The 57,671-nt window shown below is 42.5% G+C and carries 46 protein-coding genes (1 of these 46 cut by a window edge); 7 read left to right on the top strand and 39 right to left on the bottom strand.

Annotated elements, in window-relative coordinates:
* The 8 genes from ACHUFQ_RS01485 to ACHUFQ_RS01450 form a co-directional block, all read right to left on the bottom strand.
* On the bottom strand, positions 1–1,598 hold the 5' portion of the coding sequence (locus ACHUFQ_RS01485) for a hypothetical protein (RefSeq protein ID WP_394172308.1). The gene continues 346 nt to the left of window position 1, outside the view; the window shows 1,598 of its 1,944 coding nt (coding positions 1–1,598); it begins with the start codon at positions 1,596–1,598; its stop codon lies off the left edge, out of view.
* Entirely contained in the window at positions 1,588–5,082 is a 3,495-nt protein-coding gene (locus ACHUFQ_RS01480; RefSeq protein WP_394172307.1) for a hypothetical protein, read from the bottom strand. The genes ACHUFQ_RS01485 and ACHUFQ_RS01480 overlap by 11 nt, the downstream gene beginning before the upstream one ends.
* A 198-nt stretch (positions 5,083–5,280) precedes the next feature.
* Complete coding sequence (locus ACHUFQ_RS01475) at positions 5,281–6,117, bottom strand: WYL domain-containing protein (RefSeq protein ID WP_394172519.1); 837 nt, start codon at positions 6,115–6,117, stop codon at positions 5,281–5,283.
* Positions 6,118–6,259: 142 nt separating this feature from the next.
* The gene (locus tag ACHUFQ_RS01470; protein WP_394172305.1) at positions 6,260–7,378 is read right to left on the bottom strand and encodes a hypothetical protein; all 1,119 of its coding nucleotides are present in this window, start codon (positions 7,376–7,378) and stop codon (positions 6,260–6,262) included.
* A gap of 168 nt (positions 7,379–7,546) precedes the next feature.
* On the bottom strand, positions 7,547–8,506 hold the full coding sequence (locus tag ACHUFQ_RS01465; protein ID WP_394172303.1) for a hypothetical protein: 960 nt from the start codon (positions 8,504–8,506) through the stop codon (positions 7,547–7,549).
* Positions 8,506–9,177, bottom strand: coding sequence for a hypothetical protein (locus ACHUFQ_RS01460; protein ID WP_394172301.1), 672 nt, complete (start codon positions 9,175–9,177; stop codon positions 8,506–8,508). The genes ACHUFQ_RS01465 and ACHUFQ_RS01460 overlap by 1 nt, the downstream gene beginning before the upstream one ends.
* 1 nt (position 9,178) lies before the next feature.
* Complete coding sequence (locus ACHUFQ_RS01455; protein WP_394172299.1) at positions 9,179–10,753, bottom strand: hypothetical protein; 1,575 nt, start codon at positions 10,751–10,753, stop codon at positions 9,179–9,181.
* A gap of 155 nt (positions 10,754–10,908) precedes the next feature.
* Complete coding sequence (locus ACHUFQ_RS01450) at positions 10,909–11,271, bottom strand: hypothetical protein (RefSeq protein ID WP_394172297.1); 363 nt, start codon at positions 11,269–11,271, stop codon at positions 10,909–10,911.
* Positions 11,272–11,601: 330 nt separating this feature from the next.
* Between ACHUFQ_RS01450 and ACHUFQ_RS01445 the strand changes: the two genes are divergently transcribed.
* The gene (locus tag ACHUFQ_RS01445; RefSeq protein ID WP_394172296.1) at positions 11,602–12,360 is read left to right on the top strand and encodes a DUF1643 domain-containing protein; all 759 of its coding nucleotides are present in this window, start codon (positions 11,602–11,604) and stop codon (positions 12,358–12,360) included.
* A gap of 542 nt (positions 12,361–12,902) precedes the next feature.
* Complete coding sequence (locus ACHUFQ_RS01440; protein ID WP_394172294.1) at positions 12,903–13,550, top strand: hypothetical protein; 648 nt, start codon at positions 12,903–12,905, stop codon at positions 13,548–13,550.
* 209 nt (positions 13,551–13,759) lie between these two features.
* On the opposite strand, the gene ACHUFQ_RS01435 is transcribed toward ACHUFQ_RS01440, so the two are convergent.
* From ACHUFQ_RS01435 to rfaH, 14 genes are all read right to left on the bottom strand, one after another.
* Entirely contained in the window at positions 13,760–14,953 is a 1,194-nt protein-coding gene (locus tag ACHUFQ_RS01435) for a DegT/DnrJ/EryC1/StrS family aminotransferase (protein WP_394172292.1), read from the bottom strand.
* Positions 14,947–15,600, bottom strand: a complete 654-nt coding sequence (locus tag ACHUFQ_RS01430; protein ID WP_394172290.1) for an HAD family hydrolase — start codon at positions 15,598–15,600, stop codon at positions 14,947–14,949. The genes ACHUFQ_RS01435 and ACHUFQ_RS01430 overlap by 7 nt, the downstream gene beginning before the upstream one ends.
* Positions 15,593–16,555 carry an ATP-grasp domain-containing protein gene (locus ACHUFQ_RS01425; protein WP_394172288.1) on the bottom strand — a complete coding sequence of 321 codons (963 nt, stop codon included), beginning with the start codon at positions 16,553–16,555 and terminating at the stop codon, positions 15,593–15,595. The genes ACHUFQ_RS01430 and ACHUFQ_RS01425 overlap by 8 nt, the downstream gene beginning before the upstream one ends.
* Positions 16,545–17,165 (bottom strand): sugar transferase, encoded by a 621-nt coding sequence (locus tag ACHUFQ_RS01420; protein ID WP_394172287.1) that lies wholly within the window; start codon positions 17,163–17,165, stop codon positions 16,545–16,547. Before ACHUFQ_RS01420 ends, ACHUFQ_RS01425 begins: the two co-directional genes overlap by 11 nt.
* Positions 17,162–17,929: a hypothetical protein gene (locus ACHUFQ_RS01415; protein WP_394172285.1), complete on the bottom strand. Its 768-nt coding sequence runs from the start codon at positions 17,927–17,929 to the stop codon at positions 17,162–17,164. The genes ACHUFQ_RS01420 and ACHUFQ_RS01415 overlap by 4 nt, the downstream gene beginning before the upstream one ends.
* A gap of 395 nt (positions 17,930–18,324) precedes the next feature.
* A complete protein-coding gene (locus tag ACHUFQ_RS01410; RefSeq protein WP_394172283.1) occupies positions 18,325–19,428 on the bottom strand; it encodes a glycosyltransferase family 4 protein in 1,104 nt (367 codons plus the stop codon).
* Positions 19,429–19,445: 17 nt separating this feature from the next.
* Positions 19,446–20,333, bottom strand: coding sequence for a glycosyltransferase family 2 protein (locus tag ACHUFQ_RS01405; RefSeq protein ID WP_394172281.1), 888 nt, complete (start codon positions 20,331–20,333; stop codon positions 19,446–19,448).
* Position 20,334: 1 nt separating this feature from the next.
* Positions 20,335–21,495, bottom strand: coding sequence for a glycosyltransferase family 4 protein (locus tag ACHUFQ_RS01400; RefSeq protein WP_394172279.1), 1,161 nt, complete (start codon positions 21,493–21,495; stop codon positions 20,335–20,337).
* Positions 21,492–22,844 carry a hypothetical protein gene (locus tag ACHUFQ_RS01395; protein ID WP_394172277.1) on the bottom strand — a complete coding sequence of 451 codons (1,353 nt, stop codon included), beginning with the start codon at positions 22,842–22,844 and terminating at the stop codon, positions 21,492–21,494. The genes ACHUFQ_RS01400 and ACHUFQ_RS01395 overlap by 4 nt, the downstream gene beginning before the upstream one ends.
* A gap of 17 nt (positions 22,845–22,861) precedes the next feature.
* Positions 22,862–24,274, bottom strand: a complete 1,413-nt coding sequence (locus ACHUFQ_RS01390) for a lipopolysaccharide biosynthesis protein (RefSeq protein ID WP_394172275.1) — start codon at positions 24,272–24,274, stop codon at positions 22,862–22,864.
* Positions 24,275–25,297, bottom strand: a complete 1,023-nt coding sequence (locus tag ACHUFQ_RS01385) for an NAD-dependent epimerase/dehydratase family protein (protein WP_394172273.1) — start codon at positions 25,295–25,297, stop codon at positions 24,275–24,277.
* 109 nt (positions 25,298–25,406) lie between these two features.
* Positions 25,407–26,687, bottom strand: a complete 1,281-nt coding sequence (gene tviB, locus ACHUFQ_RS01380) for a Vi polysaccharide biosynthesis UDP-N-acetylglucosamine C-6 dehydrogenase TviB (RefSeq protein ID WP_394172271.1) — start codon at positions 26,685–26,687, stop codon at positions 25,407–25,409.
* A 247-nt stretch (positions 26,688–26,934) separates the two neighbouring features.
* A complete protein-coding gene (locus ACHUFQ_RS01375; protein ID WP_394172269.1) occupies positions 26,935–29,274 on the bottom strand; it encodes a polysaccharide biosynthesis tyrosine autokinase in 2,340 nt (779 codons plus the stop codon).
* 677 nt (positions 29,275–29,951) lie between these two features.
* Positions 29,952–30,488 (bottom strand): transcription/translation regulatory transformer protein RfaH, encoded by a 537-nt coding sequence (rfaH, locus tag ACHUFQ_RS01370; protein ID WP_394172268.1) that lies wholly within the window; start codon positions 30,486–30,488, stop codon positions 29,952–29,954.
* Positions 30,489–30,986: 498 nt separating this feature from the next.
* On the opposite strand from rfaH, the gene ACHUFQ_RS01365 reads away from it, so the two are divergent.
* Positions 30,987–31,331 carry a four helix bundle protein gene (locus ACHUFQ_RS01365; protein ID WP_394172266.1) on the top strand — a complete coding sequence of 115 codons (345 nt, stop codon included), beginning with the start codon at positions 30,987–30,989 and terminating at the stop codon, positions 31,329–31,331.
* 224 nt (positions 31,332–31,555) lie between these two features.
* Here ACHUFQ_RS01365 and rpoS read toward each other — a convergent pair whose 3' ends face one another.
* The 9 genes from rpoS to ftsB all read right to left on the bottom strand — a co-directional run bounded on the left by rpoS (position 31,556) and on the right by ftsB (position 38,164).
* On the bottom strand, positions 31,556–32,485 hold the full coding sequence (gene rpoS / locus ACHUFQ_RS01360) for an RNA polymerase sigma factor RpoS (protein ID WP_394172264.1): 930 nt from the start codon (positions 32,483–32,485) through the stop codon (positions 31,556–31,558).
* Positions 32,486–32,550: 65 nt separating this feature from the next.
* Positions 32,551–33,408, bottom strand: a complete 858-nt coding sequence (locus ACHUFQ_RS01355; RefSeq protein ID WP_394172262.1) for a peptidoglycan DD-metalloendopeptidase family protein — start codon at positions 33,406–33,408, stop codon at positions 32,551–32,553.
* 56 nt (positions 33,409–33,464) lie between these two features.
* Positions 33,465–34,043 carry a YqaA family protein gene (locus tag ACHUFQ_RS01350; RefSeq protein ID WP_394172260.1) on the bottom strand — a complete coding sequence of 193 codons (579 nt, stop codon included), beginning with the start codon at positions 34,041–34,043 and terminating at the stop codon, positions 33,465–33,467.
* On the bottom strand, positions 34,040–34,711 hold the full coding sequence (locus tag ACHUFQ_RS01345) for a protein-L-isoaspartate(D-aspartate) O-methyltransferase (RefSeq protein WP_394172258.1): 672 nt from the start codon (positions 34,709–34,711) through the stop codon (positions 34,040–34,042). The genes ACHUFQ_RS01350 and ACHUFQ_RS01345 overlap by 4 nt, the downstream gene beginning before the upstream one ends.
* A complete protein-coding gene (surE, locus tag ACHUFQ_RS01340; RefSeq protein ID WP_394172517.1) occupies positions 34,708–35,454 on the bottom strand; it encodes a 5'/3'-nucleotidase SurE in 747 nt (248 codons plus the stop codon). The genes ACHUFQ_RS01345 and surE overlap by 4 nt, the downstream gene beginning before the upstream one ends.
* Entirely contained in the window at positions 35,432–36,556 is a 1,125-nt protein-coding gene (gene truD / locus ACHUFQ_RS01335) for a tRNA pseudouridine(13) synthase TruD (RefSeq protein ID WP_394172256.1), read from the bottom strand. Before truD ends, surE begins: the two co-directional genes overlap by 23 nt.
* Positions 36,553–37,062 (bottom strand): 2-C-methyl-D-erythritol 2,4-cyclodiphosphate synthase, encoded by a 510-nt coding sequence (ispF, locus tag ACHUFQ_RS01330; protein WP_394172254.1) that lies wholly within the window; start codon positions 37,060–37,062, stop codon positions 36,553–36,555. The genes truD and ispF overlap by 4 nt, the downstream gene beginning before the upstream one ends.
* Entirely contained in the window at positions 37,053–37,883 is an 831-nt protein-coding gene (locus ACHUFQ_RS01325; RefSeq protein WP_394172252.1) for an IspD/TarI family cytidylyltransferase, read from the bottom strand. Before ACHUFQ_RS01325 ends, ispF begins: the two co-directional genes overlap by 10 nt.
* A gap of 2 nt (positions 37,884–37,885) precedes the next feature.
* On the bottom strand, positions 37,886–38,164 hold the full coding sequence (gene ftsB / locus ACHUFQ_RS01320) for a cell division protein FtsB (protein WP_394172250.1): 279 nt from the start codon (positions 38,162–38,164) through the stop codon (positions 37,886–37,888).
* 1,406 nt (positions 38,165–39,570) lie between these two features.
* Between ftsB and ACHUFQ_RS01315 the strand changes: the two genes are divergently transcribed.
* Together ACHUFQ_RS01315 and ACHUFQ_RS01310 are read left to right on the top strand one after the other, a co-directional pair.
* Positions 39,571–40,203, top strand: a complete 633-nt coding sequence (locus ACHUFQ_RS01315) for a hypothetical protein (RefSeq protein WP_394172248.1) — start codon at positions 39,571–39,573, stop codon at positions 40,201–40,203.
* Positions 40,204–40,813: 610 nt separating this feature from the next.
* A complete protein-coding gene (locus ACHUFQ_RS01310; protein ID WP_394172246.1) occupies positions 40,814–41,104 on the top strand; it encodes a GIY-YIG nuclease family protein in 291 nt (96 codons plus the stop codon).
* An 888-nt stretch (positions 41,105–41,992) separates the two neighbouring features.
* Here the strand turns inward: ACHUFQ_RS01310 and eno are convergent.
* Together eno and ACHUFQ_RS01300 are read right to left on the bottom strand one after the other, a co-directional pair.
* Positions 41,993–43,291, bottom strand: a complete 1,299-nt coding sequence (gene eno, locus ACHUFQ_RS01305; protein ID WP_394172244.1) for a phosphopyruvate hydratase — start codon at positions 43,289–43,291, stop codon at positions 41,993–41,995.
* A gap of 68 nt (positions 43,292–43,359) precedes the next feature.
* A complete protein-coding gene (locus tag ACHUFQ_RS01300; RefSeq protein ID WP_394172242.1) occupies positions 43,360–44,997 on the bottom strand; it encodes a CTP synthase in 1,638 nt (545 codons plus the stop codon).
* A gap of 375 nt (positions 44,998–45,372) precedes the next feature.
* Here ACHUFQ_RS01300 and ACHUFQ_RS01295 point away from each other — a divergent pair, with 375 nt between their 5' ends.
* The gene (locus tag ACHUFQ_RS01295) at positions 45,373–45,813 is read left to right on the top strand and encodes a secondary thiamine-phosphate synthase enzyme YjbQ (RefSeq protein ID WP_394172240.1); all 441 of its coding nucleotides are present in this window, start codon (positions 45,373–45,375) and stop codon (positions 45,811–45,813) included.
* Between the two features lie 274 nt (positions 45,814–46,087).
* Here ACHUFQ_RS01295 and ACHUFQ_RS01290 read toward each other — a convergent pair whose 3' ends face one another.
* From ACHUFQ_RS01290 to rlmD, 6 genes are all read right to left on the bottom strand, one after another.
* Positions 46,088–46,243, bottom strand: a complete 156-nt coding sequence (locus ACHUFQ_RS01290) for a hypothetical protein (protein WP_394172238.1) — start codon at positions 46,241–46,243, stop codon at positions 46,088–46,090.
* Positions 46,244–46,794: 551 nt separating this feature from the next.
* On the bottom strand, positions 46,795–47,034 hold the full coding sequence (locus ACHUFQ_RS01285; RefSeq protein ID WP_394172236.1) for a hypothetical protein: 240 nt from the start codon (positions 47,032–47,034) through the stop codon (positions 46,795–46,797).
* Positions 47,035–47,386: 352 nt separating this feature from the next.
* Positions 47,387–48,520 (bottom strand): DUF3083 family protein, encoded by a 1,134-nt coding sequence (locus ACHUFQ_RS01280; RefSeq protein ID WP_394172235.1) that lies wholly within the window; start codon positions 48,518–48,520, stop codon positions 47,387–47,389.
* 417 nt (positions 48,521–48,937) lie between these two features.
* Positions 48,938–49,744, bottom strand: coding sequence for a nucleoside triphosphate pyrophosphohydrolase (gene mazG, locus ACHUFQ_RS01275; protein ID WP_394172233.1), 807 nt, complete (start codon positions 49,742–49,744; stop codon positions 48,938–48,940).
* Positions 49,745–49,782: 38 nt separating this feature from the next.
* Positions 49,783–51,975 carry a GTP diphosphokinase gene (gene relA, locus ACHUFQ_RS01270; protein WP_394172231.1) on the bottom strand — a complete coding sequence of 731 codons (2,193 nt, stop codon included), beginning with the start codon at positions 51,973–51,975 and terminating at the stop codon, positions 49,783–49,785.
* 405 nt (positions 51,976–52,380) lie between these two features.
* The gene (gene rlmD, locus ACHUFQ_RS01265) at positions 52,381–53,706 is read right to left on the bottom strand and encodes a 23S rRNA (uracil(1939)-C(5))-methyltransferase RlmD (protein ID WP_394172229.1); all 1,326 of its coding nucleotides are present in this window, start codon (positions 53,704–53,706) and stop codon (positions 52,381–52,383) included.
* A gap of 418 nt (positions 53,707–54,124) precedes the next feature.
* Here rlmD and barA point away from each other — a divergent pair, with 418 nt between their 5' ends.
* Positions 54,125–56,896 carry a two-component sensor histidine kinase BarA gene (gene barA, locus ACHUFQ_RS01260; protein ID WP_394172227.1) on the top strand — a complete coding sequence of 924 codons (2,772 nt, stop codon included), beginning with the start codon at positions 54,125–54,127 and terminating at the stop codon, positions 56,894–56,896.
* Positions 56,897–57,671 lie beyond the last annotated feature (775 nt).

Below are 57,671 nucleotides of genomic sequence, written 5' to 3'. Positions count from 1 at the left end.
AGCTTCACTTCACGAAAATCCTCGCTGAAAAAAAACGTCTTTAGAGGGTATCGAGAAAGCAGGTCGGCCAACTTCCCTGTGGTATCGGTTTCCTTGGGATCGTTTGCCAGCAAATAACGTTCAATGTATGCCCGACTCATTCCCTGTTTCTGCCCTTGTTCAAGCGCGTGCAGCTGCTCAGAGAGCACGGTGGCATCGGGTATAACCGCAATTTGTTCATGCACGATAGTGCATACTGATGGTTCCTTGGCCGAGACATCAATGACATAATGCAAAGTTTCAAAAAATTGTGCTTTCTCCGGTAATACGATGTTGCGCTCATCAAAATAATACACATCTTGCGCTTCGTAACGCATCCTGCCGTTTTCACATTTTAAAATGTGATATAAGTCCTCTTGGCCTCGTTTTCTCTCTACCGCGACGAACCATAACTTTCCTGGCACGGCATTGAGTAAAAATTGCTCCTCTAAACATTCGATTTTTATGGCCAGTTCTTTGATGCAATTGCTTAATGCCGATTTTAACCCACCGCCTCTCAATTGAGACAAATTACCATTATAGATGCTTTGTGCCGCATTAAACCGCTGATAAAGCGCTGGTTTGGGATCGGCCATTTCCTTCTGTTCATAGTCTGATTTTGGATCGAGTACGATCAAAGTGGGCTTTTCCGAACTCGCATTATCCGCACTCACGTAACTAACGTCGACTGGCCAGTCAAAAGCGGTCAATTTATCCCTGGCTGCTGATTTTAACGACACATCGATGATCTGTAGCCCGCCGCGGAGGTTAATAAGCTCATAGATCCTCTGATATTCCCGGTTGATATCAGCCTTGCTAAATGACTTGTATTCATCGGCGACAATTTCCTTTAACGTTAGAACAATCGCACCATCAAATGTTCGGTTAAATTGCTCCACAAATGCATAAATGGCGCCGGTTCGTGAACGACGTAATGATGACTCTTTGTGCTCCGAGATATTAATGGCCTGCGTAGTATATTTACCTTTTCCGGGGCTGAATTCGATGAGTGCTCCTTTTGGATCCCGAACCAGTTTCGCAGCCCTTTCATCAAATCGAAATTTCGGCGAATACCGTTTCTTATTCTCATTCCATACGATATCAAGCGGCGAAAACGTTTTGCCATGCAAATTGATAAAAAGACTGTTTAACCGCTTGGAAAAGCTCATCTCAAAGGCTACGGCTTTGTAGACCTGATGCTCATAAAACGTATCGACGTCGATGAAATAGTATGCCTCGCCAAGTCCATAAAAAAAGCCGTGGTTATCGGATTTACCCGTAGCACGAGTCAGTAATCGTCCGATAAGAATATCGTCACAGTCGACAAAAGCTTTGGACACGAATGAAATGTTGTCTGAGTTTTTCGGCTGGTCTGCTCCTTTATCAAGCAGCACATAATATTTCTTGCTGTGGCGGATGAGCACAATCGGCTGCGCTAATGCATCGACCTCTGCCATCAACTTTGGGTAATTTACGTTCGCATTCAACGAAGCCGTTCGCGCTTCATACAAATCAAACTGTTGCTCTAAGGCACTATGGTTGATTGTCATCTCTACCATGGTCGTGAAACTATGCGCCATGCGATTTGCCTCCTTGGCAATTGTTTAAGTAGGTGATAAGGGTTTGAAATGGCTTACTGTGGTGTATTTGTCCGTCGTTATTTAAGACCCCTGGCACTTCGATAATATCCGCTACCTCGATAGCGGATGCACGTAATGCGTTGTCACGCGCACTATCAAAATACGAAGCCTTGAGAGTTGTTGTGCCATCATAAAGCGAATTGATATACACCGCTTGTATCTGCTTTCCTTCAAACGCCAACGCCTTAGAACCCCTGACGTCTCCAAGCTTCTTCAAGCACCGTGTTAAAGTGTCGTCTCGATGCAAACACGCTAACTCCAGATCCCAGTGCTTAGCGTCGACAAGCAAAATACGATCGTCAACTTCAATGAATCCGTCAAACCATTCACACATGCCCGCTGGCATAGGCGATACCGCAAAACCATGATGCGCTACAAGCGCAAATATGGCTTCTTCCCCCAAGGCTCCCAAGTAGATATCAAACATTGCTGGTGCGAGAACGTGTTTTCCACTGGCAAATGATGTCGCATACCCAAGACTTTCAAAATGCGCATTAACCACCGGATTTCGCATGAGCAGCTCTAATCGTGACGATGATCCTGAAACTTCTCTTAAGGAGTTAACGTCAACTGGATCGACATTAATTTGTAAGACACCACCGTCGTCAGGTTGCAGAAGTTGATATCGATATAGACCATTGTTTTTAACGTGCAAATAATATCTAGCCGTTTCTCCTTGGGGCGGCTCCTCAAGCACGGGGGCGCGCAGCATCATCTCTCTAATACGCTGATACTGACCAATCGCATCGATATTTTGATGCTGGTATACGCTGGTGATCAGGCGGTTGATATGGGCGAAATTTCGGGTGGCTTTTAAGCTGTAACTGTTCTCCCTGATCTTTGTTTCTATCTTGGGACAATGCAATCTCGCATGGTCTACCAAGGCTTTATACTCATGAGATAACAAGGATAAATCGCGCTTATCTGATGCCAATAGTTTTACAAATTCATTGTCTGAGTCGAACATGATCGTGATGTGTTGTTGCTTCCATTCGGTGCGGCACATTCGCCCTAACGCTTGTTCAACCATTCGAAAAACACCGTAGCGATAATCATCGGTATCCTTATAAACACGGATCAAATTAACGTGAGGCGAATTCATACCCATTTGAGGCCGAATGCATTTCTTCAACATTCCTTTTGCGTCTTTGGCGGTCAAGTACCCTTGTTCATGTAACATGAGTACATCGTGTATGTTGTGTTTTCGAGCGAGGGCGTTATCTTCAGGTGCTTGCTCTGGAGTGAGTAACGCGCCGATCATATTTTTTGGTTGTTCGAGGTAGATAGAATCAATATCACCTTTAGATTGTAAAGGTTCGATATCTTTGGGCCCTACATATACCAAGTCATGTTCATCAGCCAACGCATACGTTGGTGAGATCCCTGCCCCGGTTGCTTGATAATTTGTGATCACGGCGATTTTTTCATTGCTCGTTTCAAGCGCGTCGATGACCGTTGCAAACGTCCCGTCTCGAAAGGACGCAGCATTAATGTTTGCAAACACCCTAATGTTTATGGTGGTACCATACCAGTGGATAAAATCCCGCAATTCATCCGTCTTGATGGTGATGTTCAGCATGCAAAAATGGTATCGATTCGTTGGATGCTGGCTAAATCGGTATAGCGAATCTAACACTTTATTAAATCGATTGATGGTAAATTCCAAACGAGCATGCTGTACGTTGAACATTGCCGCAAGCTTAGTTTCTATGACAAATGCTTCGAGGTTTTCACCTTGCCAGGCGGCATAAAGCTGCCTGATATCGACCGCATCACTGCGCTGTGAAATGGGGAGACATTCAATGTCGACCCCACATTGTCGATATCGCCGCTTCGCAAGATATTCAGCCTGAATTCGCTGTTTTTCCTCCTCATTCAGTTGAATGAATCGTGTAGTTAACACCCTTTCTAAGTACCTTAAATCAAAATTGTGGATAACAGAGGGGCTATCCGCTGTTGCGCTGATCCCGACGATTTTTGCGCCCGATTGCACCCAAGATGCCAATAAACCTGTTGCCGTGATGGCTAAATCAAACGTTTTCGCTGTTGCCGTGTCATCCGAGTCGTTGTTTTGCGATATGTTGGTTAATTCAAATCCTTTACTGTGGAACGAATACGTTTCACTGTCGTTGCTCACCCTAAAAACAAGGCGTGATAAGAGCAATGCTAATATTGTGTGCGTCTGATCTTTTAGGCCTATCGAATTTAAGATTTTTACAACCAACTCTTCAGAGGACAACGCAGGATTTCCTGCCAACACTAAATTTTGGCGAACAATATTGACAGACTTGAGCATGGCTAAGCTAAATTCACGGATCAATTGCCCGCCGGCATTGATAAAACTCGATGCTCTCCTTTCCCCATGTTCTCCTAACGTATGACACTTTAAATCGGTATCAATATTTGATTTCAACTCATCCCTATTAAAGTTTGCCGCATTCAAGGACATCCTATCCGAGAATAGAGAAAACAAGCGTTGTTCACTCAAACTGTCCTCAGTGATTGCGGCTGCTTTGATGCTGGGACGCAACGCAACATGCCAGCGCTTTGAAAAGTCACCTAACTTACGGCGAAACTTGTCAAAACACTCATCAACGCCTTTAAACAGGGAGCTTTGTTCGATTTCAAAGCTGTCAAAGCTTGCGAAAATTCTGCGTGAAAGTTCAATGATGTCAAAATCAGAGGGTTTGTCTAACAAGTGCTTGATAAACTCTTCTTGTTGTCTGTCAAATTCATCCAGGATCATCAATGAATTTGATAACAAGTCACTCACGCGAACCGAGCGTTTTTGACCATGCCAAGGGTGTAAAAGCTTGGCTGTGGTCATAAACAAAACCTGAGTCGCATCCGGATCAATACGATTGGCTGGGAACAATATATTTAAGGTATGTTTCTGCGCGTTTGTTGTCGGCGTGATATACCGAAAGGCATGTCGCAATTGAGAATAGGTGCGCTGAACCAGATCCCGTATCTGCGGCTCAATCACCTTTTTATTGGCTGCCCCTTGCACGTCGTTAAACCATTGTAATTGGCGCAGGCTCTGCTCGATTTTTTTTCTCTCTTTCGGGATCAAGTCGAGAAGGCAAGACCATTGCTCCGGGTTGATTTGCGCCAAAGACGTTTCCTGAGACGGCAATAAAATGACATGGTTTAGTAACTCACGTTTTTTCACGGGTTCTATCGTCGCGTCATTCGCAAGCAATGCCAACACATTCTGGTAAGCCTCTTTTACATTCTCTCTCGAGTTTGTTGTATAAATTACCGTTTGGCCGGAATCCTTAATCAAATGGCGTGCCATGGTTCTCTCAGCCTGATACGTTTTGCCGATCCCGGTTTGGGCATTAATGGTAAGAAAAAATCCCCCACCTAACGGACTCATAGGCCCCGCGTAATGCTGATAAATGTCGAATAATGCGCTGTTCATACGAATCGTGCTTACCTGTATCGTTTGCTGTTATGGAAATTATGCGTGGTGGCAGGCTCTAGTGCTGCGATAACATTACAGCGTTACGCTGCATGGAAGCTAACCTTGAGCCACAAACGCTAGAGACAGAGTGATAGAGAGGGGAGCGAGAGTAAATAACTGAGAAAATAAACAGTGCGCAAAAAGCACCGTATCAGATCAGGTCCATAAATAGGGTTTTAATGCCTCGTGTGATCTATCGGTTAAAATAATTTGCTGCGCAACCGCGCGGTTTTCATAAGTCGTTATTCTTAACTTGAGCAATAAATAGTTAAGGAGCGCAATTCGACATGGGATCGCCAAGGTGCCATCAACCATTCCGAATTCTTCTTCAATGCATTGTTTTTGTAAGCCACTAAGCCTTGGATCGGCGGCAATTTCAACATCAACTAATGTATTCCACTCCTCATCATCACATGCTTGATATCGCGGTGCGTATGATGTTTCGACATCCATTTCTTGTTTAAATCGGGATAAGTTAAAGTCTTTAAACTTGCCTTGTTTTTCATCCCACGCTCGGACGTGCCAGCGCAGCCCGTCATAAACAAAATGGTGCGGCTGAATGATCCGTCCTTCATAATCCGGATTAGACACCGATAAATAACTTACTTCTAATCGCAAGTTGTTTCGACAAGCATTAATGAGTTTTCGAACATGCTCTACATTGATATATCGCTCAGGAATATCAACGTATGACACAAAATCATCCGAACCCGGTGCATTTTGCACCGTATCTACCATATTTTTTTTCAGGCAGTTGTTGTATTGCGATAAAAACCAAGACAGGTGAACACGTTTGGGTTGAAAATTTTCATTCACCAGACGCTTTTTTAAGCGTTTGTCATAACGCGTTGCATCAGGATGCTTGCCATCAAAGTCTTGTAAGGCTCGTTTTGCGGTATCAACGCTGTACCCTTTGAGCATGGCAAGTTCTTTCGCGGTAATTTCACCCACCCAATAAACAAGTTGCTCTAAAAACGTCTCTTTAGATAACATCACAGCTGTTCTCCGATTAAACACACATACAAAGTTGGATACATACCCGCTAAAGCCCTAAATAATTTTCGCTTTCTGAGTTCGATTTATACCATGTGAATTTTCGCAGGAAAATCAAAAGTGCTTTTCTTTACTTTCAGGATCAATTCAACCACCTGGCCGAGTACCCCTGCTGTTTGAGATCAGCCTTTAAGCGTTTCTTATTTGAAGCATCGCTGCGGATATAGATAGACCTTAGTTCATCATCCACACGTTCTTCTTCAAAGCCTCGTTCAATGGCTTTTTGATACCAGGCATAACCTACCGCGGTATCATGGTTTAAGATGTGCGCGGCGCCTAATAACGTGCATGGACGAAAATTGTCTGGTGTGAGTGAATGAGCCTTCTCACCAAAATCTATAGCGGTGTTGTAATCCCTGATATCTCGATAAGCGCCACCCGATGTGGTGTACAAAGCCGATTGAAGTTTTTTGTTGCCATTCGAAAACGAAAACGGCAGTTGTTTTTTCACTTCTGGCAATACTTCTCGAACCTGATTACCCTTACGAAAATCGGCAATTGCATTCACAAAGCTCCAAGGCTTTCGTGCATTTTTCCAGTGTGATAGGTGTTTTTTAGCGCGCTGAATATAAAAGGCATCGTTGATCATTTCATTTTCAAAGCCTTTATCTTTCAACCACAAAAAATCCTGTTCACTGATCTCCTGACGTTGCAATCGTTGTAATATTTTTGCTGCACGAGAACCACGCTTGATGCGATTGATGTCCCAATCGGGAAAGTCGACGAATTCTTTTTCATACTGTTGACGACGAGCTTCTTGTTCTTGCCTCATCCGAGCATTGCGCTCTTTTGTCAGTTGCAGTCTTCGCGCTTCTTCAGCTTGCTTTTCAGCCTCTTTTTGTTGCCGCAAACATTCGGCATCGTGTTCAAACAAGTTGGTGTATTTGGCGATGATTTTCTCAATGGCGGCGTTATCAACACCGTCGATGGATTCAGAACCGGTTAGGGCTTTTTTCTTTTTCACCGCCACTTTAATTGACAGTCCTTTGTAGAAAAAGTCATTCAAATTACCAGCATCAAAGAGTTGAATGAATTGCTGATATTGCTCGCCCATCAAAGCAGAGACTTCCATGATATCTTGCCAGACAAGGTACTTTTCCGAGGTTGTGGTGTATCGTTCAAGCATTTGAACATAAGTATGATGAAGAGGATATGCGCTTTGTTGAAACAAACTAAGCGTTTTGGAGAACATGGATTTCACGAAATACTTTCCTTGATTACTTCTAACAAATTCCGTTGCCTATCGTTTTATCCGATTAGAGTTTGATATTCAAGAAATTTCCGTTTAGTCACCCCCCTATGAATAGCACTACCCTCTCCTAGGATGGACGAATAGTTAACGCCAAGATTGTCAGCAGACTCAGTATTCTTAATCAAGACTTAAACGAATGATAACTTTAACCGCGGTATACAAGACAATGAGCAAAATCCACAGTGAAATTACGGTTTCGTCGTTGAGTAACTTAAACCAGATGGTATTTTCCAGCTTAATGCTTTCAAGTTTATAACGCTCAATATTTCCCGACTCGCCCTTACCTGCATAGGTAACGTTGATCCCCGGTGTATCGTCGACCACGATAATGCCTGAACTTTGCGTTGTTGCTTTATTGATGGAAAATTTATCACCTAACATGAGTTCATAAGGTTCGGAAACGTAATACTCGCCAGACATAATAGCTTTGTCTGCAATATAAATTTTTCCCGCTTGCAACAAGGGGGTGCGAGTTACAGATTCTTTAATGGCTCCGCCTATGACCATGTTTCCGTCAACAGGAAAGGTATAGGTTTCTTTTTGACTTGGAAGGTATTCAAAGACAACACAATCGGATAACTTATTAATAAAGCCATCTATCTTACCCACTCCTGACTCGTTTTCATCTGCTGGCTCCTCTTCGGCAAACAAGGTGATCAATAATTTTCCAGCGCCAATCCGTTCAAATTCAATTTCACTGTTCGAATAGATGGTCAAATCGCCTGATACTATCTCAGATTCAGTCCCGCAATCGTTGTATAACGTCACATCCTCTAACCGCCACGTCGGATACTCAACCCCATCAAAATTATCAACATGGAGCTTTTCCGTAGAAGCAACCACGTTAAATAACGTGTCAGAGCCTTTAAAGAACAAAACCGAAACCAGAATAATGCCAGCCAATGCAAGCCAAAAACAGGCGAGTAGACCCAATATCAGACTTCGGTTTTTACTGTCATTAACTCTGTCTAGGAATTCGGCCGCGGTGTCAGGGATATCTTCGGCAACAAAAAATATGCCGAGTAGATACTTCTGCCATAGGCCTTTTGATTTTTTACGCTGTGGTTGTTCGGGCATTATTGATAGGCCAGCTCAATTTTTTCATCTGGAACATCCTGCAAGTTTTTACGCTGTACTTCCAAAATCGGGACTTGCGTTATATCTATCCCCTTCAATGGGCAGTACTTGTCATAGGTAACTTTGTACGAGTTCTTAAACTTTTTACATTTAAATGAACCGTCGTGACCATCTATAACTACCGTATCTTTTCGAGCATCACTGCGAAGCAACAGCACCATTTCTTGATCATTAGAGACGCGCTGATACCAAGATGAAAGGATGGATCTGGCGCCGCTTTTAGTGCATGAACCGCCTACCCTCGCAAGGACCGCTAACTCATTAGCAATATATTTGTTAAGTTCCCCTTGGTGCGCGGAATCAAAAAGGACTTGTGTCCAACCGGAAATGGGCGAGCTTATTTCTTGTTCGATTTTTGCCTTGTATCGCCCATCGATACTGGAGATAGCAATGCACAACATACCCGTGCTGCCCTCTGGAAACAAGACAACAAGCTGCTCAATGTTGTCGTCACTCGCCATTTGAAGACCAACATAAAAATTCCCGGACACTTGAACGGTGTGACTGAAGGACTCTTCAAAACTATTTTCATCGATAGAAATTTCCGCTGCCATCAACTTGAGAGCCACCAAGAATAATAATCCCACAAGGCACGCTGATACCTTTCTCATACTAATCCCCTTTCCCCGTTTTCAAGTAAATGGCGCCATAATCTCTGACACCCGTAAGCCGCAAGATAAAAGTTCCTGACGTTTGCGGCGTAAAGACAAACTGTTTACCTCGATAGGCATAAAGCCTTTCATCGAATAATACGGTTTCACTCTCATCCAATATCTCGAAAGTGTATTGCACTCGCTCATCAGATTTTTCTTGAATAAACTCGATTGGGCTATTCGCATCGCCCGCAAATCGGTATTCAGCAATTGTGCCTGGACCAAGGCGGTTTGCAATTTCATCACCTGGTTCAAAAACATTACCTTCGCCTCGAAGCTCTGAATCCAACGCCCATTGGGTCGTTTTCAGTGACACACTGCCGGCGTCTTTAACGCCGGTTAATCGAAGGGTATACTTCCCTGATTTCTCGGGAGTGAAAACAAAGTGCGCATCTCTATAGGCATAAAGTCTATCGTCGAATAACACCTTTTCACGGTCATCCAATATCTCAAGCAAATATTGCACTCGCTCATCAGATTTTTCTTGAATAAACTCAATTGGACTATTCGCATCGCCCGCAAAGCGGTATTCAGCAATTGCGCTTGGGCCAAGGTGGTTTGCGATTTCATCACCTGGTTCAAAAACATTACCTTCGCCTCGAAGCTCTGAGTCCAATGCCCATTGGGTCGTTTTCAGTGACACGCTACCGGCGTCTTTAACGCCGGTTAATCGAAGGGTATACTTCCCTGATTTCTCGGGAGTGAAAACAAAGTGCGCATCTCTATAGGCATAAAGTCTATCGTCGAATAACACCTTTTCACGGTCATCCAATATCTCAAGCAAATATTGCACTCGCTCATCAGATTTTTCTTGAATAAATTCAATGGGACTATTTTCCTCAGCCAGAAACTCCCACTCTAACTCTTGGCCTTCAGCGATTTGCTCAGACAATACTGTGCCGACAATAGAGGTAACGGAGGATTCCTCGGATTTATTTGGATTAGCTGCTGATTCCAAACCAAAGTACGCATTAAGCTTTTCATTTAAAGCATCTGAGCGATAGACAAAGCCTTGTCCTTCATCAACCTCCAACAAGATACCTGCAGGCTGGTCGGCAACATACAACACACTACCGCTATAGCCTTGCTTTAAAATATCGCTCTCTCGTTTGGGGGTGATCTGTAAATACTCCGCTTCGTCAACGCCATCAATATTTACCTTTGTCTGCAGCGTGCTACCATCAGATAATTTGCTTCTCAAAATGCCGTCATCGTATATTTTTAAAAGTGAGGACAACTTCGTTTTTTGTTCAAAGTCGGTCTTAGCACAAAGCTTATTTGCGTCCTGAATTTCTAATATGGATAAGTCGACATCAAATTCATTAACCACTTTGGCCTGATAACTCTTTCGAGCAGCAGACAATATAGAAATTTTTGTGGCATCTTCGATAACATGAGAAGGCGTAATCACAAAACATTGCTCATCATGTTCATATAAAAAGCCCTGGCCTTGGGCGCTATTGGTGATCACCTGAACATCGGCAGACACCGCGTGAAAAGAAATTAAGAGTAATCCGAATAAATAGAATCGCATGGTTCGATCTCGCTAAATTAGCCGACGAGTTTAGTGTAGACCGATGGTGAACTTTGGCAAAAAAAATCAGCACCATTGAAAGAAAAAACAAAGAGATAAGAGGACAATATGATATATAGATATGTTTGAATGCATCGTGTTGATGTAGGTAAACCTTAATTGGGTTCCTGCTTACTTTGATAATGTTTCGCCGAAAGTTTCGATAAATAGCTGAACAGCCGGGCAGCAAAATAGCTTGCGAAAGATAACATTAGCCAGAAACTAAAATTGGATTCATCCTCGTACTCAGATAGGGCAACGATCTCCCCCCACATGCCCCTATAAAAGAGAAAATATCCAAAACTAAACACCGAGGCCACTGCCAAGAGCTCTAACAACGTTGAAAGTGCCCCCTTGGGTTTTTCATCATCAAAAATGACCGTAGGGAATATTTGTACTTCCAAAAGCCACATTAGTATATAGAACAGCAGTTTTAATGAGACTACCGCAACAATTATCCCGATGATGGCATATATCATGGCGCACCCAGTATGTATCTTCTGTTTAATCAAGGATTCTGCTAAGTAACTATAGTCGGGTTTTAATGCGATATCGGTTAGCAATACCTTAGCTCTGCGACCAATTTAAATTGACGACTATCAACTTCGGATACGACAACCGATGACAATACTTTCAAAAATTGGCAGGTATTGGCGAGAAGAACAGCACAGAAAAATGCGAGAAAGACTAAACAACTGTTAAAAAATCTGACATACCTTAGATGGCTCTATTGCTTGTATGGTCGATTCAGTGACCGCAAAATCCTGCCTATAATTCAACATCAAGCGGAAACTTAAAGGCGGATGATTATGGCTGTCACCTGTACTCGAAAAGTAAAACAAACCAAATTCCGGATCGATGGGGTGAGTGGCTTGCTAACGCTGCATGATAATGGCACCGTTGCGGTTAGCCAGTCGCATAAAAACATCTTTAGCGGTTTAGATTATCTGGAAGTGGGAAGTTACTTTGAGATCAGAAAGCCAGGCACGAAAACGATGACGGTTATCTGGGACAGGTTGTTTGGGGTAAGCACTGACGTACAAGTTAGTGTTCAGGAGCGGGTATCTGGGGATGCGACGATTTCATCGTGTGGCGATTATCGTTATGTACTAGAACGGCAAATAGATCCTAATGGTAAAACGGTTATCGCGTATATCGGCATGAACCCATCAACGGCGGATGCAACGACCGATGACAATACTTTAAAAAATTGGCAGGCATTTGCGAGAAGATATGGTGCGAAGAAAATACTGGTGGGAAATTGTTTTGCGTATCGCTCAACTGATGTAAAAAAGCTTTCACATGTACGCGATCCGATAGGCCCAGAGAATGATCATTACCTTGAAAAAATCATCGAACAAGCCGACATACTTGTCCCCTGTTGGGGTTCCAAGGAGAAGTTAATACCAGCATTGCGCTATAGATTGGAAATCGTACTCAAACTGCTAATTCATTCAGGAAAACCGGTCAAAGTGTTAGGGCTTACCGAGTCAGGCGATCCACGGCATCCCCAAGGCGTATCTTACGATACCGAGTTTATTGATTACGTTGTCGGAAGCAAGCAATAGCAAACAGTTTGCAGTGCGCAGAACGAGCTAAAGCATAGTGCAAACTAGGCGCCACAAATGAACTAATAAAAATTGCCCTATGAAAACGAAAAAGCCCAACCATAAAGTTGAGCTTTCCGCACGGTTCAAGACTTGACCCCGTAGTTCTGTCTGGTCTCGTAATCAACTGAGAACTAAGGCTCTCCCAGAGCGACAACTCGAAATGGAAATTCTAACATCGAAAACGCATAGTTGAGGCTCCTCATTGACACCTTGGACACCCTAATTCGGCATTATTGCCGAATTTGACACCTGCTTAGAATTTTAATTCTTAGCTGACACCTTTCTTTTTATTGTCAGCTTTTTTTACAAATATTAGAATTTTTGAATTTACCGTATTTAGGAAGGATTTCGTAACGGATTGAAGTTTAGAGGGTATTTGAGAGGAATTTATTGGTTGGCGCGTTTTTTGCTTTAAAACACTTAGTTTCGTAGTAAGAGTATTTGCATTTGCTCTAGTAATAAACTCTAGATGTTAATGTTCACTCATTTTGGAGCCATATATGACTAAATTAACCACCCTACTTAAAGTTGGCTTATTGTCGACCTTATTAGCCCTCCCAACCTTTGCTAACGCAGAGCTCATTAAACTTCTAGATTTCACAGAAACCGCGGAAGAAGATGAAGGTCCCGTACCTGGCATATTTACTTTTAAAGACCTATTAGGCATATCTGGATTTGATGTGACTTTTACAACAGTTGGTGGGGATTTCCACTGGCTAGATGCCGGTTCTGGATTAGGTGTTTGTAAAACAGATAATTGTAATAATAACCCAGATGACAACATTAACATAGGTGAAGGATTACTTTTTGAATTTACCCTAGATGGCAGCCCTTTTACAGTAGAGGGGTTTACTGCACTATTTGTTGGACATAGTAATGAAGGTGGTATAACTGAATCTATAGCAGATGTTATTGGAGATGATCTACCAGCCTACACTATCAATAACGAAAATCCGCTTCTTCCATTTGGTGAAGCTGCCGATAATTATAATTTTGTAGTTGGCAACGGTGAGTTGTATTTAGGATCCATTTGGATAAACGATAGCTTGTTACCTCCTCAAGGCATACCTGAACCCGGAAATTTGATGCTTTTTTTAACAGCACTCTTTAGCTTATGGTCTTCTACAAGACTAAAGATAAATAAGTAGCTATCGAATTATATTAATCAATTTACAGCAATAAAAGCCAGTTTAATACAACTGGCTTTTATTAATTTTGTAAAAATCATAAAAGCCCGCTTACAACATACTCTCGTATAATAACCCTTGCGTCTTGGAAGAGTTATAAAGCGTTCTCGATAACACTTAGATGTTAATAAATATGCTTTAGTGAATTGTAATATTTAAACTAAAATGCACTATTTAGAAGCTTGAGTAAACACTGACTGAATTACTGCCATAGTTTTTTCCACCTCTTCTACAGTCAGTGTTGGGTGTACCAAAAACATCAAGCTCGTTTCTCCAAGCTCTCGTGCTGTAGGTAAGAACCTATAGGGTCTAAAGTCAGTGCCTTCAAATGCCTTTTCTAAATAAACCTCGGAGCATGAACCTTCAAAGCACGGCACACCCAAAGTGTTAATTTCTTCAATGATGCGATCTCTGTTCCAATTATCTGCTAATAAACCTAGACGAATAAATACGTAATATTTGTAATTAGCGTGCATCATATATGTAGGTACAGTTGGCACACGAATACAATCAAAATCGCGGCAGGCATCCGCTATCATATTTGCATATTTTCTTCGTAATTCACTCCACTTTGGCATACGTTTTAATTGAATACGACCAATTGCTGATTGCATTTCTGTTAATCGCCAGTTTGTGCCAAAAGATTCATGCAGCCAACGAAAGCCAGGGGGATGGTCACGCTCGTAAACAGCTTCATAAGATTTACCGTGATCTTTATAAGCCCACATTTTTCTCCATAGCGTTTCATCATTACAGGTTACCATGCCGCCTTCACCACCTGTCGTCATTATTTTATCTTGGCAAAATGACCAACAACCTATATGACCTATGGAGCCAACTGAACGGCCTTTATATTTACCGCCATGCGCTTGAGCACAATCTTCAATTACAAATAAGGCTTTCGTATTAGCAAGGCGCATCAACTCATCCATTTCACATGGAAGGCCCGCTAAATGAACTGCAATTATCGCCTTAGTATTTGATGTCAAAACATCAGCAACTGTTTCAGCAGTAATGTTCTGTGAATTAGCATCGACATCTGCAAAAACAGGTCTAGCTCCAGCAGTAACAATAGCCGAAGCTGAGGCTAAAAATGTACGAGAAGTAACAATTACTTCATCCGTCTCAGTGCCGCCATTTCTAGCCCCAATTCCTAAAGAAACTAAAGCTAGATCTAACGCAAGTGTACCGTTACTTAATGCGATGGCATATTTGCTATTGGTATACGTGGCAAACTCACGCTCGAACTCACGCCCTTCTTGCCCTGTCCAATAATTAACTTTATTAGACAATAAAATTTCAGATACTTTGTTGGCTTCTTCTCGTGTAAAAGAAGGCCATGGAGAAAATTTCGTGTTTAACATGTTAACTCTTTAAATTCGTCAAACCAAACGTTAGCAGTTTGTCTATAATTCTTCGTTAAAGGGTGAACTCTACTACTTTTATTTAAAATCCCTATAGCTCCCCAACCTAATTGCTTAGGCACAATAAAGTCTTTCTTAGGATTATCTGCCACATATACAATCGATTTATTAGGATGGATCTTTTGTATTGCTAGAAATGAATCAGGCTCTGGTTTAGCAGCCCCAACTTCTTCAGAGATAAAAATATAGTCGAAAAATTTTTCTATACCTAAAGAGACTATTTTTAGCCTTTGGGTTAATCCCCTGCCATCAGTTATCAAATAAACAGGTACGTTTTTAGACTTTAAATGCTCAAGAGTATAAATAACACCTTCATGTAATTGAATATTAGGAGTATGGTACCTGTAGGCGAGAACTAGATGCTCTTTAAGAGATTTGGGTAATTTATGCTGAGCGATAACATACTCAAAAATGTCGCTCTTGTTTCTTTCTAAAGCATCTAAAAAAGATTGATAAGTGCTTTTCGAATATAATTTTTCAATCAATTGAGATAAATAACGGTACCCAGACAAAACATAATCTATTTCTGAATAAAGTGTGTCATCTAAATCAAATACCACAACATCAAAAGTTGAAAATTCAACCATTAGAAACTAATACCTCACCATCGAATCTTAGCATAACAAGTTGGTCTTCCCAATCATCGGTATAGGATAACTTCTCCCCCCTAAATACTTCTCGTAATAAAAATTCAGGGTACTTTGCACCCGCAGCATTACTGAGAGGGAACCCTCCTCCAAACCGAGGGTTAATTTCAATTCCATAAATCTGATCTGTCGTTTTAGACTTAAACACTTGAAGTGTTAAACAACCAAATGCGGTTTTAATCTTGGACATTGGCTCTTTAAGGAAATCAATTAATTCCTTATTGGTTCGCCCTTTACTTATTTCACCGCCTCTAACCTCCAGTCTTTGTCTGGGAACCATACACATAAGCCTACTATCTTGAGTGTAGTAAACGTCTACTGTATATTCGTCATATTCATCATCTGAAATAACTTCCATATACATCATTTCAGATTTTGGTACATCCCAAGCATCTAGCTCATTTTGTGACTGGAGTATTCGGATATTTTGACTCAAACTTCCTGAAACAGGTTTTGAAAAACATGGAAATGTTATATCTTCCAATGGGTAAGTAACAGGTACTGGAAAACCTATCTCATCAAACAATCCATGCGTTAATCTTTTATCCCTGCAATGAACCACTAATTCACTATCAGAAACAACAATAGTAATACCTAATTCCTTAAATTCTTGTTTGTGTTTAGCAAGCTTTAATAGTTCTGTATCTATCGTTGGTACAACTAATTTTATAGACTCTCTAAGACAAAGTATCTTTAATTCGTCTATGTACTCATCAGTAAGTACATGTGGTAAGACAAAGCTTTTGCAAAGAATATTACATGCTGCCGACATGCTTGGATTCATATCGGCACCATAGACATTACCATCAACTTTCAAATCTTCGATTGCTTGTTCGAATGCTCTAACTAGTGAAACTCTTCTTCCCGATGACAGTACGAGTACATTATTTTTCATTTTGATTGTCCGCATTATTATCACTGCCAGTAAAGAAAGGCATAGTTACATGATCATTCGCTGAAATACCTTCTCTCATAAATACTTTTCTGACCGTCAAAAGTAATATTTTCATATCAAGCCAAAAACTTTGATTTTCTACATACCAAACATCATACTTAAATTTATCTTCCCAGCTTATTGCATTTCGACCATTGACTTGAGCCCATCCCGTAATACCCGGACGAACTTTGTGCCTTTTAGCTTGTTCTTTTGAATATAAAGGTAAGTACTCGACTAGCAATGGTCGAGGACCTACAAGGCTCATATCACCTTTTAAAACATTCCACAAACCTGGTAGCTCATCTAAGCTTGATGAACGAAGCATTTCTCCAAAAGGAGTTAATCGTTCAGAATCAGGTAATAAATTTCCACCTTCATCAACGGAATTTTTCATGCTTCGAAATTTAAACATTTGAAAAATATTACCATGTATACCTGGACGTGCCTGAGTAAAGAATACAGGGTGTCCCAATAAAATAGAGACAAATAAATAAACAATAACCATTATAGGGAGAAGAAAAATCAAAGCTAATAATGAAATAACAACATCTAGAAATCTTTTTATCATAAAGAATACCCCAATTTATTAACTATTTCTTTATAGGGATCGATATTTACAAAACATTCTATTTCAAGGCTACTCTTACTTCTATTAACCCTTTTCCAAGCGCTAAAGTCAGTTGTACTTTTCAAGTTTAAAAAGTTGGCAATTTCGGAAGCCTTGCTGTCTATATTTTCGATCTTAACAATGAGGGACAATTCATCATTTAAAGCAGAAGAATATACGTGTATCCAAAATTCAAGCAAATTTTTAATCACTATAGATTGTTCGTCTTTCCTAAGCTTATCAAATTTTTCTATGGGATAAGTGGTAATTGGGTCAAAGAACATTCTAAGAACATAATTGTAATACACAGCCCCATCTAACTTAGTAAAGTAACTTATTACAGAAGAAATCCAACTTGCTGGGTCTCTTGCAACAAACAAAAATGGAGAATGAGGAAAAATGAGTCTTAATTCCTTTATATATAGCGAAAAAAAACCAGAACACTCAAGATCCAAATTTAAATGAGCGCTTCTTTTCTTCAAAAACTCAGGACTTTCAATATGCTTTAATGTTGTATAATGCATCGGTTCATGTTTGACATTATTTTGCCCGCTATACAACCCTGACACATAAGTTGTTCCAGTTTTGTATGGGCTGATACAAAAAGAAGGTTGATTACTTTTAATACATTCATTTGAAATAACTTTTTTATACTCCATCATCGCTCTTAGCTTTAGAAGCGCAGTGTAAAAAGGAGTCTTTACAATAGTTGCTTTTAGTTCCACATGTTTCTCTTTTAATTTTAAGTTCAAAACTTCCAGATTTTTCTATAACATCTTTAAATAAAGGTACCCTCACCTAATTTATAATCCATAAAATATTTATTTAGGCTATCGAAGATAACGGTGCACTCGAATTAAATTTGTGACACTCTGCAGACCGATAAGCTAATATCCACTTCCCCTTTAAGAAAAGCTATATTAGTATTCGAATTTAATTAATCTAAACACTAATTCATTAACTTTATTAGCCTCAATCACTAATAATAATTGCCGAATTACATCTTATCAGTAGAGTAAACATTTAAAAGGAAAGATATCTTTCTGAATATAGTAAGGTTCAAAAAAATAGAACAGTGACTAATTTTTCCAGAAAACACATTTAGAAGATTAAAACTATTCTATTTTTGGTAAAATTCCACAAGCTCGTTCACTACGTGAGCTTCATTAAAATCACGCATAGCTCTTTCGTGAGCGTTTTTGCCAAGCAGCTTCAAATGTTCTTTATCTGAAATTAATCTGATTAATTTAGATTTAATATCCTCAACATCCTTAACTTTATGCAACAAACCAGTTTCCCCATGTTCAACGGCATCTGATAGGCCATATATATTCGATGCTAAGGCGGGCAAACCTGAAGATGCAGCTTCTATAATTACATTCCCGAAACCTTCTCTATGAGAAGGCAAGCATAATAAATCAGAAGCACAATAGTAATTAATAATATTTTTTGAATAACCACAAAATATTATGTTTTTTTCGTTTTCAATTAAAGGTAATAGATTATCCTCATCAACCCCAACAATGGCCAAAAAAGTATTTTCTAGACAAACTTCCCTAAACGCCCTTACTAATTCAGGAATACCCTTGTCGTACTTGAGTCTGCCCGCATAAAGCAAGAGGACAGAATCCTCATTTAAGCCTAGCTTTTGTCTGCAGTGTATGCGCTTTTCGGGGGAAAAAGAGTACTTTTCAGTATTAACCCCCGATATAGAGCCATTACCTAGTACTGCGCTCTTATGTTCCCTAATTACATTATTATCTATTAAAAATTGACGTTGAGAAGGGCTATCCACCAATGAAAATGTAGCTAAAGTACCTATAGTTTTATCAAATAATTTCAAAAGCCCCCTTTTTACGCCTTTTGTCGTTACCCAAACTTGACCAGTATAAGTATGAAATCGCTTACTAGTCATACAAAAAAATGCTGCCAATTGTCCCAACAAACCAGCTTTAGGGGTAAAAGTGTGAACAATGTCGTAGTTTTCTTTTTTTATGATACGTATTAGTTTAATCAAAGAATTAAAATCAGAAAACACACTAGGATTCCTAACGATTTCGATATCATGCATAGCAAATATCAGATCTTTAAATTCGAATAATATATTATCCGAAAAGTTAGCGGCGACATGGATTTCATGTTCTTCAGATAGCTTATTTATAAAGGGAAGAAGAAAGGACTTTACAGTTCCTGGCGACGACACCACAAAAAGAATTTTAGACATGGGCTACTCCTATCTTATCATTGCTTAAGAAATCCATCCAATTTCCTTTGCAATTCGTTCATGGCAACATCACTATTTACCGTTTTTCGATTGCGAATATTTAATAGAAAATGAGAAATATTAAAAGTTTTTAATACATATGTAACAAGCATTTTAATTCTCATTACTATATAAAACCTGATTATTTTACTAAAAGGTATTAAATGAGAATATTTATCTTTCACAATATCAATCTGGTTACTATACGCCTTTATAAGTTTGGAATAATGGATGCTACTTTCTTCACGATAATAGTATAATGGTTCATTAATGAACCCAACTTTCAGATCATTTTTAATTAGCGAGTCAATCCATAATTGGTAATCCTCCATTAAGCGAGCATTCTCATCATAATTATTCCGCAAACACCAACTTTTTCTCGCTACAATAGTTGCGTGTGCAATACCTGTCTTCCCAAAAACTCCGTCAACTAAAGTACAGTTTTGAGTACTTTTATTGCTCGGCATCCGATAGGCAACGACTTTATTTTGATTGTCTATTGTGCATATTCCGGTAGAAACAATGTCTATATCAACGTTTTTCTCTAAAAACCTGACTTGCTTCTCAATCCTGTTAGGCTGGATTAAATCATCAGCATCCATCCGCGCAACAAACTCACCTTTTGCTAATTCCACAATTTGATTTAATCTCGCTGGTAGCCCTAGATTATGGCCATCTGAAATCACTTTTATTCTTGAGTCGTTAAAAGCAGTGGCTATCTCGAGCGCAGAATCTGTAGAACCATCATCAATCAAAATCAATTCAAAATTGTTGTAGGTTTGCCCTAATATAGATTCAATTGCAGGTTTAAAAAAGACTCCTGGATTAAAAAATGGTACTCCAATAGTTACTAATCTTTCTTCCATTCTATGTTCCTAATATCTCACTAAATAGTTGAGATATTTTTGATATTTGCTTATCCTGAGAAAACTTGTTCAAAGCAAATTGTTTAGCTTTGACCTGTATATCATTAACTTCTTTATTGTTTTTAATAGCGTATATTATCAATCTAGCTAATTTTTCCTCGTCATCTATCGGAATTATAAATCCAGTTTCATTGTGTAAGATTGCTTCAGGGACACCTCCTACAGGTGTTGCAATGACTAATGTGTTTAACAGCATCGATTCTATTAATACTCGAGGAAACCCCTCTGTATGACTCGGTAAAATTACAATATCAGAATCAGCTATTATTTGCTGCAAATCGTTTCGCCAACCTATAAAACTCACATTATCAATCAAATTATTTTCGGCAATATACATTTGAAGGCTCGAAACAAATTCGGATGAAACTCCATATGGTATTTCTCCTGGAAAGATAAGCTTAACATCAACCCCAACCTCTCTAATTATTTTTAATGCCTTTAGAGCGGTCATATGCCCTTTCTCCAATACCGGTCGTCCAGCGGGGAGGACTATATTGGTATAATTACCTTTAAACTTTGATGTGCAAGGTTGAATCTTTACCTTACTATCTATGGTTACACTATTTGGGACATGGCAAATTTTTTTAGACGAAAAAATCTCGTTGAATGTACTGTTGGCAGTTGAAGCATGAGAAATTAAACCATCACAAAAAAGCTTTACTAATAATCTAAACGCTACGTCAAATTCTTTCTTTTTACCTTCACCACGATAGTATAAAACAACCCTTGTATCAGTTAACAATGAAGCTAATGATACAAACGCTAGTGATTTCTTGTTATTAACCCATACAAGCTGAATGTTATTATTCTGAAGCCCCTTTCTCAATCTTAATAATACTCTCAACAATTCAGGAAGTTGAAGCAAAAAATTCTTTATTCTTAAGCCCCTTTTACCACCAATGACTAACCAATTAGAGTGTTGGTTCAGTACAATAAAGTTTGTCCCTGTACCTTCCACTCTCTTTATATATTCTCTACAGCTGCCATAGGCATCAATTAGAGTAACTTTGTTATCTCGTGACAAGCCCTGACATAGAGAAATAGAGCCTAAATTAGCGCCACCTAAAGTTGTAACAAAGTCAAAAAATGCTAAACGGTTCACTTAAATTTAAATTTCCGATTAATTAAACAAACTATAAATAGAGGCAACATAAAGTTGAACATTTTACCAAAGATGCTCCCTGAATTTAGCATCATATACATTGCACAATATATTGAACAAAACGATAGAATATATATAAACTCTATCCTGCGTTCTTTTTGTAGAGCATTGCAAAAAAACATTACCGAAAATATGAAAATTGCCGAAAACACAATAACACCAGTAACATTAAAAAATATATACCCCTGCCCTGAAACAGATACAATTTGGTCTGCATAAAGGTTATGAGCATATAGATACTCATTAAAAATATCCGTTGTAGTTGCCAACCCGTCTACAGTTCGCCCTATCAATGCAAAATTTTTAATCAGATCGACTAGCAATGTATCTACTGAAACACCGTTCAGTTCAGAGGCTAGCGCTATATTATAGGGGCCTGAAAAATAAGCATTAAGAGAAGAGCTAATTCTTGATAATTCAATAGAATTCACACTTCCAATTTCACTTGATACAGCACCAAACTGCTTATAAAGTGTTATAGATACAAAAACGGTTATAATAACTACTGAAATTATCTTGAAGGTAGCTTTCTTATAATCAGGGTATAGTTTTAAAAGAACTGATAGCCAGCAAAGCGATGGGATAATGATACTTAGCCTGCTAGAACCTTTAAAGAACAAAATAAAAGGTATAATTACTAATAAAGACATCCAATAATACTTTCCGTCTCCTCCCTCTAAATAACGCCTATAACACCAACTCAAGACCAAAATCGGGAGTATAAAAAAGGCTAAATCACCAACAATAGCGACTAGCCCATGAATTTGCGTGGTTTTCTCTAAAGCTTCTTCAACTATAAAAAAGTTATAACGTCCAATCAAATCTGGAAAAACTAACAGAAAGATGACTGAGATACCAAGTACTATATGTAAAAACCATTTCTTATCAACAGTAGAAATGGGGTAAATAGAAGCGGGTTTAATAATTTTTGGTCCAAAACATTGAACGATAAAAGTTAACGTAAACAACTCTGCAAGCAAAATAATTAACGCAAGACTTAGACTATTGTTAGTTGGCACTTTGATTAAGTAGGAATTAATATCATTTGAAAAAACAATAACAATAGGCAATACAAAGTATCTAGTCCAAAGAATTATATTCAACACCTTGAAAGCAATAAACTGTTTGGAATAGTATTTGAACTTTTCACAAATCAGTAAATGAATCGAAAAAGCCAGAGGTAATAGAAGATAATATCCTTTATCATTAGCATGAGGTAAAAGTAATATTATTATAATCACCATGACTAACGAGAATATTAAGCGGTAAAGATGTTTAGCTACTAACATAATAGTTTTGGCTGATATCAGCTATCTTTGTTTGATAAAATCAATGGAATAATAGGATGCTTATTTAGTTTAATTAAAAACGTTGTAACTAGGGTATATGTAAATGTAAAAATGAACATCTTTGTTATAATATTTACGATTAAATTTACGTCTTCGTAAATACCACAAATAACATTTGAAATAAAAGAAAGGCCAACAGACATAATTAAGAAACTAACCACATAAATCAAAACGTTTTTCTCTGAAAGGCTTCTAAATAAATAAAGGTTTAACAAACTCCCAACTAATGTTATTAACGAATATGTATAGACTAGTACAATAAACCCATACTCCACACTCACAATAAGCGCGATACAACCAATTATTTTCCTATAAACATCAACCTTGAGCAATCGACTAACAAGCCCACTCGCTTTTATAGCGCTGCGGCTACAACCATCAATTAGTATACCCATTCCAGCAATACAAAGAATTTGCAATGCTTCGCCTGATTTACTCCACTCACTTCCTAAAATAAAAACAATAAAATCCTGTGAAATAAAAGCAAGTAAAGAAAAAACCGCGATACCTAAATAGGTAAATGTGATAAACATTTCCTCATAATGAGATTTAAATGTTTTTGGATCATTCATAGCTCGAGCAAGTTTATTAAATGAAACTTTATCAATTATCGCAGTTAAGGCGTTGGCAATGGACTGGCTGTATTGATTAGCTTGGTAGTAAAAGCCGGCCATTCGGACTCCATAACTAGTCGCTATCAAAAAGCTAAGAAAATTATTATAGATTACATTTAGTAAGTTAGAGGATGTGACAGTAAAGCCAAATTCTAAATGTACTTTTAGATTAGATATTGAAAAATGAAGATTTCCACTTGGCTTTACAAAAAGCAAAATAAGTACAGTGCTAATCACTGCTTCGCAAAGATACAAAGCAACTAAGCTCCATAAACCAACTCCATTTATTGCGAGAACAATAGCAACAAATGAAGAAAGGAGATTTGAAAAAATTAATATTTTCGAATGTACTTTGAAAAATTCGTTTCTAACGATTAAAACATTAGGAACTAATGCAAAGGACTTTATTATTACGATAAGAGCGAGGTAACGTATAACGGTTGCCATATCATCAGAACCATAAAAGCCTTCGATAATAGGGGAAAACATCCAAATAATAGAATACAAAACCAGCGATGTGCAAAAATTAAAAATAAAGACCGTTGACTTATCCAACTCTGTAAGAACTTTTTTTCTAATTAAAGCTCCCCCCAACCCAGCTTCAGCCATAACATTTGATATAGAAACGAAAACAACTAGAACTGCAATAGTTCCGAACTCTTGGGGTGATAAATACCTAGCAAGTATGATCATAGTAATCAGGCGAAGAATTATCCCTCCTGACTTTTCCAAGCCAACCCAAAAATAATTTAGCATTTATTTACTATTCTCTATATACCAACAAGTCGCTAGTTCAATCCCCTGGTTTAATGTAAACTTTGGGCTATAGCCTAGAAGTTTCTTAGCTTTATCAATATTTGCTAATGAATGCTTAACATCGCCTACTCTAAAATCTTTAAAAATTGGAGGATTCTCTACACTGATCCCTCTTTCGTACAAAGCACCTCGAATAGTTGAAAACAGAGAGTTTAATGTTGTTCTCTCACCAACGGCGACATTGAATACGTTATTTAGGGAAGATTTTTCAGCTGTTGCAGCCAATAAATTCATTTGAATAACGTTTTCGATGTAACAGAAATCCCGACTTGTTTCGCCGTCTCCATTAATAAATATTTCATTACCCGTAATCATTGCGTCAGTCCATCTTGGGATAACTGCAGCATAAGCTCCGTTAGGGTCCTGGCGTTTGCCAAATACATTGAAATAGCGAAGGCCTATCGTTTTAAAATCATAAGTTCTTGAAAATACATCCGCATAAAGTTCATTCACATATTTGGTTACAGCATAAGGAGATAAAGGGTTACCAATATTTTCTTCTACTTTGGGAAGCGCAGGATGGTCGCCGTATGTTGAGCTAGAAGCGGCATAAGTAAAGCTCTTTACTTCTTCATCTTTTGCTGCAACGAGCATGTTCATAAAACCTGATATATTGACTTCATTTGTAGTGATAGGGTCATTAATTGAGCGAGGGACTGAACCTAATGCGGCTTGGTGCAATACATAGTCGACATTTTCTACCGCATTGCGGCATGTCTCAATATTTCGAATATCACCTTCAAGGAAGGTAAAGCGCCGCCATTGTTCTTCAGATACTTCTGTTTTGACTTCCTCTAAATTATGTTTATGGCCTGTTGCGAAGTTATCTAAGCCAATAACCGTCTGATTTAGTATTAATAACTTTTCTAATAAGTTTGAGCCAATAAAACCGGCAACTCCTGTAACTAACCAAGTTTTAGGATGATTTATTAAGTCTTCTTGGACTTGTTCAAATTTAGTCATGTTTAAATATCTAGAAACTAAGGCTAGTAACTAGAGCGTCCTCTAATGTGCTTAACTGAAAAATTTTAAATGATTTGGTATCTAGAGAAGTATGATAACTCCATAAAAGTTAGAGCCTTAGATCCGTGAAACTTTTTTCTAGGACGTATTTCAGGTCATAGACGATACAATCTGACTTCCCTAACGCGCGAATATTTTCTGCACCCATTTCTTTAAACTCATCATGACCTACGGCTAATATGATCGCATCGTATTTGCCTTCCTCTGAGGTTTCAATAGTATTCAGACCATACTCACGCTGTGCTTCATCGGAAGAGCACCAAGGGTCTAAGATATCGACATTCATGTTATATTCTTTTAACTCTGAAACGATATCCACGACTTTGGTGTTGCGTAAATCAGGACAGTTTTCTTTAAACGTCAAGCCCATCACTAGAACATTCGCATCTTTGATTTGAATCCCTTTTTTAACCATGCCCTTGGTTAACTGAGAAACAACATAGCTTCCCATCTGATCATTTAGTCGACGACCCGCTAAGATCATTTCAGGGTGGTAGCCAATGCTTTGCGCTTTATGGGTGAGATAATACGGATCAACACCGATACAATGCCCACCAACAAGTCCAGGTCGGAACGGTAGGAAGTTCCACTTGGTGCCTGCAGCTTCTAACACCTCAAGGGTATCGATATTAAGCTTGTTAAATATCAAAGCTAATTCATTTATAAGAGCGATGTTGACATCTCGCTGAGTATTCTCGATTACCTTTGCAGCTTCTGCTACTTTAATGCTCGTTGCTTTATGGGTACCCGCTTCGATAATGGTGTTGTACAGTGCATCCACAAAGTCAGCAACTTCGGCATTTGAACCAGAGGTAACTTTTTTGATATTGGTTACTCGATGCTGTTTATCACCTGGATTAATCCGCTCTGGTGAATAGCCAGCAAAGAAGTCTTCATTAAAAGTAAGGCCCGAGACTTTCTCCACAACCGGGATACAATCCTCCTCCGTAGCGCCCGGATATACGGTCGATTCGTAAATGATGACGTCACTTTTAGATACTACTTTACCCAGCATTTCGCTGGCTTTTATTAAAGGTGTCAAATCCGGATTTTTGTGGGAGTCTATCGGTGTAGGAACAGTTATAATATAGACATTGCACTTATTCAGATCTTCGACTGAAGATGAAAAAGCAATATTTTTGGATTCTGCGAGTTCTAACTCGCTAACTTCAAGCGTTGAATCTTTGCCCGCTACCAACTCGTCGATACGAGCTTGATTGATATCAAAACCTAAGGTTGGGAACTTTTTACCAAATTCGACAGCAAGAGGCAGGCCAACATACCCTTGGCCAATCACTGCAATTTTTACCTCATCCAATGAAAAATTCATTGTAAAATCCTTGATAGTTATTCTTAATTTCTAAATCTTATAGAATTTTTTAAAGAAAAAACCATGAATTTTTTCATGGCTTTTCGTCAGTAATTTTTGTGTGTTTTGACAGTTTTTCGTTCGATTCAGGCAGTTTTAAAACATTTTTTAAATCGAATGAAAATCCAGTACCCTTCTCAAAAGCCCTATATCACGAGCCCTTCAGCCATAGTCACTGTCAAAATCCTAATAGGTTCGCCTATTCGGACTAATCTACCGCCTTTCCGTACTGATACTGATAATACCCATAATCGGGATAGTACGAACTGGCCTTAGCTTCCAAGGCATTAAAGATCACTCCTTTGATTTCCACACCATTAAGCTCGAAGCGCTCCAGCGCGGCACCAATTTCTTTTAAGGTGCTGATGTCATAACGGGTGAGCATAAATGACGTGCCGGCATGGTTACCAACAACCGCAGGGTCGGTTACCGCCATAATCGGCGGAGTATCGATTAGTACGAGATCGTAGTTTTCAGAAGCTTGCTTTACGAACTGTGCGAACTTTTCGCTCATTAACAGCTCGGAAGGATTGGGCGGGATCTCGCCACGAGTCACGATATCCAGGTTTTCAATATCGGTAGATTTGATAGCTTGTTCAAAGCTTAATTTATGCGATAGATGATCGGACAGGCCATTATCCCAGGCCATATCGAACATTTTTTGCAAATACCCTCGACGCATATCTGCATCGACAATTAATACCTTTTTGCCACTCTGGGCAATAACGGTTGCCAGATTAGCGCTGACAAAGGATTTGCCAACTTCCGGGCTAGCACCTGAGATCATCACCACGTTGTTTTTTGCTTCTAACATAGCAAAGTGTAACGAGGTGCGAAGGCTGCGGATCGCTTCTACCGCTAAATCGGTTGGGTTTTCTTTAGCAAGCAGCAACTCATGATCTTTACGACGATTGGTTGTCGGGTCAATTTTGCTTTCCGTAGACGTCTTTTTAGATTTTGGCCTGTATTTGCGCAACTTCGCTTGTAGTTTAGTGACACGTTCGCGCTTTTTGTTAAAGGCATCCTGCACGTCACTAACAGGGATTGTCGCGTATAAGGTTAGCCCGATGTCTTCAAAATCTTTCGGGTTGGTAATGCCGCGATTAAACGCCGCACGCAATAATACAATAGCCACGGCAAACATGCCGCCTAGCATGGTAGCTAATACCACGATTAATGGCTTTTTCGGTTTAACCGCAATTTTTGCAACCTGTGCCTGGTCAACAACACGCACGTTACCGACGGTACCGGCTTTGGCAACATTTAACTGCTGAACATTGTTAAGAAGCGACAAATAGATTTGCTGGTTAACTTCCACATCGCGAGTTAAGCGCAGAATTTGTTGCTGGGTGGATGGCAGGTTTTTCACGCTGTTGCCAAGCTGAGCTTTTTGCTCAAGCAAATCGTTCTTTTTCTTAATTAACGACACATAGCTTGGATGCTTTTTGGTATAGCGCTGGGAAATTTCTGTTTCTTTAAAGGATAATTCGTGAATGCGGGTATCAAGATCGACGATTTGTTTCAGAATCGATTGGGTTTCTAATGACAAATCTACCGACTGGTTTTCAAGACGGAAATTATTCAGTAACGCTTCTGCGGCCTCTAATTGACTTTTGATTTGCGGTAATTCTTTTTCTAAGAATTGGATGGAGTTTTGCACTTCTGCCGACATACGCTCGACATTTTGCAACACATAAGAGTGGGTAATTGCATCAAGCTGTAATTCGGTGGCGGCTTTATCGGTGCCTTCTAAGGTCAGGAATAAAATGCCAGAGCTTTTGCCTTTTTCTGAAACAGACAAGCTCGATTGTAAAGATTTTATCGCCTCAGAACGGCTTTGTTTGGTCAGATTAAACTGAGTATTTGGCATTGCCAGTAAATCGGTTATTAACAAACGGATTTCACCCGCCCGTAAATTATCGACAATCGCCAGTTCATTCACCCGGCCTTTAACCAACACCTTTTGTGGTGACTCCGCTAAAGCTAACTGATACTCTTCATCGCCAAGGCTGGTGATGATAAAATCTTGCCCTTCAAAAGCACGTGGTACTGAAAATGTTGCGACATTAATTACTTCGCCGCCCCAGGCGTAGTGCTCGGAGGTAATACTGGCCAGCCAAGGCTGGTTAAAATCATTATCCGCTAATTTTTGATAACGACGGGCGAAAAATCGCCCCAAATTGCCATTATTCCCGAAGTAATTTGGCGTTACCACATTAGTCAGTTTGAGATCATCAACCACTTTGCCCATTACCATGCGAGATTTTAATAACTCAATCTCAGTCACGGCTTCGCTGTCGCTGGCAAACATTTCGCCCAGCTCATCAAGGCCTGGTAAACCGGCATTTTTCTGTTCAATTTGGATCAGCGCATCGGCTTTATAGACAGGCGTGGCAAGCAAGGCGTAGGTAACACCAATCAAGGTGAACATGGCGGTTACTGCAACGATAAACAATTTTTTATCGAGCAGCAGGCCGAACAGGCGGGTTAAATCGATTTCGTCAGAATCAGCAACAGGTGCTGACACTGGTGAGTTTTTATTAGTCATGTTTAATTTCTTATTCTGGGGGCGAAATTTAAAAACTTAATAAGTGATAAGGTGGAAAGTGGGAGGTGGAAGTAAACACCAGCAATCCTATACTCTGAACTGAGCGTTGCTTAGCTCAGAGAAGGTTAAGGTGGAAGCTGGGAGTGGAAGTAAAAACCACCACAACCCCTTAAATCTTCCACCGATGCTCCCTGCATTATCGGTCTACCGGCCAATCCATGGCCATAACCAATTTTAGCTTACCTCTCCCACCAGCGCAGCTTACCTCTTCAGCAAACGATGAGCTGCATGCTCATCGTTTAGCCACGCTTCCGCCCTTAGGTTTGGCTCCTAAAGGCAAAAAATTCGTGTTTTTTAAAATTTTGATTCGAAATTTTTAATAACTTCGAATTTTTAGTACGGGGCCAACAACGCCCCTTCGGGTACACAAAATTAAAAATTTTGTTTCGGGTACGTAAATCTATGATTTACTTCGGGTTAAAGCATTCTTAGCTCGAAGCCAATTTTTTGGCGTACCCGCAGTTCGATTTATCGAACGTACCCGAAGCCGATTTATTGGCGTACCCGCAGTTCGATTTATCGAACGTACTCGAAGCCGATTTATTGGCGTACCCGCAGTTCGTTTTATCGAACGTACTCGGAGCAACGTTTTATGTTGCGTACCTTCGCTATTTCAATCAAGCTTCTTTATCAATGTCTTGATTTGAAACCGCGACTTCGTTTTGTTGCCCAAGCATGTTCAATAAAATGATTGAACGCTCCAGACCATCAGACGATTTATAAATTGCGGACAGGCCTTTAAACGGCCCGTTGGTGACTATTAGCGCATCACCCCGGTGATAATTTTCCAGATCCGCTAAGCTTGGTAGCTGTTCTGAATCGCCGGTTATTTCCGTATCTTGTTTTAATTGTTCGATTAACGGTTCGTTTACGGTGGCCATATTGGCGCCAAAACGAACAAAATTCGCTACCCCACGGGTTGAGCGAATCGCATTAAAATTTGTTGATTCTGAATCCAGTTTTACGAAAAGGTAATTGGGGAAAAGAGGTTCAATGGAAACCGACTTAACTCCCTGTCGTTTTTTTACTGCAGAAATTTTCGGGTAAAACACTTCGATACCCTGACTTGCCAGATTATCGAACGCTCTGCGCTCTTCCCTGGGCTTTGAAGTAATGACGTACCACTTCTGTGTCGAATTTACTGCGTTTGACATACTGCACTCAGATCATACCGATTTTTCAATCTTATTGTTGCCTTTGAAAAGTCTTTAAAATCCATTCAAAGGGCATATTGCTCCGTCATCCTTAACCATTTTTTAACCGTTGAATAGTTTATATTCAACACACGCAAAACAAAAGCTAAATGAAGCATTCACTGGTGCATAGGTTACCAGTAAGTGAACCAGAACCAAAGGAAAAAATGGGGGGAAATTTTTTAATGTGTCGTCTAACCGAATCGGATTTGTGTAAGGTGTTGATTGAGGGGGATATTAAGGTGGGAGGTGGAAGACATGCTTTTACTGCCACCAGCTTTAGCTTACCTCTGAACAACCACCACGTTGGGCGGTGCAAGGTACACCGCAATCCGATTAATAAGATCCGGAGCATTTGCTAAAGGCTCCACTCTATCGGGACGCTGTCGTCTTTATGATTTTAACAGTGATAGAGGATTATACTTTCCGGTCAAAGGATGAAAAGTAAAGGAACTATTTATGTATCATGAAAAACTTTTAGTTTGGAAAAAGAGCTTTGAACTAACTGTCGTTATATATCAAAACACTAAATCACTAAGCGACTTTGGATTCAAAAATCAGATCACCCGAAGTAGCCTATCCGTACCTAGCAATATAGCGGAAGGTTTGGAAAAACCGACAGTTAAGGATAAGAAAAAATATCTATATATCGCTAAAGGTAGTTTAGCTGAGCTGAAAACTCAGTTGCTCGTTGGAGAAAGTATCGGTTATCTCGAAAGTAGCTTAGTCAATTATTTAAAACAAAACATTGAAGACATAGATAACATGATATTTGGCTTAATAAGGAAGATAGAGTCGCGATAGGTAGCTGACTAAAGTCGAAGGTGAGAGGTGGAAGTCGAAGGTGGAAGACATGCTTTTTCTCCCACCAGCTTTAGCTTTGAACAAGCGACAGGGTGGAAGTCGGTAGTGGGAGGTGGAAGACATGCTTTTTCTCCCACCAGCTTTAGCTTACCTCTTCCACCCGTGAAGCTTGGCTTCACTTACCTCAGCAGCGCTTACCTCTTCAACCCAAAACTAATCGAAGATTAGTTTTGGAAGAGCGCTTCTATGCTCAAGTTCTGCGAAGACAGGATATCGCGTAAGCGTTTTAGGGCTTCTACCTGGATTTGGCGAACCCGCTCGCGGGTTAAGCCGATTTCCAGGCCGACATCTTCAAGGGTTGCCGGTTCATAGCCAAGCAAACCGAAGCGGCGGGCGAGAACTTCTCGTTGTTTTGAGTTCAGTTCATTTAGCCAATGCACGATATTGTCTTTAATATCGCTGTCCTGTAGATCGGACTCTGGCCCCTGGCTTTTTTCATCGGCCAGAACATCGAGTAAGGCTTTTTCAGAATCGCCGGCAAACGGCGTATCTACTGAAGTGATGCGCTCATTTAATTTGAGCATTTTCGAGACATCGGCAACCGGGACATCTAATTTGGCAGCGATTTCTTCGGCGGTGGGCTCATGATCCAGTTTTTGCACTAGCTCACGAGCAGCACGCAAATAGACATTGAGTTCTTTAACCACATGAATGGGAAGTCGAATCGTGCGGGTTTGGTTCATAATGGCACGTTCGATGGTTTGACGGATCCACCATGTGGCATAAGTAGAAAATCTAAAACCACGTTCCGGGTCAAATTTTTCGACCGCTCGGATCAAACCTAAATTACCTTCTTCGATAAGATCTAACAGGGGTAAACCACGGTTATTATATCGTCGGGCGATTTTGACAACGAGTCGTAAGTTGCTCTCGATCATTCGAGCTCGAGATGCTTCACAACCTTTTAAGGCCTTACGAGAAAAATAAACTTCTTCCTCGGCTGACAATAAAGGTGAAAAGCCAATTTCACTGAGATACAACTGGGTTGCATCCAGATTAGCGCCAGTTTCCTCTGGAGCGATCCTTCCTTCCTTGGTCTTGCTGATTTCGGCTACGTCTTCAACAACCGCTTCGATGCTTTTACTTTTACTCATCAATATCTCCCAATACTAATCGTAATTTACTTTAGGTTTTATTCACGTCTTGCCTCTGCTTATTATTAACGTTTCGGTAAATACCTTGCAGGATTCACCGACTTGCCCCGAAATCGAATTTCAAAATGCAACATGGTCCTGTCGGTACCTGTGTTGCCCATTTTTGCAATTACCTGGCCTGCTCTGACGTTTTGCTGTTCCTGAACCAGCAAGGTGTCGTTATGCGCATAGGCACTTAAGTAATCGTCATTATGTTTTATAATTATTAGGTTTCCATATCCTCGCAAGGCATTGCCAGAATAGACAATCAACCCATCGGCTGACGCTTTAACTTCCTGGCCCTTAACGCCGGCAATATCAATGCCTTTGTTGCCTTGCTTCGCGCTCGAAAAACCGGAGATGACTTGTCCTTTAACTGGCCAAAGCCAGGAACTGACTTTAGAGTTAATTGACGGCACCTTCACATTGGTTATTTTTTCGTCACTTTTTTTAACATACTCCTTCGAATTTTGATTTGCAACTACTTTTGTTTGAGTTTTTTGTGGCGTTTTTGTGACAGTCTTGGTTTTTGGCTTATTAGTGCTGCTTTTCGTTACCGAAGGGCGCTTCGCAGCAGCGGTTGAGCCAACCAAAGCAAGGACTTGCCCCGGGTAGATCCGATAGGGTGATGATAAATCATTTAACGCCGCTAAGGTTTTCACATCATTACCGGAACGCCAGGCAATCGAGTACAACGTCTCCCCTGCCTGGACCTGATGACTTTTACCAGAAAGTGTATTTTTGTCTCTTTCTAATGTTGGCCTGGAGCCGCCAATAGAGACCACTTCTGCCGGTTTTATCCGTTCCGCACAAGCACTCAATAACAAGGTTACACCAATCAATAGTGCAGTAATTTCCTTTTTCAACAACACATTGACTCTCATTTTAACAACATAGGAATATGAATTAGTTCGTTTTTATTTTTTATCTATTGTATCGGTTAGCGTAATACAAAATAAAGTATCACCACAAGAATAACCACACTCCAACCGATAACGTCAATGCTTTTACGCAATTTGGCTTCCATTCTTGCACCACCCCAGGCGATTAACCCCGCGACTAAAAAGAAACGCATGCCGCGGCCGACGGCTGAAGCAATCAAAAAAGGCAAAAACATCATCTGTAAAAATCCGGCAGACAAGGTAAATACTTTATAAGGGATGGGTGAAAAACCGGCCAGAAACACTACCCAGACCCCATATTTTTCAAACCACGCCATGGCATGTTCAAATTTATCCATATAGTTAAATTCAATTAACAATGGCTGGATCAAAGGTTCGAACATGAGATAACCGAGAAAATAACCGACTACTCCTCCGATCACTGATGAAACCGTCGTTAACGTCGCTAATCGCCACGCACTTTTGGGTTTAGCCAACACCATAGGGGCAAGCAACACATCGGGAGGAATTGGGAAAAAGACCGATTCTGCAAAGGTTAGTACCGATAACACGGCGGGGGCGAATTTGTGCTCCGCCCATTTAAGCGTCCAGTCATATAATGCGGTAAAAATTTTCAAATGAGTTCTCCTGGAACCAGGGGCACGAAACGAACAGCCTCAATGGTTTGTTGTTCAAAATTATTTGTTTTTCGGGTAATGAGTCGTAACGTTTGTTGATGATCGCCTACGGGAATAATCATTTTTCCGCCTTCATCTAACTGTTCCAGCAACTGCGGCGGTATTTCTGATGGTGCCGCGGTGACAATAATCGCTTTAAACGGCCCTTTGTTCGCCCAGCCTTTCCAACCGTCGCCGTGCTTCATCGAAACATTATGAAGGTCCAGGTTACGCAATCGTCGTTTGGCTTGCCATTGTAACGATTTGATCCGTTCAATTGAATAAACCTTATCAAAGATCTGCGCCAGGATGGCGGTTTGATAGCCAGAGCCGGTGCCAATTTCTAGAACCTTATCGCAAGCGTTATTAGCGTCATTGCCGGCACCAGTGATGAGTTCTGTCATTCGGGCAACAATATAAGGTTGCGATATCGTCTGCCCCTGCCCTATTGGCAATGCGGTATTATCATAGGCTTTGTGGGCTAAGATTTCCGGAACAAACAAATGTCGCGGACAATTCGCAATCGCGGCAAGCACTTTGGTCTGACTGATGCCGCTGGCCTGCAATTGCTTGGCCAGGATTAATCCCGAGCGTTGCGATTTTCCGCCCTTAGATGTGGCAATACTCATAGCGTTAATTGATTTACCCACTCTGTCATTGGCATTAGGCTTCGGTATGCGGTCATATCAACCGTCAATGGGGTAATTGAGGCGTAACCGTTTGCAACGGCATCAAAATCCGTGCCTTCACCACAATCTAACCCGGAGCCTAGTGAACCATACCAGAAGATATCTCGGCCCCAGGGATCTTGCACCTTTTTCATGGTTTCCGCGCGATGGCGGTGACCAAGGCGGGTCACTTTGATGCCTTTTAATGCCGAAATCGGCACATCAGGAACATTAATATTGATGATTTGATCGGAATTTAACGGATGTTCTACCAAACGTTTGATAAATTTCGCGGCAACGATGGCCGCAGTTTCAAAATGTTCGTGGCCAGCTAACGACACCGCAATTGCTGGTAGGCCCATGTGCCGGCCTTCTGTTGCTGCAGCTACCGTGCCAGAATACAGGACATCATCGCCAAGGTTGGCGCCATGATTAATCCCTGCCACCACCAAATCTGGGGTGCCTTCAAATAATTGGGAAATGCCCAAATGGACAGAATCTGTCGGTGTGCCATTTACCGCAACAAAACCATTGGCTAAGGTTTCTGCTCGCAATGGGTTTACTAACGTTAATGAATTACTGGCGCCGGAACAGTTGCGATCCGGGGCTATCACCTGAGTTTTCGCAAACAGACTCAGTTCATCGTTAAGAACGGCGATGCCTTTGGCGTTAACGCCATCATCATTGCTGACCAGAATTTTCATCATATTGTTCTGTCCTTCTTATTTCACTGGCGTCCTGATAATTCAGTAACTCTCGCAATATCGTTGTCGCAAAACTGCCTGCGGGCAAGGTAAAACCGAGGGTTACAGTATCATCCTTTTGGCTAATATCAGCATCGGTTGGCATTAAGCGAATACGACGACGTTCTTGTTTTAAGCCGAATGTTTCAAGGCCCTGACAGTATTCAGAAAACGTTTGTGCCAATGCCAGTTCCTGCTCGGCCACGTTTAACGAGGTCATAACCTGACCACGGCCCCACATGGCAGCGGTGATATCAATGTCATTACGCGCGAAGCGTTCGCTAATGTCTGCAGTAACATCATCGATTGCAAACACCGACTGACTGCCTGACATCATCATCACATCACCAGCTTGTGGCGAGCTAAACGCGTTCGCTTCGATGCGTTGGTGCACTAATTGGTTGAATAAAAACGAGCGCACCGCCGATAAGTAAAAGCCACGTTTCTTTTTATCTTTGATTTTTGCGCCAGCAAACATCTGCTGAGCTCGGGTTAAATTGTTGCCATTAATACCAAAACGTTGCTCGCCAAAATAATTGGGCACGCCATATTTACACACCTGAACCCAGCGTCGGTATATATCGTCAGTATCGGTGACATTGCGTAGCACCAGCTCAAAGCGATTACCCGACAGGGCGCCGGTTTTAAGCTTTTTATTATGGCGATATTTCGCCAGCACTTCGACCCCTTCAATATTCAGGGTGCTAATATCATCCGCAGGTTTCCCCGGCAAATGGATACTAAAATATTGCTCGGTAACGGCGTTGCGGTCTTTAAGGCCCGCATATGATACCAGGGCATCTTTGACCTTAAAATAACGCGCCAGCTGACGGGCAACAAAGGTAGTATTCGCCCCGGTTTTACGAATGTGTAATACCAGGTGCTCGCCTTCGCCGCTAAACTCAAATGGTAAAATTTCGAATACTTTAAAATCTTCAAAGGTACTGCGGATCATACCTTCTGAGTCGGGTTTTTGATAAAGGTATGCGAGTTCCGTTTTGGCGAGTGGGTTTTGGCTCTGGTTTTGGCTCTGGCTTTGAGATTCGATGTTGTTATCGCTCATGATTTGGTGTCGTCCCGGGTCAATTTACGCTCAGCGTCTTCGAGTAATAATGCCACAGCATGCACGCTAACGCCTTCTTTGCGCCCCACGTACCCTAATTTCTCTGTCGTAGTCGCCTTAACATTGACTTGTTCAATGTCGGCTTGTAAGTCTTTTGCCAGGGTCTCACGCATCAATAGCAAATGCGGAGCAATGCGCGGTGCCTGAGCGATGATAGTCAAATCCACATTACCAATTTTATAGGCTTTTTGTTGCATCAAACTGACGACATGGCGTAATAATATCCGCGAGTCGATGTTTTCGTATTGGTCCTGGTCATCAGGAAAGTGATTACCAATATCGCCCAAACATAAGGCACCTAAAATGGCATCACACAAGGCATGAATGGCGACATCGCCATCAGAATGGGCAATAAACCCCTGATCGAAATCAATTTTCACGCCCGCCAGGGTGACCGGCCCTTGTCCACCAAATTTATGAACATCAAAACCGTGTCCTATGCGCATTCTGAACTCTCCTGATGCTGCTGTTTTTGTTGCTGCTGAAGAATAAATTCGGCCAACTGTAAGTCTTCGGGTTGAGTGACTTTAATATTATCGGCTCGACCGGGAATAACGTCCGCGGCATATTGACAATATTCCATGGCCGAAGCCTCGTCGGTAACCAGCTGATTATCGTCTAAGGCTTTGCTAAGGGCGATGATTAACTCGTCGGTCTTAAACAATTGTGGGGTTAAGGCATGCCACAGGTTTTCTCTGGGCTCACTATGGCTGATTTGGTTATCACCGGTGCTACGCTTCATGGTGTCCCGTACTTTACTGGCTAAAATGCCGCCGCGGTGGGTGGTATGGTAATGTTCGAGTAAACGGCTTATGTCATCATGGGTGACACATGGTCGCGCGGCATCATGCACCAGTACGATGTTGCTGGTGCTGTTACTGGTGCTATTACTTGCATGAGTACTGGTGCTGTTACTTGCATTGGTACTGGTACTGGCATTTTTTCGAGTACCACGACTGGCTGAGAGTTTTTCTACGGCAGCTAACCCTGATAGAACCGAATCACAGCGTTCTTTGCCACCGATAACCGTGATAACATTTTTGTGCTTAGCCAGCTCTAATGTTGCAAAGTACGTGTCTTCGGGATTAAGTGCCAGCACAACGAAGGAAATATTGGGATGACTCAGCAACCGCTCAACGGTGCATTCAAGAATGGTTTTACCTGCCAAAGGTAAATATTGTTTGGGGATTTCGCTGGCCATACGTTTGCCAATGCCAGCCGCCGGCACCACAACTGGTACCTGAAGGTTATCGTCATTATCGATCACGATTAGTTCTCTTTAGGAATGACCCGGAAAAATACTTCGCCGTCTTTTATCATACCAAGTTCATTTCTGGCATTTTCTTCAATGGCTTCCAAGCCATTTTTTAAATCATCAATATCAGCATAGACAAGTTTATTACGCTGCTGGAGCTTTTGATTTTGCTCACTTTGGTGGATAACGCGTTGTTCGAGCGTCAGATAATCACCGATACTATTTTTGCCAAACCAAAGCCGGTACTGTAATAACAGCACTAGAATAATCAGTATGGCATTGATGATTTTCATGTAGTTAAACGTTAAAGACGGAGTTATTGTCATGATAGCAAGGCGGAAAAACAAAGGCTAGCCGCTCGTACATGAATATTTGATTAATGACAGTACGCGATAAACCACACCCCCTTCGAGTGCACAATCGAAGATTGGTTCGGGTACGAGCCCCTAAAGGCTTTTCGGGTACGCAACATAAAACGTTGCTTCGGGTACATGAACCTGTGATTCATTTCGGGTACACAATCAAAGGTTGGTTCGGGTACGAGGCCGTAACGTCTCTTCGGGTACGCAACATAAAACGTTGCTTCGGGTACATGAATCTTTGATTCATTTCGGGTACACAATCAAAGATTGGTTCGGGTACGAGGCCGTAAAGGCCTCTTCGGGTACGCAACATAAAACGTTGCTTCGGGTACATGAACCTGTGATTCATTTCGAGTACACAATCAAAGATTGGTTCGGGTACGACGCCATAAAGCCTCTTCGGGTACGCTACCATTGCGGGACAACTTTCGTTCGTCTCACTCCGCCCGTACCCTTCACTCCTTCTGCCAACCTCCCCCACTACGTCATCGCCCCCTTCCGTCGTGCTCACCCCACTACGTCATCCTCACGAAAGTGGGGATCTGCTTTTGCGTTAGATTCCCAGTAGTATCTGGGAATGACGGAAAGGGTAGTCACACTTACAATAAACCTCGTCATCCTCACGAAAGTGGGGATCTGCTTTTGTTTTAGATTCCCAGTAGTATCTGGGAATGACGGTACGGGTAGTCTCCCGAGGTGTGCTTTAACGCGCACCTTATTTCGTCATCCTCACCCCACTACGTCATCCTCACGGAAGTGGGGATCTGCTCTTTCGTTAGATTCCCAGTAGTATCTGGGAATGACAGGATGGCTGCGCAAATGGATAAAACGCACCGTTAGCTACGCGCGTTTTGGGTGACGACTTCGTCGGGTGGATAAAACCTTAGTTCCGGCAGGTTTTTAGGTGACAACTTCGTGGTGAAAAGCCAGTCAAGCCGGAACGGCTGGGCAGATGGGGATCTGCTTTTGCTTTAGATTCCCAGTAGTGTCTGGGAATGACGGGGTGGCTGCGCAGATGGGGATCTGCTTTTGCGTTAGATTCCCAGTAGTGTCTGGGAATGACGGGGTAGCTGCGCAGCTGGGAATGACGGGATGGCTGCGCGTTGAGGTAGGAGGGCTTCGTCGGAAGGCAAACCAGCTTTGTCACCCTAAAGCTTTGTATCAATCCCCTCAAAACTTTGTATTGAATCCACACAACTCTACGTCGTTCCCGTCTTTATCTTCGGGTAAATCGTTAACAATGCTGGCTTTTTGCCCGGTTCTTTTGTTTAATTACTAGACAATAAAGAAAAAGGGCTTTTGGCTGAACCATAGTTACAGCTACTCACTTTTATTTCATGGAACAAGATTCTTTTTGGCAAGGGCCGCAAACCCACCCACACTTTCATCAACTCTGTCATGCCCTGTATGAACGAGAGGTGGATAAGTTGTCTGCTTTGCCTATTGAAAGTGCAGCCCCTCTGCAATCCAAGTTAAAAAGCTTAAGTCATTATATTTCCCGCACTGCCCACGCATTACTTAATGTGGATGCACCAATTACTATCGACTGTCAAAATGCTGGCTGGTCGGCGCGCCAGGCGGCGAAGGCCCCCATAGATGATCAAACCGATGCCCAAATCAGTAAATGGTATCAAGGCAAGCATCTTTGTCTTGGGCTCGTGGTACCGGTATATCATCAACAACAAGGCATCGAACGTATTGTGCTCGACTGCATAGATAAAATCGATTTGGAAAAAGGCATGATTCGCTGCAATTTTTCCGGTCGTTATACGTTTTCGGAAGTAAGTGAGGGTAAGGTACTTACCAATAACCACGGTTTTCGCCTACTCAAGCCAAACCGCAAGACAATGCTAGCCGCCTGCAGTGGACATCGCTGGGTCGGTAAACAAAAACTACAGCCGCAACCTCTCGAGCTGCGAGAATTACTGCTTTCAACACAAATTAACTGGCAAAACTTTAAGAAAGTTTAAGCTGGGCGGGGCCGGCCCGCTTCGCCACCCCACACCTTTTGTCATACAACATCTTTCGTAACCCTCGCTCATTCTATCACCCTCGCAGCTTCCGTCACCCTCACTCCTACTGTTACCTCACACGTTCCGTCATCCTCACGAAAGTGGGGATCTGCTTTTGTTTTAGATTCCCAGTAGTATCTGGGAATGACGGGGGTGGCTGCGCGGGTAGATAAAACGCACCGCTAGCTACGCGCGTTTTGGGTGTAGGACTGCGTCGGGTGGATAAAACCTTAGTTCCGGCAGGTTTTTAGGTGACAACTTCGTAGTGAAAAGCTATTTAAGCCGAGATGGCTGTGCGTGTTGGCTGGCGGACTTCGTCGATAAAGGCCAAAGGGGTCAGGCCCACATTGTCACCCTTGCACGTTCCGTCATCCTCACGAAAGTGGGGATCTGTTTTTGCTTTAGATTCCCAGTAGTATCTGGGAATGACGGGGTTGGGATTTGTCTGAGAATGACGAGATGGCTGCGCGTTTGGAGTTTGGCTTTCCATTTTTACTTTAAATACCCTGTCGCGATGTGACTTCTATAACTACAATAAAGTTTTATGACATTGAAAAGGAATTCAATCATGAAACAACCCGCCGTTTACATTATTACAAATCAAACGAATTCAATTTTATATATTGGTGTTACCAGTAATTTGCCGAGTCGAATATATCAGCACCGAGAAAAGTTGATTGCAGGCTTTTCTCATAAATATCATTTAAACAAGTTAGTGTATTTTGAAATTTATGACGATATGCCAAATGCGATTGCCCGGGAAAAACAATTGAAGAAATGGCTTAGGGCATGGAAGAATGAATTGATTAACAAACAAAATCCCGACTGGCAGGACCTATACCCGACCGTTACGCTTTAAAAAAGTTTTAAATCCAGTGATCAGTGCATAACATTGTTGTAGGGAAATACCGCCTTTTAATGTTCAAAGTAATGGGTTGTGTTCTCACTTCCCTACCCGGCACCTTCGCACCTTTTTTCGTTATATTCACTCCTTCCGTCCCCCCACACGTTCCGTCATCCTCACGAAAGTGGGGATCTGCTTTTGTTTTAGATTCCCAGTAGTATCTGGGAATGACGAGATGGCTGCGCGGGTGGATAAAACGCACCGTTAGCTACGCGCGTTTTGGGTGGAGGACTGCGTCAGGTGGATAAAACCTTAGTTCCGGCAGGTTTTTAGGTGACAACTTCGTGGTGAAAAGCCAGTCAAGCCGGCACGGCCCTGCCGTCATCCTTCGAGAACTTTAGTTCGCCTCTCGGCGTCATCCTCACGGAAGTGGGGATCTGTTTTTGTTTTAGATTCCCAGTAGTGTCTGGGAATGACGGAATGGCTGTGCAGCTGGGGATCTGATTTTTGCTTTAGATTCCCAGTAGTGTCTGGGAATGACGGAATGGCTGTGCAGCTGGGGATCTGATTTTTGCTTTAGATTCCCAGTAGTGTCTGGGGATGACGGGGTTGGGTTTTGGCAGGGAGTGACGGGTTGGGTTTTGGCAGGGAATGACGAGTCAGGTGTTGGAATTGATTTCCATTCATGGCTGGAAATGACTAACATGACTTTGAGACAATAAGTATCGACTCCACCTTCAAAACGTATTTTGTTTTGACTCCACCCTCAAAACGTATTTTGTTTTGACTCCACCCTCAAAACGTATTTTGTTTTGACTCCACCTGCGAAGCGTACCTCTAAAAGCAAAAAAGCTCCCGACTATTATATAGTGGGAGCTTTCTAAAAGGCTTTTAGGCTAAGACTTACTGGCCTTTTATTTCTGAGCGACCGTTATAAACAGCTTTATCGCCAAGGAACTCTTCGATACGAAGCAGTTGGTTATACTTAGCGACACGGTCAGAGCGACACAAAGAACCGGTTTTGATTTGACCGGCGGCAGTGCCTACGGCTAAATCGGCAATCGTTGCATCTTCGGTTTCACCACTACGGTGAGAAATAACCGCTGTAAAGCCAGCATCTTTGGCCATTTTGATTGCATTTAACGTTTCGGTTAGTGAACCGATTTGGTTAAATTTGATCAGGATCGAGTTAGCAATACCGTTATCAATACCACGCTTCAAAATTTTGGTATTTGTTACGAAAAGGTCATCACCAACGATTTGTACCTTGTCACCTAGTAATTCCGTTTGGTATTTAAAGCCATCCCAATCAGATTCGTCTAAGCCGTCTTCAATAGAAACGATTGGATACTGCTTACAAAGCTCGCCTAAAAAGTCTGAAAATTCATTGGAGGTGAATTTTTTACCTTCGCCTTTTAGGTCATAAATTTTGTTTTCGGCATCATAAAATTCTGACGCTGCACAATCCATGGCCAGAGTAATATCTTTGTCTAATTCATAACCTGCTGCTGCAACGGCTTCTTTGATTACCGCAAGAGCATCGGCATTAGATTCTAGGTTTGGTGCAAAACCACCTTCATCACCAACGGCAGTATTCAGACCTTTCGCAGACAATACTTTTTTCAATGCGTGGAATACTTCAGCACCCATGCGTAATGCTTCAGAGAAATTTGGAGCACCAACCGGTTGGATCATGAACTCTTGAATATCAACGTTGTTGTCAGCGTGCTCACCACCATTGATAATGTTCATCATAGGTACAGGTAGGCTGTAAACACCAGGTGTGCCGTTAAGATCAGCAATGTGTTCGTAAAGTTCAACACCTTTATCGGCAGCAGCCGCTTTGGCGACAGCTAAAGAAACAGCTAGAATGGCGTTAGCACCAAAGTTTTCTTTGTTTTCAGTGCCATCCAAGTCAATCATGATTTGATCGATTTGCGCTTGCTCTAACGCATTTTTGCCAATTAACGCAGACGCAATGTTATCATTAACGGCGGCAACGGCTTTTAATACACCTTTACCTAAGTAACGAGCTTTATCGCCGTCACGCAATTCTAATGCTTCGCGTGAACCTGTGGATGCACCCGATGGCGCACAGGCACGACCGAACGCACCAGATGCTAAACGCACATCGGCTTCTACTGTTGGATTTCCGCGAGAGTCCATTACCTCACGAGCGATCACTTTAACTATCTCAGACATATCAACCTCTTTATTTTCATAAAAAAGCCGCAGATTAACAAAGTTACACTGCGGCTCGCTTAAACTTATTATTTTTGCTGGCTTTTCTGATGTTCAAAAGCCGCGGCAACGAAGCTTTGGAACAATGGGTGGCCATCCCGTGGCGTAGAGTTAAACTCAGGGTGGAACTGACCGGCAACAAACCAGGGGTGTTCTGGTATTTCGATCATTTCGACAAGTTTCTTATCCGCAGATAATCCCGAGAACACTAAACCAGCATCGCTCAGTTGCTCACGGAAATTATTGTTCACCTCATAACGGTGACGGTGACGTTCAAAAATACTTTCGCCACCATAAATCTCGGCGGCTTTTGTACCGTCGATTAAGTGACACTGTTGTGAGCCAAGACGCATAGTACCGCCAAGATCCGAATTCTCATCGCGGACTTCAACTGTACCTTCTTCATCCAGCCACTCTTCAATCAGTCCCACTACCGGGTAGGGTGAATCGGCATTGAATTCGGTAGAGTGCGCACCTTCCATATTGGCAACATTGCGCGCGTATTCAATGAGCGCCACCTGCATACCCAGACAGATACCAAAATACGGAATCTTATTTTCGCGAGCGTATTGCGCCGTTAAAATCTTACCTTCTACGCCGCGCTCGCCAAAACCGCCAGGTACTAAAATGGCGTCTACGCCTTCTAGCGCTTTAGGGCCTTTAGATTCGACACTTTGCGAATCAATATACTGAATATTCACAGATAACTGATTTTTAAGACCAGCATGTTTTAATGCTTCGTTGACCGATTTATACGCATCGGGCAATTCGATATATTTGCCGACCATACCAATGGTCACTTCGCCTTTTGGATTCGCTTCCTGATAGAGCACCTGTTCCCATTCATGTAAGTCGGCTTCTGGCGCTTCAATACCAAATCGTTTAACGACAAGCTCATCCGTTCCTTGAGATTTCAACAACGCAGGAATTTTATAAATGCTGTCGACATCGCGCATCGAGACTACCGCGCGCTCTTCTACATTGGTAAACAAGGCAATTTTCGCACGTTCATTGGCGGGAATAACGCCTTCACTGCGACATACAAGAATATCTGGGAAGATACCAATTGAGCGTAATTCTTTCACGGAATGTTGCGTCGGTTTGGTTTTAATTTCACCCGAAGCTTTCAAATAAGGCACTAAGGTAAGGTGCATATACATGGCACGCTCACGACCCAATTCTACGCCAAGTTGGCGAATCGCTTCTAAAAATGGTTGTGATTCAATATCACCTACGGTGCCACCGATTTCTACCATAGCAACATCAAACCCTTCCGCGCCTTCAATGACACGACGTTTGATATCGTTAGTAATGTGTGGGATCACCTGAATGGTTGCACCTAAAAATTCGCCGCGACGTTCACGAGCCAGGATATCCTGATAGATTCGGCCTGTGGTAAAGTTGTTGCGTTTGGTCATTTTGGTGCGGATAAAACGCTCATAATGGCCCAAATCTAAATCAGTCTCAGCGCCGTCATTGGTAACGAACACTTCACCATGTTGGATTGGACTCATCGTACCTGGATCGACATTGATATATGGGTCAAGTTTTAGCATGGTAACCTTTAAACCACGTGCTTCCAGTATTGCCGCCATTGAAGCCGCCGCAATACCCTTGCCCAGGGATGAAACAACCCCGCCAGTTACAAAAATATATCTCGTTGTCATGTGAAACCCAGATGTAAGGAAAATCAGTAAAGTAGTTGTGCTAACAGTGTAGCAGGACGGGAAAGCATTGTATCAAAAGAGGTGGGCGACAACAATGGGATTTTAGGGTTTAACGCAATACTTTGAGGTAATGGGTTATAGATGTGGAGTCAAGGCAGAAAATGCCTTGAGGGTGGAGTCGAATTGAAAAACAATTCGATGGTGGAGTCAAGACAGAGAATCTCTTGAAGGTGGAGTTTCAGCAAAGCTGAAAAGAATTCCTTTCTTCGTATGACTTCACCCAAAAATGCCATGGCTAGTAGAATTTTCTCCCCCATTTATTGAAGAATAAAAATGGCCTATTATATCCTCATCCAAATTTATTGATGTATTTTTATGTGGCAACAGCAAACCATAAGCGTATCTGCAAAACCCCGTGGGTTTCATTTAATCAGTGAAGAGATCCTTCAACAAATTTCAATAATCCGAGACTATCGAGTTGGCCTTATGCATCTGTTTTTGCAACATACATCGGCATCATTAACCATTAATGAAAATGCGGATCCGACGGTGCGCATGGATTTAGAAAGCCATTTCAACACCTTCGTGCCAGAAAATCAGCCTTATTATTTACACGATTATGAAGGTCCTGATGATATGCCGGCGCACATTAAGAGTTCGATACTCGGTTGTCAGCTAACCATTCCGATCGAAAACGGCCGGCTTGCGCTCGGCACCTGGCAAGGTATTTACCTTTGTAAACACCGGAATCATGGCGGGAAACGGCGGATTGTTTGTACGCTAAGTGGTGACACTAGCGTGTCACCACGGTTGTAGAGGTATACTGCGCAGAGGGAACAAAACACCCATTGTTTTGTGTTTTGGGTGGAGGACTGCGTCGGGTGGATAAAACGCGCCGTTAACTACGTACTTTTTAGTGGAGGACTTCGCCGGGTGGATAAAACACACCGCTAGCTACGCGCGTTTTGGGTGGAGGACTGCGTCGGGTGGATAAAACCTTAGTTCCGGCAGGTTTTTAGGTGACAACTTCGTGGTGGAAGCCAGTTCTGCCGAATCGGCTTCGCCTTCATTCCGGCAGAACGTCATTCGTCTAACTACTTTCGTCATCGCCATCCCTACCGTCATCCTGACTCCTTCTGTCATCATCCCCCCTCCAGTCATCCTCACGCAAGTGGGGATCTTCTTTTACTTTAGATTCCCAGTAGTATCTGGGAATGACGGGATGGCTGTGTAGTGGATAAAACACACCGCTAGCTACGCGCGTTTTGGGTGGAGGACTGCGTCGGGTGGATAAAACCTTAGTTCCGGCAGGTTTTTAGGTGACAACTTCGTGGTGGAAGCCAGTTCTGCCGAATCGGCTTCGCCTTCATTCCGGCAGAACGTCATTCGTCTAACTACTTTCGTCATCGCCATCCCTACCGTCATCCTGACTCCTGCAGTCATCATTCACCCCTTCGGTCATCCTCACGCAAGTGGGGATCTTCTTTTACTTTGGATTCCCAGTAGTGTCTGGGAATGAAGGGATGGCTGCGCAGCTGGGAATGACGGTACAGGTAGTCACCTGGTGAAGCCATTATTCGCACCTCGTTTCGTCATCCTCACGAAAGTGGGGATCTGCTCTTGCTTTAGATTCCCAGTAGTGTCTGGGAATGACGGGGTAGCTGCGCAGCTGGGAATGACGGGATGGCTGCGCGTTGAGGTAGGAGGACTGCGTCGGGTGGATAAAACCTTAGTTCCGGCAGGTTTTTAGGTGACAACTTCTTGGTGGAAGCCAGTTCTGCCGAATCGGCTTTGCCGTCATTCCGGCAGAACGTCATTCGTCTCACTACTTTCGTCATCGCCATCCCTACCGTCATCCTGACTCCTTCTGTCATCATTCACCCCTCCGGTCATCCTCACGAAAGTGGGGATCTGTTTTGCTTTAGATTCCCAGTAGTGTCTGGGAATGACGGTAATATAGTCATCCTCACGCAAGTGGGGATCTTCTTTTACTTTAGATTCCCAGTAGTATCTGGGAATGACGGGACAGGTAGTCACCTGATGAAGCCATTATTCGCACCTCGCTAGGTCATCCTCGGACCCTCCGTCATCCTCACGAAAGTGGGGATCTGCTTTTGTTTTAGATTCCCAGTAGTGTCTGAGAATGACGGGATGGCTGCGCAAGTGGGGATCTGCTTTTGCTTTAGATTCCCAGTAGTGTCTGGGAATGACGGTAATATAGTCATCCTCACGGAAGTGGGGGATCTGCTCTTGCTTTAGATTCCCAGTAGTATCTGGGAATGACGGGATGGCTGCGCAGCTGGGAATGACGGGACAGCTGCGCAGCTGGGAATGATGGGATTGCTGCGCAACTGGGAATGCCGGTAAGGGTACTCACCAGAGCAGAATGCTAGTTCTGCTCCGGGAACTGATGCATTAAATGCTGATGTATACGCAAGGTGACGGTATCTTTTTCTTTATCATAGCCGAGCTGTGATGTGAGTTTTGTCAGAACCTGAGTGAGTTGATTCACAAAACGACCATAACCGCGATGAGTACTGTTATGGTCACTGGCAATAAACACCAGACGAATGGTGTCCACCAATTTAATGGCATCCCATTGACTGACTAGTGAGCCACTTATGGCCTGAGTATTGAAACCTAAATTCAAAAGCTCGCCATCTGGTACATAATAGTCGTCACCACTTTGACGAATGATCGGCATTTTACCATTCGCTACCATCGCAAGGTGGTTAAGGTTGTATTCTCTTGCTAATTTGGTAAAACGATCAGCAATCAGGGTATAGAGCGGGTTGTAGGGATCGGGTGCATTGATATCGATGTCGCATTGATTCAGCAAAGTGCTGGTAACCGGTAAACTGGCGACAGCAAAGGTCATGGTTTGGCGCTGAGCAGGCAAAATAAGCTGTTGTTGTAAGTAGCGCTTAGAAATCGCACGAAAGCCATGGGTGACGGTTTTCTTATCACCTTTAAAAGCGGCAAAAACATCGTACGTCAGGTGCTGAAAGTCTTTGACCTTAATATCTGAACAACGCAACCCTTGTTGCTTGATCAACGCATAAACCAAAAGCATAACCTTTTGATGAAACTCGGGTGCTTTATTGCGAATTTCATCCCCGGTAGCTAAAAAGAGCAGTTGGATTTTTTTAGCCCAAACGTCCGGTTGCGAATAACTCTGACGCCCGCGGTGCAGGTTCGGATTATATAAAAACAGCATTTGCTGTTCCGTTTCAATCATTTGCTGTTCCGGAGAAAACATCACTCGAACCAGTTTATCCGTTGCGATAAAACTCGCATTTTCAATATGTTGGCATGCGCATAGCTGGAAAAAAGATGTGCTTAATGCTTGGTATAATTGTTCTGGTTTTGCATAAGGGAAATCCGTTTGAAACTGCGAGAACATGGCATCAGGGTTTATTTCAATCAGTAGGTACTGGTTTTCTCGCGCCACCGCCGGTACATAAACTCTATGAGCGGCACTACGTTTTCGAATCAAAGAAGAGCGGGTTCGATGTTGTAACATGATAAACCTCTAGGGCTAATTAAGAACTCAGCGCAACTTTAAGTGGCTTAGGTGACAATTCGATGAATGAGGTGTGAAGGTTTTGTTGCAGACAGGAGAAAAGCAAAGGATGCAGAGGCTTGTTCGGAGTCCTATTTATTGGCTCCGTGATGTCTAAAGGGAAAAACTACGGTGTCTAAAGGTGTCGAAAGGTGAAAAAAGCAACGGTGACTAAGGGTTGCCTACACGGATAGTAGGTATGCAGAATCACAGGATGGCTTGATTCTGTAGAAAGGCAAGAGCGTGGCTTGACACCTGTTCGGTATCTTGGATGCCGGACGCTCGCCGTTCGAAATATCATTTCGAATTGTCACCTTGACGCAGCGTCGTTTGCTGTGTCTGACACCTTTCGCGAGATTCCGCCCAACGATAGGAATCTCAAGAACCCCTTTCTTTCGCTTTTTGCCATAATCGTTCTAATTCCTCTAGGCTGGCAAGACGAATATCTTGTTCACTTTGGAAATAGTGTTGTTCGATCGTTTGAAAGCGTTTGGAGAATTTTTGATTGGCTTGTCGCAGGGTTTGCTCTGGATCGATTTTAGCGTGTCTGGCAAGATTCACCGCTGCAAACAGTAAATCGCCAATTTCTTCGGCCAAAGCTTGTTGGTCACGGGTATCGGCCTGCAGCTCTTCGGCGATTTCATCACACTCTTCGCGAACTTTGTCCAGCACATCGTGAATATTGGTCCAGTCAAAACCGACATGAGCACAACGTTTTTGGATTTTAGCCGCTTGCGATAACGCCGGCAAATTTTGAGGTATATCCGCCAGCATACTCAATGATGCCAGTTGTGATTTTTGCTGACGCTCTCTGGCTTTTTCTGCTTCCCAATTGGCTTTTATTTCAGCGTCGCTTGTAAGTTTGGTATCAGCAAACACATGGGGATGTCGGCGAATCAATTTCTCGCAGATCTGCGCAACCACGGAATCAAAATCAAATAAGGCCTGTTCTTTACCAAGCTGCGCATAAAAAATCACCTGAAATAATAAATCCCCAAGCTCTTTTTCTAACTCATCAAAGTCGCTGCTTTCAATCGCCGCGGCGACTTCATACGCCTCTTCTAAGGTATAAGGGACAATAGAGGCAAAGTTTTGTTTTTGATCCCACGGACACCCATGTTCTGGATCCCGAAGACTTTGCATAATCCACATCAGCTTTTCAATACTAGCCGGGGCAGTCAACATAGTTACTTCCTTTATTCGTCAGTCAATGTTTTGCAGCGCTACTGGCGGATACGATCAACACTGATCACATCATCGAGTTGATTTATTTTATTTATCAGTCGTTCTAACACTGCGGTGTTCGCTAATTCCAATTTAAATGTCATCATATTTTGATGCAGCTTTTGATCATTTTTTGAAGACATATCCAGCACATTGATTTTTTCGTTGGCGATTATCGTGGTGACATCTCTCAGCAATCCCTGGCGCTCTCCGGTAATGATTTGCAGTGACACTAAATAGCTTGAGTTGTGACCATCGCCCCACTGAACATCGACGATGCGCTCCGGATTTTGTTTTTCCGCATGGAGTAGTTGCTCACAGTCACTGCGGTGGATCGAGATACCCCGCCCCTGAGTGATAAAGCCGCTGATACTATCTCCTGGGACTGGCTGACAACATTGGGCCATATGAGTAAGCAAGTTACCGACACCTGATACGGTAATACCATTTTTATCGGCTTTGTTCTTCTCAGTGCTGCCTTTGATCACCAGCTTGGGATCCACTTCTTCCTGAGGCTGGAGCTTTTGCCATTGCTGTTGCAACTGATTAATGACCTGTGCCACTTTAACGTGGCCAGCACCTATCGCCGCGTGCAAATCTTCTAAGGACATGACGTTAAAGCGCTTGAGTATCGGCCGATAATTTAATTTCACATCTTCAAATTTTTGCAGCTGGCTTTCTAATTGCTCCTTGCCCTGGGAAATATGCTTGTCTTTATCTAATAATTTAAAGAAGTGTTGAACCTTGGAGCGAGCCCTGGCGGTATGCAAGTATCCGAGGTTTGGGTTCAACCAATCCCGACTAGGGTTGGGTTGCTTCGATGTCAGGATCTCCACCTGTTCACCGGTTTTTAATTTGTAGGTAAATGGAATGATACGGCCGGACACTTTAGCGCCGATACAACAATGCCCGACGTTGGAATGAATATAATAGGCAAAATCCAAAGGCGTTGAGCCATTGGGCAAATCAATCACATCGCCATTGGGCGTAAATACATAAATACGATCTTCAAAGACTTCATTGCGAAGTTCTTCAACCAGCTCTTCAGATTCGGCAACATCTTCCTGCCACTTCAATAACTTACGTAGCCAGTTTATCTTGTCATCAAAACTTCCTTTGCCCTGACCGCTACCTTCTTTGTAGCGCCAGTGAGCGGCAACGCCAAGTTCTGCATCATCATGCATTTGCTCGGTACGTATTTGAATTTCAACGGATTTCCCTTCCGGGCCGAGAACTACCGTATGAATTGACTGATACCCATTAGGTTTAGGTGTCGCGACATAATCATCAAACTCACTGGGTAAGTGATTCCAACTGGTATGAATCACTCCTAACGCGCCATAACAATCCTGAAGTTTATCGACCACAACCCGAATAGCACGAACATCATAGAGCTGCTCAAAATCCAGGCCTTTTTTCTGCATTTTTTTCCAAATACTATAGATATGCTTAGGGCGGCCATATACCTGCCCGGAAATATGCATATGATCGAGTTTATTCTGAATATTGGCGACAAAATCGTCGACATACTGTTCTCGGTCTAAGCGTTTTTCATCCAATAATTTGGCGATTCGCTTATAGGTATTTGGGTGTAGATATCGAAACGAAACGTCTTCTAATTCCCATTTCAATTGACCTATCCCAAGTCGGTTCGCCAAAGGAGCGTAGATGGTTTGGGTTTCTCTGGCGGCAATGACTCGGGTTTCTTCGTCGCTTTCTTTAATTTCCCGCAGGTTACAAACCCGCTCTGCCAGTTTAATCACGACGGCACGAACGTCTTCGACCATGGAAAGCAGCATTTTGCGAACATTATCGATTTGACTGCTGGCAAAGTGGGTTCCGCTAGGTTGTTGCAAACTGCGAATGGCGTCCATCTGACTGACGCCCCAAACCAGGGTAAAAATTGCTTTACCATATTGGCTTTCAATATCAGCCAGTTCAATCAACTCCTCTTCCACCAGCGGAACCAATAGGGCTGCCATCAAAGAGTCACTGTCCATATTCAGTCCAGCGAGAATCTCCACCATCTCCAGCGCTTTAACCTGGCAGGTTAAATGTTTTGCATACAAGCCTTGTTTTTCCAGCCACAAGGTTTCTACGCTCTTCTTTTTCGAAGACGGAAGATTGAGCTGTTCGAGCCAGGCTTCAAAGCTGGCGCTACTCATTTGGTGAGATTTTCTTACGGAAACCATTAAACATCCTTAGTTAAGTTTTTAACCTCACGGCAAAAAACTGTTATTGAGGTAAGCTTCGCTGGTGGATAAAACCACTCCCTTGCGTCGTGTTTTTGGGTGGAGTCTAACGAGGGTGGATAAAACCACTCCCTGTGTCGTGTTTTTAGGTGGAGTGTAGATAAAAAGCTATTCTTTGACTCCATCATCGAAACGTTTTTTGTTTCGACTCCACCGAAAATTGCTGCTCGATAACTGCTCCTCGATAACTGCTCCTGCGTTATTCTACCTGCGCACATCCATGTACTTGTGCGTTATTCTACCCGCGCACATCCATGTACTTGTGCATTTTCGGCATACCAGCCATCCGTGGCTATAACCTTCAAGGCCGTGCCTTGACTCCCCCCTTTTCAAAAACCTAAACCATTACGTTTTCGTAAAGAGCGCCATCGTCTCAACATGGCGGGTCTGTGCAAACATATCCAGAAGCGAGATTTTCTCAAGTGTATATCCAGCAGATATCAACAACTGACTATCGCGTGCCATTGTTGCAGCATCACATGAAATATAAAGTACCTTATCTACCCCTAGCTCAGCAATAGGCTTTATTGCTCCTATGGCACCTGCTCGCGCAGGATCGAGCAACACTTTGGTAAACTCGCGAGCATCCGGCCAAGGCCAGGATAATTCTGAGCAGTTGAGATCCGCTTGATAAAACTGACAATTATCAATCTGGTTGCGGCGGGCATTGTCTTGTGCTCGGTTCACCATATCCATAACCCCTTCGATTCCAGTAAGACTCTGTACTTTCCTGGCAATAGGTAAACTAAAATTCCCCAAACCACAAAACAAATCCAGAACCCGATCATTTGGGTTTAACTGCAACCAATCCATGGCTTGCGTCACCATCATTTGATTTAACTGGCCATTGACCTGAATAAAATCCTTTGGGGAAAAGTATAAGTGGCAATCATCAATTTGATAAGATAATTGGTCGAATACACCGCCTGACAGTGCATGATTTTGCTGGTCATCGGTAACAAACACACGATAACCGGTTTGCTCAGCAAATTCGGTTAAACGTCTGCGATTTTGTTCACCAAGTTTACCCACATAGCGGAAGATCAGGGTAACGGTATCCGTTGCAATGGCCTCGATGTGCCCTATCACCTGATGACCTTGCAATAGCGATACTAAAGGTTGTAGTTGTTCAAACAGGCCTTGCAAAGAAGGCTCTAACACAGGGCAGGATTTAATCGGAGTTATATGACTCGCATTTTTTTGCCGAAAGCCAACCAAGGGTTCGTTCAGGCGATTATACTGGACGCCGATACGTGCTTTTCGTCGATAATGCCAGGATTCTGCCGTTAAAGGCGGTTGCCAGGGTAGGTTTTCAATGCCGGCGTTACGCTTAAACACCTCGTCAATTTTGTACTTCTTAACTTCCAGTTCCAGTTCTCTATCCATATGCTGGAAGTCACAGCCTCCGCACTGATAAAAATGCGCGCACTGAGGCGTAACTCTTTGGGCATGTGGTTTTGCTACATTGAGCGCCTGAGCCCGGAGATATTTGGCGTGCTCAGTAGTCACTCTGACCTGAACTTTTTCCCCCGGCAGTGCTCCTGACACAAACACCGACTTTTTGCCGTGACGCGCGACACCATCACCATTAATATCAAAGCGGAGAATATCCAATTCAAGTTTTTGCCCAGAAACAGATTGTCGCTTTTGAGCTTTAAAAATTTTAACCATAAAATTCCTGTATAACTGGCTTTCTTTTAACGGTTAACGCCAGCGAAAGAGGGAAAAAATGTTCCACTGCGTTATATTATGGGTGGAATCTTGCGAGGGTGGCCAAAATCACTATGCCACTACACACTCCCAGTGTCGTGTTTTGGGTGGCGTCTAACGAGGGTGGATAAAACCACTCCCTGCGTCGTGTTTTAGGTGGGGAAAAGTTTTCTTTACAGCTTCGCTGTAACTCCACCTTCGAAACGTTCTTTGTTTCGACTCCACCTTCGAAACGTTTTTTGTTTCGACTCCACCTTCGAAACGTTCTTTGTTTCGCTCCCGCCTTCAAACCTTTGTTTCGACTTCATCTTTTCCGTTAGTTATGCCATGATGGAAGTAGTGCAAACAAAAACAATTCTAACACGGTTTCTGTGTCCTTATGTTTAAAATCAGTCTACGCGATTGGGTGATATTACTGACCATCTTGCCAACCACAGTGATTGGCCTGAGCTTGGCTGGCTTTTTTACGTTCTCTCGGATTTCTGATCTGGAAGCTAGCCTGTTTTATCGAGTTAAAGCTATCTCTCAACCTTTAAAAATCAGCGCTCAATCCGGACTGAGAAATAGTAACGTGAGGTTTCTGGACGAATTGCTCAAAGATTTGCAGGTAAATCAAAATGATTTGCTGGATAACATGCTGATTTTAAATGAACGACTCGAAACCATTGCAACCAGTCGCCAGGACGTAGACGCCAGTGTATTACTGACTGAGGAAATTCGAGCCAATTTGGCCAACACTCAATTTGTCGCGTTTGAAGATTATTATCTGTATTCGTCGCCAATAACCTTTAATCAGTACACCGTAGATGGTCAGCGCGAAACTCAGTTGATGGGTTATTTGTTGCTTGTGGTTGATCGCACTGACATTACCATGCATGAGCAAAGCCTGTATATCGTCTCATTTTTGATTATTCTGATGTCGGTTTTATTATCCGGGGTATTTGCCAACCGTCTAATCAATCGCATCGCGATCCCCGTGCAGCAAATGAACCTGGCAATCGACCGAATGCGCAATGGTTTATACGACACGCAAATCGATGCGTATTACAAAGGCGAATTAGAGGAACTGCGCAAGGGTCTCAATATTTTATTCTTTTCACTGCGGGACTATCACAACGATCTTGACCGCAATATAGACCAAGCCACCACCGATTTGAGAGAAAGCCTGGAACAATTTGAAATTCAAAACGTCGAGCTAGACATGGCAAAACGCCGAGCTCAGGAGGCAAGCCGGGTGAAATCCGAGTTCCTGGCAAATATGAGTCATGAATTACGAACTCCGTTAAACGGTGTCATTGGCTTTACCCGACAAGTGTTAAAGACTCCGCTATCCAATACCCAACGGGATTATCTTAGCACCATTGAGCGTTCTGCAAATGGTCTGTTGACCATTATTAATGATATTCTCGACTTCTCTAAACTGGATTCAAATCGCCTGGTTATTGAAAACATTCCATTTGCATTTAATGCAACGCTTGAAGAAACCTTAACGCTTCTGGCGCCAGCGGCGAACGAGAAAAGTCTCGATTTATCGTTGCGCATAAATCCGAGCTTGCCTGATTCATTAATTGGGGATGCTATGCGCATTCAGCAAGTACTTACCAACCTGGTGGGCAATGCCATTAAATTCACGGATTCTGGCTCAGTTGAAATCGATATCGATTATAAGATCCTCGAAGACTCAAATATTCAGTTAGTTGTCGCCGTTAAAGATACCGGTATCGGTATTAGCTCGCAGCAGCAGGAAAACCTGTTCGAAGCATTTGGTCAGGCGGACAATAGCATTACCCGGATGTATGGTGGCACGGGTTTAGGCCTGGTTATATCCAAAAGACTTGCCCAGGAAATGCACGGCGATATTCGATTTGAAAGTAAAGCCGAGCAGGGAACGACATTCTGGTTTGAGTGGCAGTGCCAATTGAATCCGCTACCACTGGACACCAAACCCTACCCGAGCGATTTAAAAGGCAAACAGGTCATCATCTATGATCCCCTGCCCCATTGCCGCCTTGCGGTCGAAGAATTATTAAAGTACTGGAAGATGGAAACCACTACCGCATCGAGCTTTGAAGATTTATTGGCACAAAGCCAACAACATGCTTTCGATATGGCAATTGTTTCGGTACATATCAACGAATCGAAAATCGATGACTCCAGCAAGCTTATTCAAAGCCTGAGTCAACATATTCCAGCGATTTACGTTGCGGTCAATTCCAACTCAGCTAACCTCTCGGAGGCGTTTATTTCCGCCGGGGCGAAAAACTGTTTTAGCAAACCCTATCTAGGCAATAAACTGGCGCAGCTGATTTCAAAAGATGACAAAATCACCGCTTTATCGTCGCCAATCGCGTTACCCCATAAAAAGCTTGGCATAAAAGTGCTGGCGGTCGATGACAACGAAGCAAACTTAAAGCTCATTGATACTCTGTTATCTGAACTTGTCGAAACCGTGGTGACGGCCAGCCATGGTAAAGAAGCGCTTGATTTAGCTAGCAAAGAACGTTTCGCTTTTATTTTCATGGATATCCAGATGCCAATTATGGATGGCATCACCGCCATGGAAAAAATCCGTTTAACGACATTAAATAGCGATACCCCGGTGGTTGCGGTAACGGCCCATGCCCTGCAGGGTGAAAAGGACAAAATGCTGGAGAAAGGCTTTTTTGGCTACATGACCAAACCTATCGATGAAACCTTGCTAAAACACTATTTGTATGAGCATGGGATGTCAGAACCAGCGCCGGTTTACAGTCGTCCACAGGTGGCTCCTCAGGAAACATTCCCGATCAGTAAATTTAAAGGCATCATTGACTGGTCTTTGGCAATCGAGCGTTCAGGCAATCGCCCTGAGCTAGCCAAAGAAATGCTGTCGATGTTACTCAAGTCATTACCCGATACCAAAGCGGCACTGCAACAACACATAGACAACAAAGATCAACCCAGCTTTGTGCAAGCCATTCACAAACTCAATGGGGCCTGTTGTTACAACGGCGTGCCTCGACTTGAAAAAGTCTGCCGGGAAATTGAAACCCAGTTAAGCGATCATGACATCGAAAGTATTGAGCCAGAACTCCTGGAAATGTTCGATGAAATCGATAAGCTGATCACAGCGAGTGAAGAGATGGGACGGAGTCTTGGTGGTGAGTCTTAGCGGTGACGCGGCTGCATATCCGCTGTTGTAGAGGTATGCTACGCGGGTGGATAAAACGCACCGTTAGCTACGCGCGCTTTGGGTGGAGGACTGCTTCGGGTGGATAAAACCTTAGTTCCGGCAGGTTTTTAGGTGACAACTTCGTGGCAAAAGGCCAGTCAAGCCGGCACGGTTCCGCCGCCATCCAGGGAGAGTTTTCGCTCGTCTTACTCCTTCCGTTATCCTCACGCCCTTTCGTCATCCCCACGCCCTTTCGTCATCCTCATGCCCTTTCGTCCTCCTCATGCCCTTTCGTCATTCTCACGAAAGTGAGGATCTGCTGTTTCCTTGGATTCCCAGTAGTATCTGGGAATGACGGAAAGGTTAGTCACCCTTACAATAAACATCGTCATCCTCACGCCCTTTCGTCATCCTCACGGAAGTGGGGATCTGCTGTTGTTTTAGATTCCCAGTAGTGTCTGGGAATGACGGGAATATAGTCATTCTCACGCCCTTTCGTCATCCTCACGAAAGTGGGGATCTGCTGTTGCCTTAGATTCCCAGTAGTGTCTGGGAATGACGGTAATGTAGTCATCCTTACAATAAACATCGTCATCCTCACGCCCTTTCGTCATCCTCACGGAAGTGGGGAGCTGCTGTTGCCTTAGATTCCCAGTAGTGTCTGGGAATGACGGTAATGTAGTCATCCTCACGCCCTTTCGTCATCCTCACGGAAGTGGGGATCTGCTGTTGCCTTAGATTCCCAGTAGTGTCTGGGAATGACGGTAATATAGTC

Source organism: Thalassotalea litorea (genome assembly GCF_043642205.1).
Classification (GTDB): Bacteria; Pseudomonadota; Gammaproteobacteria; order Enterobacterales; family Alteromonadaceae; genus Thalassotalea_A; species Thalassotalea_A litorea.
Note: the sequence above shows the minus strand (reverse complement) of the source record. Positions and strands in the feature narration are given on the sequence as shown.

Bases quoted from the DNA above. Each gene is read 5' to 3' on its own strand.
- ACHUFQ_RS01385 (WP_394172273.1), bottom strand. From the start codon at position 25,297: ATGACTAAATTTGAACAAGTCCAAGAAGACTTAATAAATCATCCTAAA.
- barA (WP_394172227.1), top strand. From the start codon at position 54,125: ATGTTTAAAATCAGTCTACGCGATTGGGTGATATTACTGACCATCTTG.
- rfaH (WP_394172268.1), bottom strand. From the start codon at position 30,488: ATGTCAAACGCAGTAAATTCGACACAGAAGTGGTACGTCATTACTTCA.
- mazG (WP_394172233.1), bottom strand. From the start codon at position 49,744: ATGTTGACTGCCCCGGCTAGTATTGAAAAGCTGATGTGGATTATGCAA.
- ftsB (WP_394172250.1), bottom strand. From the start codon at position 38,164: ATGAAAATCATCAATGCCATACTGATTATTCTAGTGCTGTTATTACAG.
- ACHUFQ_RS01300 (WP_394172242.1), bottom strand. From the start codon at position 44,997: ATGACAACGAGATATATTTTTGTAACTGGCGGGGTTGTTTCATCCCTG.
- ACHUFQ_RS01435 (WP_394172292.1), bottom strand. From the start codon at position 14,953: ATGTTAAACACGAAATTTTCTCCATGGCCTTCTTTTACACGAGAAGAA.
- ACHUFQ_RS01355 (WP_394172262.1), bottom strand. From the start codon at position 33,408: ATGAGAGTCAATGTGTTGTTGAAAAAGGAAATTACTGCACTATTGATT.
- ACHUFQ_RS01440 (WP_394172294.1), top strand. From the start codon at position 12,903: ATGACTAAATTAACCACCCTACTTAAAGTTGGCTTATTGTCGACCTTA.
- tviB (WP_394172271.1), bottom strand. From the start codon at position 26,687: ATGAATTTTTCATTGGATGAGGTAAAAATTGCAGTGATTGGCCAAGGG.
- ACHUFQ_RS01410 (WP_394172283.1), bottom strand. From the start codon at position 19,428: ATGTCTAAAATTCTTTTTGTGGTGTCGTCGCCAGGAACTGTAAAGTCC.
- ACHUFQ_RS01345 (WP_394172258.1), bottom strand. From the start codon at position 34,711: ATGAGTATTGCCACATCTAAGGGCGGAAAATCGCAACGCTCGGGATTA.
- ACHUFQ_RS01480 (WP_394172307.1), bottom strand. From the start codon at position 5,082: ATGAACAGCGCATTATTCGACATTTATCAGCATTACGCGGGGCCTATG.
- rpoS (WP_394172264.1), bottom strand. From the start codon at position 32,485: ATGAGTAAAAGTAAAAGCATCGAAGCGGTTGTTGAAGACGTAGCCGAA.
- ACHUFQ_RS01295 (WP_394172240.1), top strand. From the start codon at position 45,373: ATGTGGCAACAGCAAACCATAAGCGTATCTGCAAAACCCCGTGGGTTT.
- ACHUFQ_RS01365 (WP_394172266.1), top strand. From the start codon at position 30,987: ATGTATCATGAAAAACTTTTAGTTTGGAAAAAGAGCTTTGAACTAACT.
- ACHUFQ_RS01465 (WP_394172303.1), bottom strand. From the start codon at position 8,506: ATGCCCGAACAACCACAGCGTAAAAAATCAAAAGGCCTATGGCAGAAG.
- eno (WP_394172244.1), bottom strand. From the start codon at position 43,291: ATGTCTGAGATAGTTAAAGTGATCGCTCGTGAGGTAATGGACTCTCGC.
- rlmD (WP_394172229.1), bottom strand. From the start codon at position 53,706: ATGGTTAAAATTTTTAAAGCTCAAAAGCGACAATCTGTTTCTGGGCAA.
- ACHUFQ_RS01310 (WP_394172246.1), top strand. From the start codon at position 40,814: ATGAAACAACCCGCCGTTTACATTATTACAAATCAAACGAATTCAATT.
- ACHUFQ_RS01425 (WP_394172288.1), bottom strand. From the start codon at position 16,555: ATGAAAAATAATGTACTCGTACTGTCATCGGGAAGAAGAGTTTCACTA.
- ACHUFQ_RS01405 (WP_394172281.1), bottom strand. From the start codon at position 20,333: ATGGAAGAAAGATTAGTAACTATTGGAGTACCATTTTTTAATCCAGGA.
- ACHUFQ_RS01420 (WP_394172287.1), bottom strand. From the start codon at position 17,165: ATGATAAAAAGATTTCTAGATGTTGTTATTTCATTATTAGCTTTGATT.
- relA (WP_394172231.1), bottom strand. From the start codon at position 51,975: ATGGTTTCCGTAAGAAAATCTCACCAAATGAGTAGCGCCAGCTTTGAA.
- surE (WP_394172517.1), bottom strand. From the start codon at position 35,454: ATGAAAATTCTGGTCAGCAATGATGATGGCGTTAACGCCAAAGGCATC.
- ACHUFQ_RS01430 (WP_394172290.1), bottom strand. From the start codon at position 15,600: ATGGTTGAATTTTCAACTTTTGATGTTGTGGTATTTGATTTAGATGAC.
- ACHUFQ_RS01395 (WP_394172277.1), bottom strand. From the start codon at position 22,844: ATGTTAGTAGCTAAACATCTTTACCGCTTAATATTCTCGTTAGTCATG.
- ACHUFQ_RS01315 (WP_394172248.1), top strand. From the start codon at position 39,571: ATGGAACAAGATTCTTTTTGGCAAGGGCCGCAAACCCACCCACACTTT.
- ACHUFQ_RS01375 (WP_394172269.1), bottom strand. From the start codon at position 29,274: ATGACTAATAAAAACTCACCAGTGTCAGCACCTGTTGCTGATTCTGAC.
- ACHUFQ_RS01455 (WP_394172299.1), bottom strand. From the start codon at position 10,753: ATGCGATTCTATTTATTCGGATTACTCTTAATTTCTTTTCACGCGGTG.
- ispF (WP_394172254.1), bottom strand. From the start codon at position 37,062: ATGCGCATAGGACACGGTTTTGATGTTCATAAATTTGGTGGACAAGGG.
- ACHUFQ_RS01450 (WP_394172297.1), bottom strand. From the start codon at position 11,271: ATGATATATGCCATCATCGGGATAATTGTTGCGGTAGTCTCATTAAAA.
- ACHUFQ_RS01475 (WP_394172519.1), bottom strand. From the start codon at position 6,117: ATGTTATCTAAAGAGACGTTTTTAGAGCAACTTGTTTATTGGGTGGGT.
- ACHUFQ_RS01280 (WP_394172235.1), bottom strand. From the start codon at position 48,520: ATGTTACAACATCGAACCCGCTCTTCTTTGATTCGAAAACGTAGTGCC.
- ACHUFQ_RS01460 (WP_394172301.1), bottom strand. From the start codon at position 9,177: ATGAGAAAGGTATCAGCGTGCCTTGTGGGATTATTATTCTTGGTGGCT.
- ACHUFQ_RS01445 (WP_394172296.1), top strand. From the start codon at position 11,602: ATGGCTGTCACCTGTACTCGAAAAGTAAAACAAACCAAATTCCGGATC.
- truD (WP_394172256.1), bottom strand. From the start codon at position 36,556: ATGAGCGATAACAACATCGAATCTCAAAGCCAGAGCCAAAACCAGAGC.
- ACHUFQ_RS01390 (WP_394172275.1), bottom strand. From the start codon at position 24,274: ATGCTAAATTATTTTTGGGTTGGCTTGGAAAAGTCAGGAGGGATAATT.